Genomic DNA, 57671 nt, shown 5'->3' on the forward strand with positions numbered 1-57671 from the left:
TAAATATTACTGTCAGCGGAAATATAACTAAGCCAAAGATTGACACTCCAGCCGAGGGTGGTGCTAGCGTGACGCCTGATCTCACGGATACGCGCGTGAACAAGGTTGTAGTTACTTACACTCCAGAAGGCAGTGAAACAACCGCAACGATTACTGTTGTTGCTGAAGGCGACAAGCATGAGTGGGAGATTGACGGAGACGCTCCAGAAGGCGTGACTGTTAATCCGCAAACTGGCGTTGTTACGATTCCAGCAAACAAGATTAAGAGCGGTAGCACTATTACTGCGCAATCAGAAGACAGTAGCGATAAGACTGGCAAGAGCAAGTCAGAAGTGGTAACTGCTAAAGTTGGCGAAAAGGAGAAGCCTGCACCAGAACCAACGCCAACGCCTGCGGGTGAGCCGACTATACTCACGCCACAAGATGGTGCCGAGCAGGGCTCTGCAACTGTTACCCCACCAGCAGATGCCGATACTCTCGAAATCACGTATACTCCAGAAGGCGATACAACGACTCCTGTAACAATTACCGTGAAGAAAGATAAGAATGGTAACTGGACTATTGACGGTAACACTCCAACCGGCGTGACTGTTGATCCTAAGACTGGTAAAGTCACCATCCCTGCAACCCAAATCAAGGATGGTAGTACGATTACCGCGCAAGCCAAGAAGAATGGTCAACCATCCAACAAGGCAAACGGTAAAGTAGGAAATAACCCAACCAAGAAACCAACACCAACGCCGGAACCGGCACCGACACCGGAACCAGCACCTGCGCCAACCCCAGAACATGAATCTGGTTCTCATGATTCTGATGAACACACTGGCAACAGTGAAAACAACAGGAATAAGAGCAATAACACTCAGTTACAAGCTCCTAAGTCTCCTGCACATCACTCCTCCGGTCATGTTGCGCAATCAAAGTTAACCAATACAGGCTCTGCAATTGCTGCAGCAAGCACTGTTGCTGCACTCGCAGGCGCAATAGGTGCTGCACTCGCAGTCATTATTCGCAGGAAGAAGCGCGACTAAACGTTGGTGGTGCAACAAATATTAAAATTGAATAAATAATATACATATGCTCCGTGATAAAAGGGTTCGCAAAATTTACGACAACTCTTCAACCACGGAGCATTGTTATATCTGTAAAGCTATAGAACTGTAGGCTACGGAGGTATAATCTACAGAGATATAGGTGCTACAAATAGATGCCGTTAAATGATCTGGGTACTGGTAGCGAGATAGCACACCACTGCGATAATGACAGCGTACTACTGGCATTAGGTAATATCAGGCGACATACGCAATGCTACACGTACTAAATATGGCATACTGAACTACAGAGCTACTTACGTAATTTTTAACGCAACTCCAATCGCCTTACATTTTTCCTGCAAATGTGGTCAAATAAAGCCAGAGCGAAAACAAATGCCGTGGAATAACACAGCAAATGTTTCCACATAACGCCAAAACAACTACAAACGCCGGAGAAAATTCCCCGGCGTTTGTAAGTCAAAACCAGCTAAAGCAGCAGCTCAGTAGTAGTAGCCGCTGGCATCTAGGCGAGCGTCTGGGTTTAGAGCGTAGTACGGTTTCCTTACTTGGTATTGCGCGAGGTTTGAGTATTTCTCTCCTCGCAAATCCCGTCGCTACTCTCCTCTTTTATTGCTCGTATAGAAATACATCAAACCTTCTGAATATCTAGAACTTTTGCGTGGTTTTTATCACCGAGATTCTCGATTTTTCTTGCTACTTCAGCGAATCACCATCAAAGAGCTGCGAATCGACTTGCTTGAGCGCTTAAAGCGTAGCGCGCGAATGCACTTCGATTCGCTGAGCTTGCTCAAAGTTGAAAGCACAGTGTGCTTTCAACGCAAGCGAAGACGTGAGCGCGCTGTAACGCGCGAGCGATACGCTTCATTCAGTGCGAAAAATCTCGAATCTATACCTAACTTGGCGCAACCTTGTAGTGCGTTTGTACCTGATTTACGGCGTGTCGTCATACAATCGCACTACAAGGTTGATCGTCGTTCGCGCGGATTAGCCGTGTGATTCCGAACGTCTATTAGTAGCCGCTCGGCTGATCTGGCGCGTAAAGTCCACTGGACTTTACGTTTAAGCCAAATCACGCTTTGAAGGAGCTTGAAATGCGTTATGAAATTTCAAGCTCAGTCAAAGCAAACGCACTACAAAAGTGCTCTCGCGCGCGACGCTTTAAAACTCAAAGCCACAAATCTATCTAAATGCAACTTTATAACGAGCAATAGCTGCAACAAATGTAAGTATAATGAACAGCGCAAAAGTATAAACAATGTTGCTTCCTGTTTGAAGCATAGATCCACCACGCTTTGAAACACCATTATCTACAACAGTTACTTCAGTCCATGCGATTTGTTTGCCACTCTCGTCTACAAGTAGAACAGTGTGTTTACCAGAGTATCCAGCTGGGAATATTGCATCGAATTGAGGCACGCCATTCACCATTCGTACAGTAACATACTTTGAACCGTCGGAGCCTTTAAGCAATCGCGGAGACGAGTAGATGTATGCGTAAGCATATGCAATACCTTCACGATTCAGACGTTCAATAAACTCGCCGTTTTGAATGCGAATGTTTACTTTGTTCACAACTCCAGCATTCGCAACATTATTGTCTCGTACTAGCAGAGTTCCTCTTAGCTCCGACTTAAGCTGCTGCACTGTTGCCGGTGCAGTAGGAGTTGGAGCAGCTGATGATGGCTTAGCAGGCGCAGATACAGCAGAATTTGAGGAAGATTCAGGTTTTGTTTTAGCTGGTTTAGACTGATCTGAATTTTCATGCACATTCTGCTTAGGTTTTGAATGAGTTTGATATTCAGAAGTAGAGTGAGACTCAGCATTAGGCTTAGATTCAATACTATTATTAGGTTCATGAGCAGGCGTATTAGACTTAGAGCCTTGCTGGGATGCAGAACCTGATTCGGAATTACTAGGAGCAGTACCCACATCTGGGACTAAAGTATGTGGAGCAGGATGATTTTCAGTATCAGAGTTTCCAGGAGTTTGCTCACGACCAGGCGTAGATGAATTTGGCTCATGAGTTCCAGGATGAGTTTCTCCAGGAGTTGGAGTTGGAACTGGCGCTGGCTGAGGAGCCGGATTCACAGGATTAGAACCAGGCTGAGGATGAGGGCCAGGCGCTGGAGCCGGATTTGGCACTACAGGACCAGGAACAGGTGGCTGAGGTGATGGAGTAACAATACCAGGAGTTTGTTCATGCCCAGGAGTAGATGGATTCGGCTTCTGCGTACCAGGCTTAGATTCATCCTTCAACTTATTGATATCCAAAGGATTCATCTTATATTTGAGAACATCATCAACATTAATATTTGCAAAAGGATTGTCGTTCTTCTTTTCAGCATCCTTCACAAGTACTGAAGTCGAAAGAGCAGAAACCTTGTAATTTCCATTGTCATCTACAGATGCTTCAGGACACACTGACTCATCATTGCTGTTAGCTTTCCCATCAGCAATGCGCACGCGATACTTTCCTTTGCCAATATTCACAGTAAATTCACCACTATTAGCATTGAAAATAAACACATACGTTTTACCGTTGTTGTCAACACTAAATGCGTTAATACCATCGCTGCTCTTAATCCAATGCATATTATTGTTAACATCAGAATATTCAGAATCTCGTAAAGCTGGAATCTCGTTTCTTAGCTTTATCAACGCTTTGAAGTACTCGACAGCATCTTCATTCGTTTTAACTAGATCCCACTTAACGGAATTGTCACCGTCGCCAGCATTGTAACTATTAGCATTACCATTCTTGCTTCGTAAGAACTCTTGACCAAGCTCAAAGAATGGCATGCCATGCGCAAACATTACAAGCGAATTAGCAAGCATTACTCGCTTCTTAAGATTCTCTTCTGTCTCATTAGGCAAGGATTTCTTCAACTTATCGTAAAGATTAAGATTGTCGTGAGCTTCAACATATTGCACAGTCTGACCAGCATTCGCGTAGCGCCTACCAGTGCAGCTTGCGTTTCCAGGCTGGCAACCGTAAAGATTTTGCATTACAAGATTGTCGCTGCCTCTGTTTCCAGACACGAATCCAGCAACATCATCATCTCCTTGACCCTTTACAGCATCACGGAAGGAATCGTTAAAGAACGCAACGCCATTATTTTCAGCAAGCTTATACGCATTAGGCTGAATAGTGCGGTTTCCATAAGGCAATTGGCTCATATCCCAGCCTTCGCCAAGAATAATCGAGTTCGGGTCAATTGCATGAACAGCTTCACGCACTTCCTTAATGGTTTCAAGGTCAATCAATCCCATCAAATCAAAACGGAAGCCGTCAATACCGTACTCTTTAGCCCAATACTTTACAGAGTCAACAATATACTTTCGCATCATTTTGCGCTCTGAAGCAGTATCGTTTCCGCAACCAGATCTATTAGACAAGCTGCCGTCATCGTTGTAACGGAAGTAGTAGCCTGGCACAGTCTGTCCAAAAGCGTTCTTTTCTGCGTTATAAACATGGTTATAAACCACGTCCATAATCACGCGCAAACCAGCCTTATGTAGACCTTCAACCATTTGCTTTAGCTCAGTAATGCGCGTAGCAGGATTTGCTGAATCAGACGCATAGGAGCCTTCTGGAACGTTGTAGTTTATTGGATCATAGCCCCAGTTTTGATGAGGATTATCTTTGTCGTTCTTATCAACATAACTCAAATCTCCTGCTTCATTAACAGAACCAAAATCATACATTGGCATGATTTGCACATGAGTGATGCCGAGGGACTTCAAATAATCAAAGCCAGTTGGCTTGCCATCTTTTTTAGCACCAGATTGAATTACACCAAGATACTTTCCGCGCTTTGCAACATCTACGCCAGAACTTTCATGAATCGAAAAGTCGCGAATATTCATTTCTGCAATAGTCGCATCAGTTGGACGCTTTCCAAATGATGCCTTACGAGATACAGGTGTTGCCATGTTGCCACCGAATACAACGGATCTCATTCCATTTCGCACAGCAGCTTTTGCATAAGGGTCTGGAGAATTATTAACAGTGCCATCTGCAAAATAAACCTTGTATGTATAAGCAGTGCCAGCTTTTGCATAACTCGTAGTAATACTCCACACGCCAAGCTTTCCATCTTCTGTGCCAAGAGTCATATCTTGCTTTTTATCTTCTTGCGCTTTTTCATCAGTTGACTTATAAGTTACTAACTCCACTTTTGCAGCAGTTGGCGCCCAAAGCTTGAAAGTCGTAGAACCATCTTTTACAACAGCACCCAAGTCATCGCCTGTGTACGCATACTTTTGATCAAACTCATCAGTGCGAACAATCTTAGAACCTTTAACAGTTGAAGCAGACACTGTTTTAGGCATTCCACCAACACCCTTAATGTTGATTTCATACATTTTCTTAAGATCTAATTCGTTCTTTGCAGTGATTACGATCCTATTATCCACAACAGCAACTTGCGAAATATCTACTGTCTTGTGTTGATTTTTCTTTGAATCTGTAACATCAGTTACAGTAACATTTTTCTTCTCAACTTCCGAAGGGTCGCCGCTCACGTTTACAGTAAATTCCTTAAAAGACGTAATATCAGCATTAATAGCATTAGCCTTCGTGTTGATTACGTTTGGGCTTAAGTAAACTCTACTATCGCCCTGCATAAGCCAGATTTCAGCATTACCAGTGTTACCATCTTCGCTTAAGGTAATTGCTTTTGCAGGAATTGGGCGATCGCCTTCGCCAGGATCTTTAGAAACCCAATCGTTGCCTTGCATAGAATAGCGCACAATAAACTTTGAATCTTTTATGCCAGAATCATTGTGGAATGTATATTCTGCAATCTTACCGAAATCATCATGAGCCGTAAAATCTTGCTTTACGCCCTTCTCACTACCGTACCAAGTCCAAAGATTCCAACCAGCGTAATCCTTATTTGTTCTGCGGTAGTGAACAGTAACATTTAATGTTTTAATGCTATTAAGCTTGTTAGAGACTTCAGATGGAGGTTCTGCAAAAGTATTTGAATCTCCTCCGTAAACCCAAGCTTCGCCAACACCATCTTCGATTTGCCAGATATTACGATCTCCGCCGTCCTTATGCCAGTCCTGACCATCAACGGGTTTCTCGGTAATAATAAATCCGACTTTTCCGCTCTCGTAAGTGCCATCAGCTTCAACTGCGTAAGTCTTACCAAAAGCGTCTTGACCATTGAACTCATGCCAAGCACCTTTTATCTCTTGACCATCTGCATTTTTAAGACCCCAGATATAGACGCCCATATGGCGATTGTCACCATATTTTTGCTTATAGTGAATAACAATCTTTGTCTTTAATTCAGTAGGCTTTGAAGATGTGTCCTCAACCTTGCAAGGAATGCTAGCAGATTCAGAACCTTTCCAATCGGCATCTACTACATAAGTTTTCGAACCAGCTTGAATTTCAAAGTTTGCTCCAGACTGATTGTTCTTGTTATACCAATTACTTCCACCGTCATTAAATACAGCAGTAATTTGCTTGCCATTATTAGGAATTGTTCTTGCAAACCAACCATCGCAAACTTTGCGCATTGGTCTACCAGGAACTGCAGTCCAAGATCCATTGCCGATTTGATAATGAATATTTACAGAACTTGGATTACCTGCTTTATTTTTAGCATTAAAATAGACAGTTGTTGACTGGTCTTTAGCATCGTCAACATTGTATTTTGGATCAGATTCATCACGTGCTGGACCAGCTTTACTAGCGCTATCTGCTTTAGAATCCACATGCAAAGCAATTGCAGAATAAGGAGCAATAGTCGCAGCAACCTTGCCATCTGTAACTTTAACAGTCTTAGAGCAATTCCCCGCAGCATAAACGTTGCAATACTCACCATTTGGCAAATCAGTAGTATACAAAACTTTCTTTGCGTTTGGAGTATTGTTAATTGCTAAGAAGCCCTTGCCTGCGCGGCTAAATGCAATGTTATTATTGTCACTCTCCTGCCAATTAGTGACTTGAGCACCATTTACAGCATTAAAGAAGCCAACCATTCCACGAATCGAAGTCCAACGCTGAGTGCACTGCCAACCAGTTATTGGAGAACAATCTACATCTTCAACTTTATCTTCAGTCGCTCCAGGCGCACCATCATCCTTATGACCATTCTCAAACCTATACCCTGAATAAATGTTTGGGTTTCCATATGGGTAGCCAAGCATAAACGCGTTTGCAAGCTCGTAGCGAGGACCATCCTTATAGGTAAGCGTGCGCACATAATTTTCGCGAGGAGTATCCCAATTAGTAACAAAAATCGAAGCTTTATCACTTGGAACAAGTCCATTAGTAATATTCTTTAGATTCGAAATTGAACCATAAAAATTGCTCTTTAATCGGTAGGAATACTGGAATTCGTTGACTTCACCTTCCTTTAAATGCTGATCTGGCTGTATTTCTTTAGCTTCAGAAGGATCACCAATCGTCTCCTGCATCCACCAAATCTTGTCAGGCGTAGTGTGCGCAGCATCAGCAGCAGCTTTCTTAATCGCAGCCATATCTGTTGGAGAAATATGCTTTACTGCATCGATACGGAAGCCAGCAACACCAAGCTTGAGCAAATGAGCAAAGTACTTACCTAAAGTCTCTCGCACATGCTGCTTTGACGTATCCAAATCAAGCAAGCCAACAAGCCTGCGATTCCACACTTCCTCCGCATTGTTATAGTGCTCAATATTCCTAGCATCTTGATGGAAATCATCCTTCTTATATCCAGCATCTGGGAAATATTCTTTAGCAGCGCTATATTGGCTCCCACCAACACCCTCTGTATGAGTATCACCAGCACCAGTCATGTGATTAATAACAGCATCCGCAATAATTCCAACACCTGCAACTTTGCAAGTGTCAATCATGCTCTTAAACTCATTTTCAGTACCGAGTTTTGACTTTAATTTATAGCTCACAGGCTGGTAAGAAGTCCACCACTGAGTACCCTTTACATGCTCATTTGGAGGAGACACCTGCACATACTTAACACCCTCAGGACCATAAGTTGTTTTGCATTCTTGAGCAATACTCTTCCAATTCTGCTGGAATGCAGTAACAATAACGCCCTTACGGTTAAGAGTTAGATTGCTAGATTGAGGATTACTAGATTCACTACTAGACTCACTACTAGCGCTTGCATTGCCAACAACAGCAAAACCTGTTATTAACATTGCACTCGCTGCAATCATAGAAACTATTTTCGACGCAAGGTGGCGATGAGCGACCATCTGCATATCCTTTCCTCCGTTGGCACAAACATGCTTCTATATTGTTTTATTCCATGCAAAACATGAAAACTATAGGTGATACAACTATGTTTCACTTCTTATTACAACCAACTTTGGTTTACACATAAGATTGCTTATTTTGAACGCAAATCGCCATAAGCACATTGAATTTTTCGCAATTTTGCACGTAAGGAGCTATTGTAACACTTTTGCAATTTTTACAAAAGTCAAAAATACAACTGCTATATCAGTTGCACATGTAGTGCGAACCCGCACAAGCTTGTGTGCGAATCGACTTGCATGGGCGCTTTGACTGATCTTGAAATTGCATAACGCATTTCAAGATCCTTCAAAGCGTGATTTGGCATGTAAAGTCCAGTGGACTTTACATGCCAAATCAGCCTAACGGCTACTAATAGCCGTTAGGAACAGCGCGGCTAATCCGCGCGAGCAACATTTCCGCATTTTGTTGTTGATTTTGCCGTTTTGAGCAACATTCTCGGGAAAAATCTCCCGACTTTGTAGCTCAACACGCCGATTTGAGCAACATTCTCGGGAAAATCGCTATTGCAGATTAGCCACACTCATGTCTACGCTAGCAATAGTAGCCGCTTGCATCTAGGCGAGCGTCTGGGTTTAGCAGCATAGCTTTTTCTGCTTCGTGACCATCGTAGCGAGTGCCATCCGGAAGGCGCGTGCCATCCTTCAGAAAGTGACGATTCTCAACAGGCTCGAACAAAGCAGATCGCCCCATCATGCCTTCCTCAAATCGCCTCTGGCCCGCAGCCAAACGCGCATTCGCCTTGGCTCTCCATTCGCTAAGCGCATCCGCACCAGCGCTAGCTGCCACAGAAGCCTCAAACGCACCAGGGTGAACTAATGCCACAAATCCGCTAACGTGACCGAAGCCGAGCGAAGTTGCGAGAGCAGCCTTCACTGCACAAGAACCTGCACCATCGCCAATGCGCATCGGCTCACGCAACCAAACCATGTGGTCGTCGCGCGCAAGCTTAGGATCCACGCAGTCAAGTGATGCGTTTCCAGGGATTACGCCACTTCTAAACAGCTGCGTTAAACCGTTGATTTGGAAGATGCACGCACCACCCTTTGCATGTCCGGTCAGCGTCTTTTGGCTGATTACAAATAGTGGATTGCCTTCCGTGCGTCCGATTGCGTGCGCAAGAGTATTGTGCAGTTCGGATTCGTTCGGATCGTTTGCGTTCGTGGAAGTATCGTGCTTAGAAACCACAGCAATATCGTCCGGAATAACGCCGAGAGCTGCCAAATCGCGCACGAGCTTAGACTTAGCTCCACCCATGCCCGCAGCCAAAGCACCCAAGCCCGGAGCAGGAATAGAAGTGTGAATGCCGTCAGCATATGAATGAATGAATCCGACTACGCCAGCAACAGGTAAACCAAGCTTCAAAGCAATATCGCCGCGCGTAACCAAAATCGTACCGCCGCCTTGTGCTTCAAGGAAGCCGCCGCGTCTGCGATCGTTTGCGCGAGAGAAGAATCGTGGATCGATGCCCTTCGCATACATTTCTTCGCTATTGGCAGTTGCGTTCATATTGCCGAAGCCAACTACGGATTCCACACCGATATCGTCAATTGCGCCAGTTACTACGAAGTCAGCTTTGCCGAGAGCAATCTTGTCGACGCCTTCTTCGAGCGAAACCGCTGCAGTTGCGCATGCAGACACCGGCTGAACCATATTTCCGTAGCCGCCGATATAGGTTTGCATTACGTGAGCTGCAACAACGTTTGGAAGCGCCTCTTGCAATACGTCCGTAGGAATTTCGTGGTTAAGGAAGCGATCCAAGTACAGTTTGCGCATTGAACTCATGCCGCCGAAACCGGTTCCTTGCGTGGAAGCAACCATCGACGGATGCACAGATTGCAAAATCTCCGAAGGCGTGAAACCAGCAGAAATATAAGCGTCTACAGTTGTGACAATATTCCACAGCGCAATCGTGTCAACACTTCCAACCATTGAAGCTGGAATACCCCACTTCAGCGGATCGAAGCCCTTAGGGAATTGTCCACCGACGGTTCTGGTCATTGCAGCCCTACGCGGCACGCGAATCATAGAACCTGCCTTGCGCGTAACAGTCCATTCGCCAGATTCTGCATCGCGAGCAATCTCAGTGTGCGATTCGTCAAGCGCCACGTATTCGCGCGCAATTGTTTCTGTTGGAACGCTGAAACTCACGTCGTGATCGAGGAAGATTTCTGCTTCTTCTTCGTTCGCTCCATCCTTGTAGTCGCCACCCATGCCGGTTTCGAATGGTCGAATACCGGAGCGCGCCACTACTTCATCGCGATATTTCTCTGCAATATCTTCTTCTGGAACAAGCGTGCCGTCCGCATCATACCAGCCTGGCTTTGGTGAATCCTGCCAAGTAAGCAAGCCCATATTCCAAGCCAATTCCAGTACTGCTCCTGCAGAAAGCTCCACGGATCCATCTTCGCGAATTCCAAGTTCTGCTTCGAAACGAGTACGTCCAGAACCCCATGGTCCAAGTTCGCCGACTGAGACGATTACAATTTCGTCTTCTGGACGCGCTGTTACGTTCTTCCAATCAGCCAAGTTGACTCGCGGCTGAGTTGGCACGTAAGGCGTTGGAAGTGCTTTGTTGGTTGATTTAGCAGTTGATTTAACAGAAGATTCTGCAGCTTCTTCTGCAGCTTCCGCAGCTTCAGCACGCTTCTGATCTTCCAGTGCTTCTGCACGAAGAGCATTCAAATCAAGAGGCTCCTTGCCTAATCCACCCGTAAGATCAACGTTCAAAGGCGCGATTGCGGCCTGTTCGCGCGCTTCCTTCGTGCACAAATCGAGCAAACGATCTGCCATTTCTTGCGTTGAGTAGGTAGTTAATCCATGACGTTCAACTACAGCCACAAGCGGATCATTTCCACCCATTAAGCCGGTTCCACGCACCCATCCAATCTTAGGATGCGCAAAAGTCACGCGATCCGACCACACACTTTCTGCATGCGCACGGTTCACAATCGCGTCGAAAGCACTCTTGACTTCGCCGTAGGCACCATCGCCGCCGAACATACCTCGGTTTGGAGAGCCAGGTAACACAACGTGCATACGATGTTGTACATCTGTATCTGCTCCAATCTGTGCAAATCCGGCTATTGCACGCTCCACACCCCACAGCATCAAGCGCGATTGCGATTCAAAAAGCGAACCAGAATCAGCCAAAGTACCGTGAACTGGTGGAGCTGCAAACGGGAAGAACATGCTCGGCTCGTAAGCAGGCTTCAAAATAGTAGTAGTTGCGCCGCTAACTTTCTTCGAAACTGTGCCAACCCACTTTACAAGCGCGTCAACATCGCGATAACTAGACAAGTTTGCTGGAACAAGCCACAACTTTGCGCCCATTTGAGCGTTTTCGCGATACGCTTTCTTCGCCCAAGACTTAACGCTCGGCTTGAAACTGTGCGAAGTTGCGATAACCGTAGCTCCACCCTTAAGCAAGCCCGTTACTACGCGAGCAGCAATCGAGTTAGGAGCAACGCCTGTAACTACTGCAACTTCTCCTGCAAAACGAGTTGCTTGAGCAGTATCGACGTTGTTTTGCGCAAGTTTAGTGCGAGAATCGCGAGCAATACCATTAAATATTGTTGCAAGATTGTTTAATTCGCGAGATTTAGAAAGACTTGCAAACCACTCAGCTTCCGAAGCTACTGCTTCCCCTGCACCAAGGAAACTACCAAAATCATTTAAGATTTCAGAAACTTCATTTACCTGAATATCAACATTCTTTCCAGCATACTTGTAGTACAAGCGAGCAACGTCTTCGCGAGCCGAAGCCCAGCGGTCGTCGAAAAGAATTGCCTTTCGCTCATCAAATCGAGGAGCCACCTGCTTTGGCCAATCTGCACCAAGCTCAGCTTCAACAGCAGATACAACAGCAGCATTTTCGTCACTTTCAGTTTCTGCTTTAGGAGCCTCAACACCAAGCTTTGCTAGCACAAACTTAGCAGTTGCAGCAAGTATGCCATCTGCGCCAACAACCTGCTGAGCGAAAGCGTCAAGAGCTGCAGAATCAACAACAGCACCGCCGGCTGCGCCAGCAGCACCAGGCTGAGAAACGCTAACGCCGTGAGCTTGAGCAACTTGTGCAATTGCTGCGTCGATTAAAGCGTCAGCTGCAGCAGTATTCTTTGCAGGATCAGTTGAAAGTTGCGCAAGATTTTCACCGCGCACGCTAGCACCTTCACGCGTTTGCAAAACCAAAGCCGCAAGAACGTGCGCACGCCAGCCTTCTCCAAGTTGCCAGACTTCAGAGATTCGCTTGTCAATTTGCGCTGGTTTCACACCGGCTGCACCGAAAAGCGCACGCAAACGTTCGCGCACAATATCGGAAAGCACGGCACCAAAAGCTTTATAGCGAGGAGCAACCGAATCAACTAACTTTTTAAGCGCACTCATTGGAGCTTCTGCAGCACCGTCCACGCTTGCCACGCCAAGCTCGGAACTAATATCCATAAGAAGCTGGTTTCTGCGCGAAGATACGCCATTTGTAAGCGTATCAGTTGTATCAGTGTCGCCGATTTGGTCAAGACGGATTTTTGCACTATACGCAATAAGCATTGAGATTGCGTCGGATGCTTTGAATGGCAAGTCTGCTACAGGTCCGCTTGCGGCTGCATTAGCTGCAGGAGCAGCAGAGACAACATTTGCTGCAGGAGCTGCAGGAGCAGTAGTCGCATCAGCAGTGCTACTTGCTTCTTGACTATCTTCCTCAGTAAACACTTCAGGCACAAGCGAATCAGTGTCAGTCATATAAACGCGACCTTCGTCACGACCAACGTTGTAAACAGTCACTTTTTCGCCACTAAACTCCGGCAAAGCAAGAGTTTTAGCACCAAGATTTGCCAAAGTTGGCGCGTTTCCTAAACCAACTTCAACGTACTCTTCAACGCCAAGACCACCGCGAGCGCGATCGGCAAACATAAGAGCCTGCGTTTCAATCCAACGAACTGGAGAAGCGAACTGCCATGAAAGAAGCTCCGTAAGAAGCAATCTACCGAGCTTCTGCTCATCCTCTGCATAAGATTTCCACGTAGTTTCATCTTCCAAAGCTGCTTCAATGCGCTCAGATGGCACAACATCCAAAATCTTTTGCGCAAATTCTCGCGTAAGCTCAAACGGGCAAGCCACGAGGTTTGGAATGTAACGGCCTACAAGCACAGAGTAATCAATATGCTTCGGCAGCAGCGAATCGAGCTTGTCGCGGAATTCTGGCACACCCTTTCGAAGAATTCGAGAGTGGAACGGCACGTCAATTCCTGGAACAAGCATAAATGGAGGCTTACCGCCATACTCTTTAGCCCTCTTGGCAGAATCTTGAGCCAAAGCTTTCAAACCTTTTATTGTGCCTGCTATTGCGTATTGTTGACCTGCCAAATTGTAGTTTACGATTTGCAAGAATTCGCCAGTTTGCTTAGAGATTCCTTCAACGTACGCGTTTACACCATCATCGTCCACACCGAACTGGTTTGGACGCAAAGCGCCCATTCGATAGTTGGATCGTCCTTGCGCATCTCGCTCAATCAAGTGATGCATTGTAGATCCGCGGTGGAACACGAGTTCCAACACGGTTTCTAGCGGAATAATTTGAGCGAAGGAGCTTAGCGCATTGTATTCGCCAAGCGAATGACCAGCAAAATACGCAGGCCAAATATCGCATCCTGCTTCTCTTAAACGCGCGGTTTGCGCAAAAGCAACAGTAGCGAGCGCAACTTGAGTAAATTGCGTTAAGTTGAGCAAGCCTTCTGGATGACGATATGTTACGCCATTTGCTGTTAATTCCTTAGGATTATCTCGCACTACAGCAAGAATTGAGAATCCTAGTTTTTCGCGAGTGAGTTTGTCTGCGCGCTCCCAAGTTTCGCGCACAGCTGGCGATTTGGCGCGCTCATCCAATGACATTCCTTGTTTTTGAATACCTTGTCCTGGATATACGAATGCTGCTCGCGGCGCGCGAGTAAGTGCGCTTGCTTTAGACACGATTTGCCCATCAACTCTGCACGTAACTTCCAAAGCAAGTCCGCCGCGACGAACTTTTCCAACGCGTTCAACTGTGATTTCTACTTCGTCATCAAGTTGCACCATGCCGTACATGTTGTACGTCCAGCCAACAAGATCATAGTGTGCGCCTTTTTCGTCTAATGCTTGAGCAACATGCTGAGCTGCTGCTGAAAGCCACATGCCGTGTACTAGGGGTGCGGAAAGTCCAGAGATTGCGGCTCCTCTTTTGGATGTGTGTATTGGGTTAAAGTCACCTGATGTGCGCGCAAAAGCTGTCATGTCTTTAGGTGCGCGAATTACGACGCGTCTAAGCGCTCGTCTAGGCGTGTTGTCTACGCTAAATCCGTGTAATTCTGCCGCATCTCCGTATTCTGGAGCAGACTTTGGTAGTGCTGCACTGTAGCTTCGGCCACGAATCGCGAATCGTTCTGTTTCGTGCGCGATTTTTGTTCCGTCTTGTGCATTGTGAATTATGTGTATTGTCACTACTCGCCCAGAAGCTGATTCGGCGTAATCTTCTGCCCAACCAGTGAGGTTTATGCGTGTTCCAACATATTTTTGCAGGTCGTCTGTAGATAAATCTAGTTCTATTAGGTGGTCTAAATGTACTGCGTTGAGTAGTCCTTCAATTACTGGGTATCCGTCTACCATTACGGATCCTAGTGCTGAGTATATTGTTGGCCATGCTGGACCTACTAGCGCGTCTGGCACGATTCTTGATGCTTGCAAACCTTCTGGCAGGCGTCCAGCTGTAGCAGATTCGTGGTCGATTCCTAGGTTTCTAGAAAGCGTGTATGCTGATTTAACCACGCCAAATGGCATTTCGCAGTCTGTTTCACATGTTGTTTCACAGGCTGATTTGTTAGCTTTTCCACAAGCTATTTCTTTTTTAACTTGCTCGCACGCTTCTTGGCTTGCGTCTACTTTTGGCATTTCACTTAAAACATCTCCAGTAATCGCAGTATTTCCAATGCCTGCGGTTGCTGCCAACATGTTATAAACGTGTTTTGGTAGTCGCTCGCGGTCTACTACTGGTATGCTTCCAGCACGCTTTGCGTCTACAATAAGCGGAATTACGATATCTCTAACAGCATGATTTTTGCCGCTGTTCTTTACGCTATTTTTACCACTATTTTCATTGTCGGCTTCGTGCTCATCCCAGAACGTGTCTAGTTTAATGTCTAGATCAAGCTTAATTACGCTATTTTCTTCACTTATTACGGTTATAACATAGTTTTCACTATTATTTTGCGTTTTATAAGCAGGATTATTGGTTACGTGACCAATCCAAGAAATATTCGGACATGAGCGCACATATTCTTCAATATTTTGCGCACAGTCTATTTGGCTAAACGCGTTTTGATTAAAGCCCAGAGGCAAGTCGCCAGCAGCCGAACGATTTATAACCGCAGCCTCAAATCTTCCTAAAATATCCGCGATTGGCTCATCCATTGTGGTTATTCCTGCAACAGAAATAGGTCCTGGAATTACTCGCACAGCATCCGCAGAATATCGCGAATCTTCCGACTGCCAAAGCTGATCCTGACCCCACCAGCGAAGAAGATCATTGTCAATTACTGGCACAAATGGCATTGGCTTAGGATATTCACGCACCAAGGTTGGGAACCACGCAGCATCCATTGGAACAACGTTCATCGTGCTCGCATTAGGAAAAACTTGCACAAGAGAATCGAGAGCAGACTGAGGATTTTCAGCAACCTGCTTAATATCTGGCAAAATCGAAGTAAATTCGCCAGAATCTTGGCTTATTAAACGCGCTTCAATACGCTGTAACAAATGCAGGTAGCGATCCGCGTAAGTAGGATCTGCCCAAGGATAGCTTAAATCAAGGAATCGCTGCGCAAACTGGGTATATGTCATATTTTCAACATCGCCAAAATATGGTTTTGCAGTAGAGTTAAGCGCGCGAATCACTTCATCTCTGCGGCTAGAAAGCTCTTCTGGATGCTTCATCATATGAACAAGAAGACGACCACAGCGCGCGGACGCGTTTTCAATCTCGTAAATATCTGCGTGCAAATGGCTTAATCCGCTTGTTACTCCGCCAACAACCTTTCCAGAAGGCACCCAGCGCTCGCCAATCGGAGCAAATGGATCTTCACTTGCGCCAAGACCTTCCACACATGCATCATTTGCTTCTGTAATTCCAGGCGTCTCCACCAACATGCGCTTAACTTGCGGGCTTGTGTGCGCTTCCTTTGCCGTCATTGCTGCAGTGCCAATCATCACAGCATCTACAGGCATATTTGGCAAGTCGTACTTATTGGACCATTCGCCACTAATGTAGTCGGCAGCTCGCGAAGGAGTGCCGATTCCACCACCTGCTACAAGCACCAAATTATTGCATTCGCGCACTTGAGCATAAGTGCTAATAAGCAAATCGTCTAGCGACTCCCAAGAGTGGTGGCCGCCTGCAGATCCGCCTTCTACTTGTGCGATTATTGTTGCTGGTTTAACAGCTTTTGCAATGCGAACTACTTGGCGAATCTGCTCTACTGTTCCTGGCTTAAAAGCAACATACGGGAATCCGTCGGCTTGAAGAGTTTCAACAAGTTCTTTTGCCTCGTCTAACTCTGGGATTCCTGCAGAAATTACTACGCCGTCGATTGGCGCTCCAGAAGCACGTTTTTTTGGAACTATACGTTTGCTGCCAAATTGCAAATTCCACAAATAGCGATCCATAAACATGGCGTTGAATTCTACAGTTGCTCCTTCTTGCAATTGCTTGCTCAAAGAATCCATGTGCCTGTCGAATACTTCTTCTGTTACTTGTCCACCGCCTGCAAGTTCCGCCCAATATCCTGCGTTGGCTGCGGCGGCTACAATTTCTGGGTCTACTGTGGTTGGAGTCATTCCAGCAAGCAGTACTGGAGCTTTGCCTGTTAGCTTGCTGAATTTTGTTACAACTTTCTTTCCAGCTGGAGTGTCGATTACTCGCGGCGCAAAATCCGCCCAGCATCCGGTGCGCAATAATTCAGCTTCTGCAGCGCTAGTTGTGCTTGCTTTTGCGCGCGCGTTCATTGTTCCGACTTCTACTACGCCAGCTCCGCTTCCTTGTAGTAGCACGTTTGTTAGCTTGCCAAGCACTTCTCCTGGACCCATGTCTAGCACGTATAGCTCTCGCGCATTTACGTTGTTTAAAACTTCTGCTATTTGATTCGCCCAATCTACTGGCTCTACTAGCACAGCATTTGCAAGATTTAGTGCAAGTTCAGCATCTAATCCTGCGTCCTTTGCCCAGGCTTCAACTTGCTCTACAGCAGGTTTCATGATTGGAGAATGGAATGGCACTGTAACGTCTAAATACTCTGCAATTGGCGCAAAAACCGATCCGCCTCGTTCCTTCATTTCGCGCATTTTTTTGGAACGCTGCGACTCTTTCTGTGCCTGATTTTGCACGGCTTCCATGTCTTCTGGATATCCTGATAGCACAATGTGATTTCGCGAGTTTTTAACTGCGATTGATATAACGCCTCTGGTTCTTTCTACTCGCTTAATCAAGGCTTTTGCCTGTTCAAACGTAACGCCTTTTAGCGATAGCATTGGTGTTTTTTCGCCGTTTCCACTGATTTCTAACATTCGCGCTTCGCGGTCTGCTGCTGCTCCGATTATGTATGCGATTGCTATAAGTTCAGCTATTTGGTTTTGCGCGTTTTGCCATGACCCTGCTTTTATACGAGCTTCTACTATTTTTGCGGCTATTATGCCTTGAGAGTGTCCAAGACTTGCAATTGGCTTGTTTACTTCAAAGTTGTAGCCTAAGTTTGTTAGGTCTCTTACGCTTGCAAGCTGAGCAATGGTGATTCCTGGTACGCTTAATTGTGCGCTGGCTGTGTTGATTTTAGAATTTTCTAAAGCATCGAATACGTTTATGTCACTTCCAGCATTTGCTAATAACTGTGGATATATGTTTGATAGTAAAGTTTTTGCTAATTTGTTATATTCGCGTAATTCTTTATTTAATTCTGCATCGTTTTGTGTTTCTTTTAAGGCTTGTACCCATGGTGTGGATTGTCCTGCGAAGGTAAGAATGTGTGGTGTTTGTGCGAGCTGGTCAAATAAGTATGTTGTCATTTTATTTTCCTTTGTTCGTGGGTTTAAGTTTTATTTTTAAAATTTATTTGTGTTTTTTGGATTTATTTATCTTTGGTCGCTTTATGCGCGGTTGCTGGCGACTTTTGAGTGCTTTTCAAATAATTCCCGAATTATTCCCGAATTATTCCCAAATCACATTGGTTGGTTTCCATGATGCTTCCCCGTTTTAGAAACGCGTTTTTTACTTCTTAAAATCTTCAAAGAATTAGCAATAACGTCTCTTGTTTGCTCCGGATCTATCATTGCGTCAATCTGGCCAGTTTCCAGCGAAAGATTCGCGTTTACAGTGGTGTTTTCGTAATCTTCAACAAGCTTTTTTCTTAAAGCGTCAACATCTTGACCGCGCTCTTTTGCTTTTTGCAAATCTTTGCGATGAATAATGTTCACAGCTCCTTGAGCGCCCAAAACCGCTATCTGGCTGGTAGGCCAAGCGTAGTTAAAGTCTGCTCCCATCGACTTTGATCCCATTACAATGTATGCTCCACCAAAAGCTTTGCGTAAAATCACAGTGACGAGAGGAACTTGCGCGTTTGCGTATGCGTAAATCACTTTTGCGCCTCTGCGAATAATTCCAGCGTGCTCCTGATCTGATCCCGGCTTGTATCCAGGAGTGTCTACAAGAGTTACAACAGGAAGATTAAACGCGTCGCACAATCGCACAAATCGCGCTACTTTTTCGGAAGAATTAACGTCTAGAATTCCAGCATTGACTTTAGGCTGATTTGCCACTATTCCAACAGGATGACCTTCTATGCAAGCAAAACCGACTACTGCGGATGCTGCGTAAAGCTCTTGAACTTGCACAAATTCGCCATAATCTACGATTGCGCGAATAACGTCTAAAACGTCGTACGGCTGGCGATCATTGCTTGGAACAATAGTCGCAAGCTGCTTAGCGGTTTCTCTGTCTGCGCGCGTGGCAGCGTATGCGAATGTTGGCGGATTTTGATTGCAATTTTGCGGCAAATAAGCCAAGATTGTGCGCGCATAGTCAATGGCGTCCGCCTCGTCTTCGCCCAAGTAGTGAGCAACGCCCGAAGTGGAGTTATGCACATATCCACCGCCTAAATCGTCCATGCTAATTGACTCGCCTGTGGCAGCCTTAACAACATCTGGACCAGTTACAAACATGTTGGAATGTTCGCGAGTCATGATTATAAAATCCGTAAGAGCAGGGCAATAAACTGCACCACCAGCGCAAGGTCCAAGAATTAGTGAGATTTGCGGAATTAAACCGCTTGCTTCACAAGTTTTTTTGAAGATTCTGCCATATTGCGTAAGTGCGTTAACGCCTTCTTGAATGCGAGCGCCGCCCGAGTCGATTAGCGCAACAACTGGAACTGCAAGCTGCAACGCCATGTCTAGAAGATGACAAATTTTCTGACCTTCAGCGCGTCCAAGCGTGCCGCCACGAACGGAAAAATCCTGCGCATAAACTGCCACTTTTTTGCCGTATACTTCGCCAAAGCCCGTGATTACAGCGCATCCTGCAATATCGTTATTTATGTCTCCACCGTTAAAGCGGCCGATCTCTTCAAACGTTCCCGTATCAAAAAGCAAATCCAAACGCTCTCTTGCTGTGGATTTTCCCTTTGCATGCTGGCGCTCTAAAGCATTCTGCTCGGCGTCTCTAGCAAGGCGAGCCGCGTGTTCTACGGCTGATTTTCCACGCTGAGGCTGCGTAGGCTGCGCATTTTGCATAGTTTGTGCGTCTTTACTAACTTGCGCAGCATCTTTATTAACATCTTTTGCAACTTGTGTAGCATCTTTAGTAAGCGCACTCATTTTGCACTACCGCCTTTAGTCACGTCAATTGTTACAAGCTTTTCGCCTGCTTCTACACCATCTCCAGGCCCCACAAAAATGCCAGTAACTACGCCAGCTGCAGGTGCATAAACGTAGTTTTCCATTTTCATAGATTCAAGAACAGCAAGTAAATCGCCTTTAGCTACGTTCTGACCTTCCGCAACGTTTACGCGTGTAATCACAGCTTGCATTGGAGCAGAAATCACGCCAGGAGCATCCTTTGGCGTTTCCGACTTGTGAGTATCTCCTCTTAATCCTCGTCCTCTAAGCGGCTGCGATGCGCGAACTGTGCTTCTAACTCGCGCAGAGCCAGTAAGATTGTCTACAATATCTTGCGGAATCGTAAGTTTTACGCGCTTATTGTCTACTTCTATTACAAAAGACTCCATTTTAGTTGGCTTATTTTGCGCGTCTTCACCAGACTTATTGGAATCCAAAGAAGCAGGCTGTCCGCCATTTGCCGCTGCAGCAGTGCGGTTCAAATACTTGCGTTCAAGCCATTTTGTAGAAATATCAAAATCGTGATCTTGCGCTGTAAAATCAGGATCGTTAAAAATTTGCTCAAAAAGCTTAGCAGGAGTAGGCACTCCCTCGATGCAAAGCTCCTTAAGCGCGCGTCTTACGCGAGCAATCGCCGCATCGCGATTTTGAGCCGTAACAATAAGCTTGCCCATCATGGAGTCGAATTTTGGAGACACGCTATCTCCAACTTCTACTCCAGAATCCACACGGATTCCAGGTCCAGATGGCCACTCGATTTTTGTTAGTGTGCCTGCGCTAGGCGTAAGATTCGTTGCTGGGTCTTCCGAAGTGATTCTAAGCTCAAAACTATGCCCGCGCGAAGGGTGATTTTGCGTAAGCTCACCGCCGTCGGCAATCGTAAGCTGTTCGCGCACAAGATCTAGTCCGCTAACTTCCTCACTAACTGTGTGCTCAACTTGCAATCGTGGGTTCACTTCCAAGAAGTAAACCTTGTGTTGAGATGTCACCATATATTCGCACGTGCCCAAACCAACGTAGTCAACAGCTTCAAATAGGTTACGAGAATATCGGTGAAGCTGCGCGTTCTCGTCATCGGTAAGGAATGGCGCTGGTGCTTCCTCAACCAACTTTTGGTTTCGGCGCTGCACCGAGCAGTCGCGCGTGGAATATATGGTGAAGTTTCCATGCGAATCGCGGCCAACCTGCGTTTCCACGTGGCGCGCCTTGTCTATAAAACGCTCAATAAAGTACTCGTCAAGGTCGCCGCCTTGCAAAGCGTCGTGGTTCATGTAGAATCCGCGAAGCTCGTCATCGTTGTGCACAACGGTTATTCCTCGGCCACCGCCACCATCTGTGCGCTTCATCATAACCGGGTAGCCGTGTGTTTGCGCAAAAGTCAACAATTCTCGAATGTCTTTTACAGGCTCCGATATGCCTGGTACGGGCGGCACTTTAGCGCGAGTTGCCACGCGCCGAGCGGTTATCTTATCCCCTAAATCAATAAGAGCTTCTGGCTTCGGGCCAATCCACACAGCGCCAGCATCAATCACCTTTTGCGCAAAACTCGCTACTTCCGATAAAAATCCATAGCCAGGGTGTACAGCATCCGCTCCGCTTTTATGCAAAATGTCTATAATCGCGTCTTCATTTAAATAAGTGTCTCTATACGTGTCTCCAGAAAGCGCGTACGCTTCGCTTGACATCTCAACATACTGTGCTTGGCGGTCGGATGCCGCATAAATAGCTACAGTTTGTATTCCCATTTCTTGAGCAGTGCGAATCACTCTAAGCGCGATTTCGCCGCGATTTGCAACAAGTATTTTTTTGATATTCGTAACCATACGTTACAAGTTATAGGAAATTTGGCTTATAGTATCCGTGAATTTGAACAAAACATTATGCGATTTTTTGTAAACTTCTCCAACGCGCAGCTGGTGATTTTTGTCTAATCTTTGATTCAGCAACGAAAAACAATACGAAAGAAGGATATCGTGGCTAATTTTGAATCTAACTCTGGTGCAAACTCTGGCGCAAGCTCTAGCACAGTTGCATCTAAGGCTTTTGACGTTAATCGTTTGGCTGTTCCATTTGCTAAGGCGTTTTTGTTTACTGTTCTTATTAGCGCTGCAACTATGGCTGGCGCATTGCCGATTCCTGGAACTCCTGTTCCTGTAACTTTGCAAACTTTGGTTTTGGCTTTGGCAGGTCTTACTTTGACTTGGCGCCAAGCCGTTAGCTCTGTGCTTATGTACCTTGCGATTGGTGCTGCTGGAATGCCAGTGTTTGCAGGCGGAAAGAGCGGCGTTGTGGCTTTTGCAGGCCCTAGCGTTGGATTCCTTGTTGGATTCGTGTTCGGTGTGGCTGTGATTGCGCTTGTAAAGTCTGCGCTCGAAGGCGTTGTTAATGCTGCTATACCAGAGGATTCTGTTGCTAAGAAATTTGCACGATTTGGCGCATATTTTGCAGCATCTGTTGTTGGTTCTCTTGTGATTTACGCATTTGGATTTGTAGGCCAATCGCTTATGATGCACTTGCCTGTTTGGGCAATCGCCGTGGCTTCTACTGGCTTTATTGTGGGCGATATTATTAAGGCTGCAATCGCTAGCGCTACTTGCGCAGGATTGTATGGCGCGTTTAAACGCAATCACAATGCGTGATTAATTGCGATAAATCGCATGATGCGTAATGCGTGGTTCGCAATTCGCGATTCGTAATGCATGATACGCAATGCGCAATTAATCGCAAGCGTAACGCGCTAACTATCTAAGACCGCAGTCTCGTCGCTGCGGTCTTTTTGTTCTAAACGCTAATCGCGCAACCCATAATCCCGCGTTTGTTCCCAAAATCGCCAAATATGACAACAAACGCGGGCAAAAATAAACGAACGCGTACTAGCGTAATCAACAAAAAACACAATTATATTAAAAACTTAAATTAATACAACAATACAAGGGTGCGCATGCTATGCATATTTGTTACGCAAAAGCATGCACACCCAACTTATTTCTAATTACAATTCTTCTTCAAATGGTTCATATGTCTGTTTCAAAACAAAATCAAAATATCTTACATGATCCCATTCGTCAGGATTACCAAAATGTAATACTTTCAAATTGTGATTATCATACGAAAATGCGTATAAATCTTTATTACTTATATCATATGCAGACGTATATTGAGTCCATGGAACCAACATCTCATCATCTACCGATATTCGTAGAACTCCCTTAGGGGTGTTCTCCATTGACAACAATTGAAATACTTCATTAATCGCATTCCCGTCATCAACTGGCATAGACATTAATTTTGCATAAGCCGCTCTCAAAAATCGACTTTCTGGTTTATAGTCGCTAGGTATATCGAGTAATCCACTTATATTCTCATCCAATCCTACATTATTCACAGCTTCATTGTTGTCATAAAGATATTTGCGATTGGTAGAACGTTCAAGATGAGCCTTCAAATTATTAAGATGCCAGTCAAAGGTCGGAGCATTTGTAAATACACCAACTGTATTTTCAAATATTTTAAAACCATTAGAAATAGAAGGTTCTACAACTATAGATCTACCTGTTTCATCGGAAAAAACAGCATGTTGCGGAACAGACATCCCCATCATTGGACCAGGTTCATTAACTATTCCTAAATCCGAATTGAGTGAATTAATGATCTCATCGAGAGAACGATACTGAGTTAATATCCATGTAACTAATTCTTCTCCACGAAGCGCAATTTTATTAGAATCATCAATTTCTTTCTTACTCACATATCGGAAGAAGTGATCGAAATAGAAAGACCCACCGCATATTCCGTATTCATTTATTCCATCTAAAATAACAGGGTTCTTATGCACATCTTTAGCCCAAGCAACACCCATTACTGCACATTTAGTAATAAATGGTGTATAGGTTGATTCTATAGATGTACCAGACGGTATCTTCATACCAGCATATTCAAACTCTTGTTCAAAATCTTGGGTTCTTCCCCAATATGAATTTCCTTGTTTGCTTCTTATTCCAATTCCAGTACACATTGTTATTACTCCTTTATAATAACTAACTGAAAATAAAAACTTTTTATCAATTGACTTGTGAGACTAATTCATCCTGATCATTACGAGCAGAAGGTATTGCAGCTATAACAGCACCTACTAGTGCTACAACTGTTCCAATAAGTGTAATAACGTATACTTTTGCACCTAACGCCGGAACAAGCCAGTCGATCAACACAGACCCAAGTAACTGTCCAGCCGTCGAAGCTAGTCCTAGAAGAAGTAGACCTAATCCTCTCACCAATAAAGCCATTAAGGCTATAGACAATAATCCAAGCGGACCACCTAAGTACATCCACCAAGTCAATGGAAGATGGAAAGAAGTCTGACCTGTAGCGATTCTAACAATAAGAGCAATTGCTAGTACGGAAAAACCTACTATAAAGTTCCAAGTTATAGAAACTAACATAGAACCAGTTTCATTAGCCACTGCCGAATTACCAGCAGGTTGCCATCCCGCTAAAAGACCAGCAGCAAATGGTAGAACAGCTAGAAATACAACTGACGGAGCATGCCAGCTTGGTGAAACAACCATAATAGTTGCAACAATTGCAAGAATTGCACCAGATATACGAGGTAAATTAAACGGTTGCTTTGTATCTACACCTATTCCAAATCTATCGCATAATAATCCAGACAAAACCATTCCGCAGATTAAAGTTGTCTGGAATGTTGCAACACCAAGTACAGATGCAGATGCTCCTTCAGAAAAAACAACCATAGCTCCACATAATCCAGCTATCCAACTCCACCAAGGTATATTATTAGAGCGAATTTTCGAAGGAATTGAAGCAAATTGTTGTCTTGTAGACGCTCGAGAGAGAATTATGATAAACATAACAACAAGTCCCGAACCGAATGATACTACTGCGCAAGCATTGCCATCAGCTAATTCTTTTCCCAATTGTCCATTCACAGCAGATTGCATTGGAGAAAGCATACCAGCCAATACCGTTCCAATGAACAATAAAGGAACCATATAACGTTGTTTACTATTCATAATGATTATCTCCTTTCATATAATTCTTCACTCTTATAGTGAATAATAATTTTAATTTGCAATTATTAAATTTCTTTAGAAAGCCACTTGACACAATTAGAAAATAGTTGACCATATCCACTCCATTGCATAAACGCTTCCGGAGCCCAATGAGGAGCTATATCTGATGCAAAAGCAATACTTCTGCCTTTATCTACCTCATTAACAATGAGCAAAGGATTATCATCAACTTTCATGAGAATATTAGAACTTTCTTTAGCTAAAAGCTTTTGATATCCAAGAAGAATTGGAATAGGACTCAAATCATTCACAATTGGATGATTGGATACTATTTTAGGAATTACACCTTGAGGTTTTTCAGCTCTATCATCAAATGGACTTATTTCAACAGGAAGCACATCTTCAATAGATGTACCATGATAATGAGCTTTACCTTCAAATCCAGCAAAGGAAAGATATCCACCTGCCATCATCAGTCCATGACCTTCACGAACCCATTTAGCTAATAAATCTAAACGATTTACGCATCTTTTTCCTTCACCAAATACCCTATTAGGTAGTAAAAATGAATTACTTCCTATATCTGAAAGTATCACAACATCGTATTTGTTTAATTCATCCATTGTCCATGGAAAGTTTTCTGGAACATCATGAGCTTTTAGATGTGTAACATCGTGACCAAACTTTCTAAGAGCATCAAGAAATTCCACGCAACCAATTTCTAATTTAGTGGATGTGAATTCATCAAAACCTTTATATTCTGTAGTAGATGAAATCCAAGATTCTCCAGCTAGTAAAACTTTTGTCATATAAACAGCTCCTTTGCTTTGAATAAATAAAAACATCTCTACTTTGTAAATCTCACACATTAAGGATGTTCTTATAAAAAATAATAAATCTTTTGCGCAAATAAAACAAACACAAAAAACGCTAAAAATATGGGCTAAAAGGGCTTCATTGCTAGAATACTATAATATTTTTGCGCAAATTTTTCTATTGTAAAAGTTTTTGCGCAATAGTAGCATTAACAGTATTAAATTACTTATTAAGCTATTGATTTTTCAATAAAACTTATGGAGTCTATATGTCAATTGTTCAAGTGGCTAGAAGAGCAAATGTATCTACATCTACCGTATCGAGATATTTGCATGGTACGTTAAACGTAGAAGACTCTACAGCACAAAGAATTGACGAGGCTGCACATTTCTATAAATACACAACTAAAATAAACTCAAAGACAACTTACAAAGCACTGGCGCTTGTTATTCCTGGATTAAATAACCCATTTTATAGTGAACTATGTCAACAACTATCCATGGCAGCAGATGGTTTAGGATATACATTAAATATTAAAATATCGCAAGGAAATCCAATAAAAGAAAGAAATATTGTTGAATCCATAATTAAAGAGCAAAAGTATATTGGACTTATATACGCTGGATTAAATAACAATAATATAGCTTTGCGTAAAGTAATACCTTCTGGAATGAATGCCGTTCTAATAGATGAGCAAATGAATGATGAAAAATTATCTAATATATCAACAGTAACTGTTGACAATTACTCTGGAGCATACCAAGCTGTCTGTTATTTACTTTCCCTGGGGCATAAGAGAATAGCCTACGTGTCAGGACCAGATGGATTAAGCACAACCTCAGACAGAAAACATGGCTATTTATCCGCTTTATCAAATAGCAAAATATTATACGATGATTCTTTAATATTTTCTGGTCCATATACTGAGGAATTTGGAGAAAGTATATTCCCATACATAGTAAGTAACCCAGATCCACCAACCGCAATATTCTGTAGCTCAGATATTTCAGCACTAGGGTTACTTGGAGCAGCTGAAAGATATGGATTAAAGATACCAGATGATTTATCTGTAATAGGCTGCGATGGAATTCATATTGGCAAATGGGCGCATCCTAGCTTAACAACATTGCAGCAACCATTTGAAGCTATTGCTAAATCTACTTTAGAATTAATAAGTTTTAATGGAGAAACAAAACATATTCAATTACCATTAACGTTAACTATTAGAAATTCTACTTGCAGAATAAAAAGTTAGATCATCTGAAATATACGTTTGTTACAAGCTCTCGTAAAGACAGTAATTCATATTGATAGCCACGAAAATATTGGAAATAAGCTCATATACAACGGCTTATCCGACTACAAAACCAAGAACACTTCCCCGCGTTTGTTCCCAAAATCGCCAAATACGACTACAAACACGAGCAAAAATAAACGAACGTGGGCTAGCGTAATCAACAACGTAAATTTAAGCTATAAATTAAAAAGTGTAATACGTAGAGTATAATAGTTTTTCTATATGATAAAGAAAATCACTAAAATTCAAATAATTCTACTGTATTACACTTTACTAATAGCCTTTACTATAAAAGTAATATAATGAAAATTTTAATTTTCATTGTTTACTTTTAAATCATTATTCATATCACTTACCTGAACCTCTTTTGACGTATTTTCATTCTGCGAACAATTTGATACACTTTGATCCAATTGTTCTTCTGCATCTATTTGCAGTATTTATCTACACAGTCAATTATTTTTTCTAATAAATAGCAGATCTTATCTTTTTTAGTTTTCAATAAATGCATCATTACAGTAGAAAGAACTACAAAGATAAGAATTCTAAAAAATGCAAGCCATCCATCAGACATACAGGTATAAGCACAATTTTCTACAAATTTTCCTAAAAGTTTAGATAACTCCATTGATAAATAAACTAATACTTGCAGCAACAGAACACAAATCCTTAATACAACAAGCGTTTTTTTACCACATTTTATTTTTTTATGAAAGACTTTTTTAAATAGAATATTTAAATTCTTAGGTTCAAGTACAAATGTCACAACAGCTACTGCTAGAACCACAATCTCCCAGTTGCTATTATCTAATATTGCAAAAAATACAAATAAAGCAATTACGGGGAATATTAATTTTGTATTTTCTTTCAAAACAAGTTGAAAAGATCTATATATAAAAGAACATGTTATTGCAAAATAAATGGTAACAGCGAGTATAGCGATAAAATCCTCAATGATAGGAATATGTTGGATAGTATCATTCAATACATCCATATACGCAATAGAACATATATACGCACTAAGACTAATTGTAAAGCCACGTATATAACAATCCTTGAAGAATAAATTTATAATAAAAGCAGATACCAGCAATAAAATTAATGAAAAAGCCCCACACGTAGAAAGTTCAAAATTATGTGTAAATATTATTAATATAGTAGAAGTAGATAAAAGTACAGTAAATATAATACCTAGAACATTCAATATTGTAGATTCTTTAGGATGATTAGTAATTTCCTTAATACTATTCTTATGCAAATCATTCTTATTAGACGAATATGAAGCATCGTTTACGGTTTTATTAAACATAGGCAACGTCGCCTCGATTCAATAAGTAATTTATTTAGATATGAAAATGGGGGCTGAGAGAACCCAGCCCCCGAGTGGCTTAGTAAAACCAAACCACTGGAAGTTGCAACTTACTCAGCTCTACTACAGGAGCATACGCTCTTAGTTTAGTAAAGCCAAGTAGGTAGTGCTTAGTGACGCATCTTGCGAACAGCAGCACCCATACCAGCAAGCATAGAAGCAGCCAAAGCAGTCAAAGCAACACCAACACCAGCATTACCAAGCTTCTCGCCAGACTTACCATGACCCTTAGCACCCTTAGCAGCAAGCTCACCCTTAGCATCAGCCTTCTTAGCAGCAGCCTGCTGAGCAGCCTTACCAAGCTTGCCACTAGCAGCATCATTCATAGCCTTAGTAGCACCTGGAACATCCTCAAAATTAGGAGCCAAAGGATCAGAAGTCACAACAGGAGGAAGCTTAGAAGCCTCAACACCGAAAGTCACCGCATCGTTATAGCAAGCCTTGTACTCAGCCAAAGCAGCATTATACTTAGCAGTAGAAGCAACAGCCTTAGCCTTAGCCTCAGCATAATCCTTATTAGCCTTAGCAGTCTCAGCAACAGCAAAAACAACCTTAGCCTGAGCACGATCTACAGCATCAGTAAGACGCTGAGCCAAAGCAGAATCATTCTTAGCAGAAACATTATAAGCTTCCAAAGCATCCTGAGCAGCCTTCAAAGCCTTCTCAGCAGCTTCCTGAGCAGCTACCTTACCAGCCAAAGTAGCCTTAGCCTTCTCATACTCAGCATAATCCTTAGTATAAGCAGCAAAAGCATCATCAAGATGCAACTTAGCAGTCTTCACAGCCTCAACAGCCTTAGCCTTATCAGCAGCCTTCACATGAACATGCTTTGCTTCACCTGGCTTAGTTGGCTGTGAAGTTGTAGTCTTACCACCAACAAGTTTAGCAAGCTCTTCCTTCAAAGCCTTAAGATTAGCAACATCCTGAGTATAACCAGAATTATATGCCGCTAACGCTTCCTTAGCTTTATCTAATTCTCCCTTAGCCTTGTTATAAGCATCTTGCGCGGTAGTAAGTGCAGTATTCAAGTCCTTACCGCTCTGATTCTTTTCAGCTCCGTAAGTCTTATCAGTATCTTCGCTGTCGAAGTCATCAGTCGTCTTTTTATCATTGCCTTGCTTTGCTTTATACTCAGCATATCCAGCGTTATAAGCAGCATAAGCAGCATCGAAAGCCTTATCAGCCTTATCAAATTCAGCCTTAGCTTGATTATAAGCGTTCAGAACATCCTCAGATGGCTTAAGATTGTTATTCTTCATCTTTGCTTCAAGAAGAGCAATAGACGTCTTAAGATCTGCAATCTTAGCATCAGTATCAGCATCAGCCATTGCTGGGGTTGCCATTGCGAAGCCGGCAAGCAAAGTAGCGCCAGCAGCGAAAGCGGCGATAGCCTTCTTATTCATCATTTTAATTTCCTTTCTTCTTCTCCTCCGTGCTAGGAACACGAAAAAGAATTTGCCTTATGCGGTTTCCCGCGTAGCACCAGTTGAACTAGGGATTCACTGGTTGCTGATTCAAAAGATACAACATGCTTTAACAAAAATCAACCAAAACATTCAGCTTACATTCAGGTTTGTTTTGAATTTTTTCTGAAAAATCACAATAATATACCCAATAAAACATAAAAATTACGATTAATCATATTTAAAAACAGAAAAATATCCAAGACACGCCGTATATAGACTTTTTTTAAGATTCTTTCAGGTTTTTTTAAGGTTTGCGTTTAATTGGCGTGTCGTCTATGGCACACTGACATAGTTATTGCTATTAAAAACTACACAACAATATCTATTCAGACTCATCTACACAACTACAATCAAACAAAATTACGATAAAAACAAGAAAACTACTATAAAAACAAGATAATTATTACAAAAGTTAAAATTATAAACTCTCACTTCATTCGTCAATGCTTGATTTCTCAATATAATCTAATGGTTTATCAATAAACCTTCGAAGCGCGACTTGTGCTGCTCCAAGCAATGCAGACCTTCCACCAACTTCTGACATTAAGACTCTAACATTTACAGCTTCGCTGCATAATACTTCAGAAGTAAGTTCTTTACTAATTCTTTGCGTAAGACCAACACCAAATCGCTGCCAAATACCACCTAAAATAACCGTATTAATATCCAGTAGATTCACAGCAGATCCAATTACAGATACTAAAGCTTCTACTGCTTTATCGACAGCGCTAACAACTATCTCATCACCAGATTTCCAACGTTCAAGTAAAACATTTACAGCTTCAATTTTTGTTGCATCACACCCACTGGCAATGTGAGCAGTTTCAACCAATGCTCTCCTACCAGCAAACGCCTCTAAGCATCCACGCCTTCCACACCTGCAAACAGGACCATCTAAAGACACAGACACATGACCTATTTCTCCAGCAAAACCATTTTCACCATAAACAACATGTCCATCTCTAACAACAGCACCACCAATACCAATATCTGTTGATATGTATATAAAAGAATCTGAAGGCTTCATAATGCTATCGTTTTTACGCTGCGTAGCAAAACCAGGAATCTGCGCTATAGCCGCAAGATTAGCTTCATTTGCAGCAAACACATTAAGTCTCTTAACAAGCTCATATTGTCCAAGATTAAGGTTTTTCCATCCTAAATTCGGCGACGCCAACAAGATAGATCCATCAATCACAACACCAGGCAAAGCTAATGCACCGCCGAGTATAATGTACCCTAATTCTCTAGCTTTTGTTTCACTACCAAGCACAATATTATTTAGATTATCAAAAACTTCATTAGCAGTGAGCTGCTCCATATCGCAATCAACCCATTGCTCGTCAATAACATCACCATTTATATCAACAGCAGCAAAACCATAACCATCAGTATTTATTTGTAATCCAAAAGCACAAAAACTTCCAACGCTAACAGCCAGTGAGGTACCAGGACGACCATAATGCACAGAAACACTATCTGCCTCATGAAGAACCTTACTAGATATAAGTATTTGCACAAGCAAAGATATTGTAGCCTTGGTTAAACCAGTTGCGCGAGCCAATTCTGCACGAGTCATAGGCTCTACAGAACGCAAAATAGTGTCTAAAACAACAGACAAATTATGATTGCGCAAATCATCCTGATTTATACTTCGTAAAGCTGACATGCTACCTCTTTCATTACTTGACAAATTCTAATACGACACATAAATCTAACGCACAAGTAATCAACCTATAGGTCACAATACTAATAGAAAATTCTCATAAACCGTGTTAAACTTTATTTTAGTTCATTCATCTAACTAATTGCAAATCAGCGAGTGCAATTTTTGCGCAATTGCCTTCAGATGAATAGAAAAAATAAAAATGTCAAAAAGAATAACAGTCTACACAGGAGTAACTATGAAACAAATACTTGTTGCTGGAATTGACACATCAACTCAATCAACAAAAATACGAATTACAGATGCAGAAACAGGAAAATTAGTACGTTTCGGACAAGCAAAACACCCAGAAGGAACTAGCATACACCCAGATAGATGGTGGGAAGCGTTCCTAAAAGCAAAAGAACAAGCCGGAGGACTAGATGACGTCAGCACACTGTCAGTCGGAGGTCAACAACATGGTATGGTACTTCTAGACAAGCAAGGAAACATTGTTAGAGATGCACTACTATGGAATGATACTCGCTCAGCACCAGAGGCTGCACAGTTAATCGAGAGCCTACAAGGTAAATCAGAAAAAAACACTGATAAACAAAGCCAAACCCTTGAAGGAAAGCGTAACTGGGTTCGTGCAGTTGGATTATCCCCTGTAGCGTCATTCACTGTAACAAAAATTGCTTGGGTAGCCAATCATGAACCTGAACTAGCAAATAAAGTAGCGGCTATTTGCTTACCTCACGATTGGCTAAGCTGGAGAATTGCAGGATATGGTCCATCTAGCACTTCTAATCCTTCTAATAGGGATACTATTGGACTTGATAAACTTTTCACGGATCGCTCAGACGCTTCTGGCACAGGATACTTTGATCCAACCACTAATAACTACAGACGAGATTTGATAAAACTTGCATTCGGTAGAGACGATGTAATTTTACCTAAAGTTTTAAACCCTAACGAAATAGGAGCATATGCAGATCCAGAAATAGCAGGTAAAAATGTGGCCGGAGGATGCTTAATAGCCCCTGGAGGCGCAGATAACGCTATGGCTGCTTTAGGCTTAAACATGGGAATTGGAGATGTATCTATATCACTAGGAACATCAGGAGTAGCCGCAGCCGTTTGTCAAACACCAATATACGATATGACTACTGCAGTTGCAGGTTTTGCCGACTGCACTGGACACTGGCTTCCATTAGCATGCACAATTAATGGTTCGAGAATAATAGACGCTGGATGCAAAGCACTAAGCGTCGACTACGAACAATTCGCAAATCTATCAGCACAAAGCACACCAGGAGCACAAGGAATTACACTTATACCATATTTTGACGGAGAACGCACTCCAGATAGACCAAATTCTACGGCTAGTATATATGGGCTAACATTAGCAAACACAAAACCTTCTAACATAGCGCGCGCTTTTACAGAAGGATTGTTATGTTCTCAGCGTGATTGTTTGGAATTAATAAAATCACTAGGAGTCACAGTAAAAAAGATTCTACTAATTGGAGGTGGTGCAAAATCATCAGCAATACGAGCATTAGCGCCATCTATATTAGGGAGTGATGTCACTTTACCAAAAACCGACGAATATGTTGCTATCGGTGCCGCAAGACAAGCAGCTTGGACTCTTTCAGGTAGAGAGTATCCACCTATTTGGCAGAATGAAATAGAAACAACTTTGCATGGAGAACCTAACGAAGAAATATATAAAAAGTATTTACATTACCGCAACTTAGAAAAATAAATAAAATAAATATTCCAATATGACATTTATTTGAAAATGCTCTGTTATAACACATTGTTCAATGTAACATAACAGGGCATTTTAATATTTAAAAATATAAAAAGTGCATGCACCTTACGGTACATGCACGATTTTGATTACAATAATTTGATTACAACAATTACTAAAACTACTTAAGTACATTAATTAATACAATTACTTTTTGCGCTTCTTGCTAATCAAATCATAAGCAACAGCAGCCACAACCACCAAACCTTTAATAGTTTTGACAATAGCGGCATCCGCACCCATAATAGACAAGCCCTGATTGAGAACACCCATAATTAATGCACCAACCATAGCGCCAGGAATCGTACCAGTTCCACCAGAAACAGCAGCACCACCAATGAAGCATGCAGCAATAGCATCCATTTCAAATTCTTGCCCAGTTGCAGCGGTAGCAGATGCAAGTCGAGACAATGTTACAACAGACGCTATTGCTGTAAGAACACCCATCGTTAAGAAAATCTTGAAATCAACCAATTTAGTATTTATGCCAGAAAGAATAGCTGCTTTTCTATTTCCACCAACAGCATAAATATCACGACCAAAAATCATGCGATTCAACACGAACCAAAAAATTCCAACGAGAACCGCAATAATAACCAATACTATTGGAATACCGCCTTGCTGAGAATTTCCAGAAGATGCCAATAAATAAGTAATAAAACCAATAGCTGCAACAGATACAACAATTTTCGTAATAGTAAACGAAAGTGGCTCAATCAATAATCCAGTCTTCAACGACTTCGCTCTCTTACGCAATTGCACAACAATTACACCTACAATGGCAAGAGCACCTACAACGATAGTTAATCCATCATATCCGCCCCAGAATCCAAAAATATTAGGAAGATAATCTTTTGCAATAGCTCTGAATTCGCGAGAACGTAATGGAATAGACTCACCCGCAACAACAGTTGCCAAACCTCTAAAGATCAACATGCCACCTAAAGTGGTCACGAATGCAGGAACTTCAACATACGCTACCCAGAATCCATGCCAAGCACCTATTAGTAAACCTATGAAAAGCATGAAAGCGATTGCAAGCATCCAATTCATTCCCCAATGCTTCATAGCAAAAGCACCTAAGCCGCCAATGAATGCAACAGCAGATCCAACAGATAAATCAATATGTGTAGCAACAACAATCATAAGCATCCCGATTGCCGTAATCATAACATATGCATTTTGTTGGAATAATGCAACAACATTATTTGGATACAACAACCTATTTCCAGTCAACACTTGGAAAATAATGATAACAGCAACGAGAGCAAGATAAATACCGTAAGAACGAGCATTCCCCAGCAATAGCTCTTTTAATCCAGGAGCACCAATAGCTGTATTTTTCTTCTTTGAATAAGCAGATATTGATCCAAACATAATATCCTCTTTCTTTGCTACGCAACGATGCGAAGTTTAATTACTAATAAAATCTGATAGATTGAACTATTCAACGGTAAATGACTTCTCATATTCCAATGGAACATCACAAGTCATATACTTCATTAATTCTTCTTGATTTGTCTCATGAGCATTCAAACAAGCTGTAATTTTGCCTTGACTCATCGTGTATATACGATCACATATACCAAGCAATTCTGGCAATTCCGAAGAAATAACAATTATTGCACTACCAGAATCCGCTAACTTGTCGATAATCTCATAAATGTCATACTTAGCGCCTACATCAATGCCACGCGTAGGCTCATCAAGAATAAGAAGCTTAGGCTGAGTTGCCACCCATTTTGCCAATACAACCTTCTGCTGATTACCGCCTGAAAGATTGCCAACAGGCATTTCAATAGTGTTACACTTCATACGAAAATCGTGACGATATTCTTCAGCAACTTTCGCTTCCTTATGTCTATCAATAACACCCAGATTACTAACTGACTTTAAATTAGCTAACGACGTATTTTCTCGAATAGAAGCTAATAAATTCAATCCATAAACTTTACGATTTTCTGTAGCATATGCCACAGCATGATCAATTGCAGAACGAACAGAATTGAATTTAACCTCTTTGCCATCTAAGTACAATTTACCAGACGCATTAGTGCCATATTGACGACCAAAAACACTCATCGCAGTTTCAGTTCGTCCTGCACCAATCAATCCAGCTAAGCCAACAATCTCACCCTTACGCACATTGAAACTAACATCATTAGCAACTAATCGTTTTTCGTCCAACGGATGATGCACTTTCCAATGTTCTATTCGAAAAGCCTCATTACCAATTTTTGCAACATGTTCAGGATACCTATTAGTAAGAGGACGACCTACCATATGGCGAATCAACTCATCTTGATCCAATGGATGCTGATCATCAACATCAATATGAGTAATTGTCTTACCATCACGTATCACTTGTACAGCATCAGCAATATAAGCTATTTCATTAAGTTTATGGGAAATAATAATAGCTGTAATACCACGCTCACGACGCAAACGATCAATCAGATGAAGCAAATTTGCAGAATCCTCATCATTTAAGGCTGCAGTAGGTTCATCAAGAATTAAAAGTTTTACATCTTTAGTCAAAGCTTTTGCAATCTCAACAAGCTGTTGTTTACCGACACCAATGTTAGCAATAAGATTACTTGGATCTTCATCCAATCCAACAGTTTTCATAACTTCGCGAGCAATACGATATTGTTCAGTATCATCTATAGCAATTCCCTTTTTAATCCTATTGCTGAGGAAAATATTATCAGCAATACTCATATACGGCACTAAAGCTAACTCTTGATGAATGATAACAATTCCTTTTGCCTCAGAATCACGAATCGTTTTAAATTTACAAACATTACCTTCATAAATAATGTCTCCCTCATACGTTCCATGAGGATATACACCAGAAAGAACATTCATCAACGTCGATTTACCAGCGCCATTCTCTCCACATATTGAAAATATTTGTCCACGTCGAACTTTCAATGTTACGTCTTCAAGCGCTGTAACCGAACCAAAACGTTTCACGATATGACGCATTTCAAGGATGACATCTTGTTTGTCAGTCACTGATTTTTCCTTTCTTAATGAAATACGATATTGTCGTAACTGAACCAGTATCAAATGCACTCAGCTACATAATTGATTAGCAGCCGAGTGCTCGACTAGTATCACAAACCAGCATCAGCTGCCGAAATATAGCCAGAATCAACAAGCTCTTTCTTGGCATTCGTTTTATCTACAGATACTGGTGACAGAAGCATAGAAGTAACATCCTTATTACCGTTATTAAAGACATCCTTTGTATTTGGCTTCTTACCATCAACAAGATCTTTAATCATTTTTGCTGTAGCCTTAGCGAGCTTACGCGTATCTTTATACACTGTCATAGTCTGTTTGCCTTGAACAATTGCAGCAACATTAGCCTTTTCAGCATCTTGACCAGTAATAATTGGGAAATAATTCCATCCAGCAGACTCAACAGCGTTAACAGTACCCAACGCAATAGCATCATTTGGAGCAAGAACTGCATCTAACTTCGTACCATCGTTATAGAAGGAATTAATGCGGTTTTCCATTTCAGCCTGTCCCTTTTGCCTGTCCCAATTGTCAATACCTATTGACTTCCAATCATCAAGACTCTTTGGAACTTTGCCGGACTTAGATTTCAAGACACCAGATTTAAAATAAGGCTCTAGCACTTTCCAAGCACCTTCATAATAATATCTAGCATTATTATCTGTTGGAGATCCAGACATCAATTCGACATTAAATGGTCCCTTTTTACCTTCTTTAAGACCAAGCTTGTCTACAATGTACTCTCCCTGCATGCGACCGACATCTGTCAAAGAGAATGTAGCATAATAGTCAACAGCATCGGTGTTCATAATCAAGCGATCATAGGCAATAACTTTTGCACCATTAGACTCAGCAAGCTCAGCAGCAGCACCAGTAGCAGTTCCATCGATTGATGCAATAACTACATAATTTGCACCTTGATTTGCCATATTCTGAATTTGAGAAGACTGTAAATCAGTTTTACCATCAGCATATTGCAGGGTGACCTTATAGCCAAAATGCTCAAGTTCTTTCTTAAGATTCTCGCCGTCAATCTGCCAGCGTTCCAATTGCTGTTCTGGCATAGAAATTCCAACACTAATCTTTCCACTCTTATTAACAGCCCCACTAGCACCACCACGCGTAGAAGGAGCTCCACAAGCAGCAAATGGCAACAACATAGCCAACGCACCAGCGATACCAATGATCTTTTTCCACTTTTTCATCATTATCCCTTTCGGCTTTGAACGGAATATTATTTAGTAAATAACGACAAATTGTAAAATATCTTTTTCAAATACTTACATACAACCAAGCGTGTCACCCCGAAAAATCAGAGCGACACGCCAAGTTAGGAGGAAGGAAGAGAATGACGCAATAACTCTAACAAATATTTTGTTATTAAATATTCACACTTTTACTCAGTTATACTAGATACAGTTTGAATCACCCTTCTCTTAGAGCATCGATAATGTAATTGTTAATCGTTGCCTTCACTGATTCAAGATGATCAGATTTAGTTGCAGTAATCAACTTTTCTTGAGGAATATCCAAAGCGTATTCTTCAAGAGACGACAAGCTGGCTGTGCCATTTTCTACAGTTAAGCCAATACCAGAATCGTATGAAGAGTACCGATCTGCCTGTAAATTCTCAATGAATTTATCTTCATGCATTTTTGCAGCTACCAACAAACCTGCTGCAAATGAATCCATACCAGCAATATGAGAACGGAACAAATCCTCAGCATCAAAAGACGTACGACGTGGCTTAGCATCAAAATTAAGACCACCATGAGGACCAATCGACCCTTCTTGCAAAACTTCCCACATTACAGTTGAAGTTTCATAAAGATCAGTTGGGAATTCATCCATATCCCACCCAATAAGCTTGTCGCCTTGGTTTGCATCCAAAGATCCAAGAACACCTGCTTCTCTAGCAGTACGAATCTCATGTTGATAAGTATGACCAGCTAAATTAGCATGATTACCTTCGAGATTCAGCTTAAATACATCCATCAAATCATATGTTCTCAAGAATGCAATTGCAGTCGAAGCATCAAAATCATACTGATGCATCGTTGGCTCTTTAGCTTTTGGCTCAATCAAGAATTGCGCATCAAAACCAATTTCCTGCGCATAATCATGGCACATGTGGAAGAATTTTGCCATATGCTCTTGTTCGCGCTTCATCTGTGTATTCCACAAGTTCTCGTATCCTTCACGACCACCCCAGAATACATAATTTTCAGCACCTAAGCGCTTGCCAATCTCTAAACTATGCTTTAGCTGACCTGCAGAGTATGCATAAATATCTGCAAATGGAGATGTTGAAGCGCCAGACACAAATCTAGGATTTGTAAACAGAGATGAGGTATTCCATAGCAATTTAATACCTGTTGACTTCATGTTCTCTTCAATTTTATCAACTACACGATCGAGATTGCGATTTGTTTCACGAAGAGTATCGCCTTCTGGAGCTATGTCACGGTCATGGAAGCAGAAATATCCCACAGACAATTTCTGGAAAAGCTCAAATGCATAATCGACTTTAGCTAAAGCCTCATCCATAGGATCACTATATTTGCCATAATACGGTCTATGAGCTGTACCAGTTCCAAATGGATCAACAAGAGTTTGGTCGAAAGTATGCCACCATGCAACAGCAAAGCGCAACCAATCTTTCATCTTTTTTCCAGCTACAACTCTATCCGCATCGTAGTAGTGAAAAGCTAGACCCTCCTTTGGACCTTGCGCTCTACCTACATATTCGATCTTATCAATATTCCATAAACTCATATTGCTCCTTTGCTCAAACCAGCACGACTTCATGCCGATATCAATATAGTAAAATGATTAACCTAAGTTTGTCAAATGATTTTACTATTTCGGCGTTTCTTATAAATTTACACACGACTAAAAAATAACTTACTTAGATCAGTAAGCAACACATGCCAATAAATCGTAGATAGACAAATAAAAGACATAAATGGAACTAGAAACAATAAATACATAAATAGAGATAACTCATACATGTAAATTGCATACAAAATCAATGAATTAGACAATACCAAATACACAATAATATGATCAAAAGGTCAAAACATAAGAACATAAGGATTAAGCCCGCATTTGTTCCCTTTTGAGCAAATCTGACTACAAACGCGGGCAAAAATACACAAACATGGGCAAAGCGGCATAAAGCTCATGTAAAACACAAACTTCATGCCGCCCTATAGGAGAAAGCTACGAGAATTTTTGTTTGCCACTTATACTGTCCACCATAAATCACTCGTAGCCGCGATGACAATTAATCAATAAGTCACATATATAAACCCTTAATTCCGAATTATTAAAAACATATCAATTTTTAAACGCTATATTAACCCCTGCAAAATTTTCTCATTTTAGTCAAAAACAATAACAGCCGCTTCAAAATCATGAAGATTACTTATACACAAGCTATCGCCATCGAACGATATTTTCATACTTTCTGACATAAAAGTTTCTATTACATTATTTGCATAACACATTTGTATATGACATACAAAAATTTTATGCGAAGTGAATATATAGACTACGCAGTACACATTGTATTCACTTATTGGGGAAGCTAAAACCTTCAACCGTCACCTGAGCCTGCATCAATACGCCATAAGATTGCTGAAGTATTTTAAACGCCTCTGACATATCAATAAGAAGAATGCCGCCTTCATGTAACTGAACGGTCTCTCCAGAACCTACGAAATATTCACGATCGTTTAAATCACTGTAACGCTCAACTGGTAGCAACTTTCCTTTATCAGCAATATCAATATAAGCAGTACCGCTTACAGAATACAACGCAGTTTGATATCGTCTCGAACCTATAAACCGTTTTTCAACAACGCATCGTAAATCATGAGTCCAAAATGTAATAGAATCCCCTATAGAGTAAGCCTCATCATTAGATAAACACTTGACCTTACCAATAGCCTCAATAAAACGCTTCCATTTTCGACTTCCATTTATACATACTTCAAATTCTGAAACATTGTTATAAATACGCATAATATCTTTCTTTTCATATCAATCCATTGTTGCATTATCGCAAATAGGCATAAAGGAAAAAGCGAAATTACAATTCTCAAAACGAATTCTATGAGAATCTAAAACCTCACTGCCCCATGAGTTAGATCCCAAACCCAATATTTGATCATTGAGATTTATTGTAACAAGATCATCTTCATGTAATTCATTTCTATGCTTCGCCTGTTCAATAGTATTGGAAGTAAACGGCCAAGCAGAATAAGAGAATCCATCAGTCATAGAACTACTAGACAAACGCGTTACTAAAATACCTACCCCACTACTATTACGCACAGATACCCACCGCGTATTTTGATGGTTTCCATAATCTTGCGGACGAACGTATGGAGTTATCATATCGTCGACACTGGCTTCCCAAAGTCCAACAACTTGAGAACTACAAGAATCTGGATATGTTTCACCCGGACCACGACCATACCAAGTAATATTGTCATACTCTCGAGGCATAGCAAAAGTTAATCCCACACGCGGAATAATATCTTTATAACTACCATAAGCTTCAGCGCATATTTCAAGATTAAGCACTCCAGACGAATTTACAACATACCTACTATTTAATTTCATTCCGAACGATAACACAGGAGGAGCAAATCTCTGTTCTACAGTGACTTCAGCAATATCATCACAACTCTTCCAATTAACGGAACGAGTATCTAATTGCATAATATCTAAGAAATTAGGCTTCCATAATTCATTGTACTCTTGTCGATAATTATCAATAAGAGGTCGCCAAATATCAAAATGAATCGGAGTTTTAATCATATCATGGGAAGCATTGTACCAATGTATGAGATCACCAGAAATTCTGTCAAACACATATTTCTGCGATTTCGATGTGATAGTAATATAGTCTTCATCAACTTTAATATCTGGTCGAAATACAGAACATTTTTCTTGCGAACATGGTAGTTCTATATTACCAGCCCTATAACAATACTGATATACACCAAGCGGAGAATGCTCATCATTCCACCAATAACGATGCAAACTATAAACATAAGCAGTTATTAATAACTCTCCAACATTTGAACCTAGTTTAGGAATATTTAATTTCACACGTATCGTATTAGAAGGATGTAACTCTCCTGGAGAGATAGTCGTATTATAGATGGCATGACCATTCTCACTCAATGAAAGATCAATACGAATATCATCAAGGTCAGTAAAATAACGCTTATTGGTTATAACTATATATTCACCATCTAAATCTACATGAACTGGACATAAAACCTGTTTATACTCTAATAGACCAGGGCTTGCCGCTTTCCATGGAAAAACAAGACCATCGATGCTAAAGTTGCCATCATTTGGGTAATCATGGAAATCTCCGCCATACGCATTATATGAACGACCCTGCGAATCAACTTGAGCAATTCCATGATCACACCATTCCCAAACAAAATGCCCTTGAATACTAGGATAACAATCAATAACCTCCTGATATTCCTGTAACCCACCAGGACCATTGCCCATAGAATGTGCATATTCACACAATATTCTTGGCTTTTTTGTTGGATGCTCACCAAAATCATTCATTTGAGAAACTCTCGAATACATAGTTGAAAGAACATCAACAACTTCGCCAAATCTATCTTCCTCATAATGTACGGGTCGCGTTGGATCAAGCTCTTTGCATCTATGATACATAGCCCGGAAATTACATCCAAACCCAGATTCATTACCAAGAGACCACATAACAATACACGCATGATTACGCTCTTGAAACACTTCACGTTCAATGCGTGACACGTAAGCTATTTGCCAATCAGAATCATCACTAATCATGGAGATATTACCAACATGTTCAAACCCATGACATTCGAGATCAGTTTCAGCAACAACCATAAAACCAAGCTCATCACATAATTGATAAAACCTAGGATCATTAGGATAATGAGAAGTGCGTATTGCATTTATATTATGCTGTTTCATCATTATAAGCTCATGTTTCACATCAGCAATGTCAATAGCACGACCTTTATTCTGATCAAAATCATGACGATTAACTCCATGCATAACAAAATATTTACCATTAAGATACATGAGACCATCTTTAATGCTTATTTCAACGAGCCCAAGACGATGCGACACAACTTCGTTAGATCCAGTATCACTTGTAACAGTAATTACCATGTCATATAAATATGGGTCTTCAGGATTCCAAAGATGCGGATTGTCAATATACATTTTTGTATGTACTTCTCCATTTGGAACCTTTTGCTCAATACGCGAAACCACAATACCGTTATCCTCAATACTGCATGAAAAAGAAGAAGTTCCGCTTATTGTAGCATCAAAAGATAAACAGGCTCTACCATCATCTAATAAATGAGTGCGAGCGAAGAAATCTTTCAAATGTACCTTTGGTCTACGATATACATATATATCACGAAAAATTCCACTAGCCCACCACATATCTTGATCTTCAAGATACGTTCCATCGCAATATTGCATTACAACGATAGCGAATAAATTCGTGCCTTCAACTACGGCTTCAGTAATATCAAATTCAGCAGAAAGACGTGATCCTTTTGTCATTCCAACATATCTGCCATTTAGATAGACTTCACCATAACTTTCAATACCGTCGCAACGCAAAATAATCTCTTCATCATCGTCAATAGATGAAATTATTATTTCCTTCTGATAAACAGCCGTTGGAGTCAAAGTTGGAACTCTAGGAGGATCAACAGGAAAAGGAAATGCTTCGTCAGTATATTGCAGTTGACCATAACCATCAAACTGCCACATATGAGGAACATTTACTTCATCCCAATTGGATTGTAATTCTGTTTTCATATACTTTCGGACAGAATTGGGACTTTTCAATAATGCAAATTTCCATTTTCCATTTAAACATACATATCCATGCGCAAATTCACGCTTATAAGTTTTTGCTAAACTAGAACACTCATAACTTAAGAAATATGCTCGAGCCGGTAATCTATTTTTACCAGTCAACGAAGGGTTCTCCCAATCATTAACACTTTCTACCATTGTTAAACCCCATTTACTTACGAAATACTGCTAGCAAATCGCTAAATGCATGGATATTATACTCAGCTTTTAGCGATGAAATTGCAATACTACCAAAAGCAGCACAATCCATACATCCAGCATGGGCCGCTTCAATTCCAGCTATGGCATCTTCTACAACAAGACACCTAGATGCCTCACACTGCAATAATTGCGCAGTTTTAACAAAAACCTCTGGATTTGGCTTTGAGTGTGTAATATCATTACCATCACACACTCCATCAAAATAATCATCAAGTTGAATCTGATGAAGAATATACTTAGCATTTTTACTAGATGATCCAAGCCCCAATTTTATTCCATCACAACGAAGCGACTCCATAACTTCTTTTACTCCTGGCAATATGTCATCTGGGCTCATCTGAGAAAGCATACTACGATAATATTCGTTTTTTTGATCCGTCCACTTTATTTTTTCTTTGTCAGTCATTTGACCTTGGTACTTCTCAAGAATAATATCAAAACTTTCCATTCTGCTAACGCCAAGTAATCGTTTGTTTATCTCTTGATTAAATTCAATATTTAGTTCGTCTGCTATATGTTTCCAAGCAAGATAATGATACTTGTCAGTTTTACAAATAACTCCATCTAAATCAAAAATAACAGCCTCGTACTTATACATTGTTATATCACTCCTTTGTTGAACGACGTATAAATGATGAAGGAAGACTAGAAATGAGCACCGCACACAAAATAATTGCACTGCCAATAATCATACGAATGGTTACCATTTCATTAAGCAGTATAATTGAGAATAAAGTGCCAAAGACCGCCTCTAAAGATAACACAATAGCTGATTGCGTTTCATTAACGTATTTTTGACATGCTGTTTGCAGAAGATAGCACACAGTCGTACTTATAAAACCAAGATAAATTACACTAATCCAACCGTTTGGCGAAGCAATCCAATGGCATTCTCCAGTAAATTGCATTACAACAAATGACAATAAAAACGCAGTACACATTTGTATACAATTGAGTACATTAGGTCTATAAACTTTTACAAATATTCCAGTTAGGACAATCTGACTAGCAAAACCTAAAGCACAAAGCAATGTCAGCAAATCACCAAAGGAAATCGTAAAATTATTACTTAAAGAAAGTATTGCGATACCTAAAACGGATAAAATAGCTCCTACAATCTCCTTCAAGCCTACACGTTTTTTAAATAAAAACATACTCAAAAAAGGAACAATTACGACATTCAGAGAAGTAATAAAAGCATTTTTTGATGGCGTTGTATACTGAAGCCCAAATGTTTGTAAGGAGAAACCTGCAAACAAAGCTACACCCATACCTACGCCAGCTAAAATCTCCTTATAATTAATGACAGTAAATTGCTTAGCAGAGATTACAAGCATAACCAATGCAGCAATAGCAAATCGTATTGTCATTATTTGCATTGGTGCAAATGAGCCCAGTGCTATATCACTTGCTACAAATCCACCACCCCATATAGCAGTAACAACAGTTAAACCAATTATTGCCAATTTACGACGCATACTAAATACCATCCTCAGCACACCCATTTATAACTACTGGTGCACCATGTATTAGGATTGTCATGCTGCGACCTTGCAATATGTGAACTTCAACTTTATCCGATGATATGTTGATTTCCAACCATCTACCAGCATAATGTAATCTGAAAACTATAGACTTCCATAGAGCTGGAAGTTTAGGATCTATAGTCAATACATTTTCAGCATTAATATTTATGCCAGCAAATCCAAAAATAACAGTTTGCCACACTCCACCAGCATTAGCAGCATGTATCCCTTCGCGTGTGTTACCCTGTAAATTAAGTAAATCGAGTGTAGCAGACCTCTTTATATAACGATATGCTTTAGAGTCATCTCCAACTACAAGACCCATAATGGCATGGATACTAGGACTAAGAGAAGAACCATGTAGCGTCCTAGCTTCATAAAAATGATAATTGTTTTTTACCACTTCTTCAGAAAACTCATTCCTCAAAAGATGCATTAGCATCACAACATCAGGCTGTTTAATAATCTGAGTTTTCTCTACTGGATACTCTTTCAATGCAGATGGACGAATTGGCCAATCATTCTCATCATATTGACTAATAACTACATCTTTCAAATTAAAGTATCCCTCAAATTGCTCAATAATTCCATTACAATCTTTCGGAAGATATATGTGATCTGCTACATACTTCCAATGAGCAATCTCCTCTTGAGTAAGGTCAGAATTATGAATAATTTCACTATACTTTTCAGGTTTTGCCACTTTTATTTGTGATAATAGTTGCAAAGAATAACGTATATTCCAACGCGCTAGATAATTTGTATATGTATTATTATTAACTGGCTCATGCCATTCATCAGGACCTGTAACTTGATTAATCTCATAACGAGAATATTTTTCTACCCACTCACAACGACTTACCCAAAAACGAGCAGTCTCTAATAAAATATTTATTCCTTTTGAATATAAAAATTCGTGATCATGAGTAATTTGCAAATACTTAGCAACACCAAAAGCAATTGCAGCAGTCACATGCTGCTCATATTGCGCAACATAGCAACGATAACAAGTACCATCTGGCTCAATCGTCCAATCTGGGCATTGTTCAGATCCGTCATCAGCTGACTCCCATGGGTACTGAGCCCCTAGTAGTCCATTCTTTTTCGCATTCCTCTTAGCTGCTGGTAAAAGATTATATCTATACTCTTCTAACTTACGCGCAGTATTTGGAAACACAAAAGCAAAGAATGGCAACATGAACAACTCGCTATCCCAGAAAGCATGTCCTCCATATTCCTCTCCACTTAATAACTTAGCACCAATATTAACTCTATTATCTTCTTCATTCGCAGAACTCATAAGATGAAAAATATTGAATCGTATTGCACGATTTAATTCATTATCTCCTGCAATTTCAATATCCGCGTGATCCCACATCTTCTCATACACCGCGATATGATTTTGCAGTTCTTTTTCTACACCATCAAGAATCATTGCATTTATTTCTGACTCTACATCTTCAAACAAATGATCAACAGGTGTATCTCTACTATCTTTTACTGCAACATATTTCACGAGAATAATAGGTTTTTTGCATTGAACAGAAACGTCACAAAATTCAACACCTCGTTCTCCAAAAGCATGAAAACAACGATTCTGTAATATGTTTACAGTAGACTCAAAATTATTGTCGTATTCATATCCCAACAATCTTGCACCAACTGCAACATGAATATTGTCATCACGTGTAGCCACTTCTAAATACGTACCATCAGAACTTAAACTATTATTACGTATTAGCTCTGTATGCTTTACTTTAAATCGTGGAGCATCGCAAAAATTGATAATAGAACCATCAATAGTGTGTTCTATTTCCAACAAACCATTGTAATTTAATGGAATTACTCGAACCACAACTGCCATACGATTACGATGAGCGCGACTCACAAATCGCAATGTATCAATCTGCGTATCACGCCCTTTTTTATCACGCAACACAGTATATTGTCGTAGACAAGCACGTTTCATATCGAGCCATCTACGATATTGTATAATTTCACAATCTTCAATACCTATACACTGCTTCTCAAGATATAAGCGAACGCCTAACCAATTAGGTAATGTTGCTAATTCTTTCATAAAAGTTTCGGATTTATCAAATATGCCGTTTATATACACATAAGGAAGAGAAACACTAGTTCCTTCTTCATGAGCACCACGAATTCCTAAATAACCATTTGATAATGCAAACAAACTCTCATATTGTAAATTTTTTTCAGAGCAATATGAATCTTCTGTTATACACCAATCGCTATCAAACACGCTGAAAATATCAGAATTCATAAGCATAGAACAATCCCCCTTTTTTGCGAAAATATATACAATGACAAACACTGAAGAAATAGAAAAACTACTTTTACTTTATTGAACCACTAGTTCCCTCAACTATGTACTTCTGACCAGCTAAGAAAGCAATAACTGGAGGAATAATCATCACGACAGTAATACAAAGCATTGGAATAATTTGCGTTTGATGCACACCTTTGAATGATGCCAAGCCTAACGCAAGCGTGTACTTACTACGATCTTGCAAGAAAATCAAAGGTCCTAAATAATCGTTCCACACGGTAATAATGTTCAACAAACCAATTAGAATGAGGCACGGCCGCATGATTGGCATATATACTTTCCACCAAATCTGCAAGTCATTACAGCCATCAATGCGTGCAGCTTCTTCGTATTCTTTTGGTACTCCAAGAAGGAATTGCCGCAATAAGAAGATGTAATACGCTGATCCAAAGAACGCTGGTACAATCAACGGGAGCAATGTATTTATCCAACCAAAAGCCTTAAATTCCATATACTGAGGAATCATTGTTACATCCCAAGGAATCATCATCGTACTTAGCAAAATGATAAAAAGAACATTCTTCCCTCGGAAATTGTAACGAGCAAATCCATACGCAACAAGTGAACAAGAAAGAATCTGACCAATTGTAGTAAATACCGTCACTATCATAGAATTCATGAAAAATGTTCCAAAAGGTTGAGAATTCCAAGCTGTGACGTAATTATCCCAGTGCCATTCTTTTGGAAAAAGTGTAGGTGGATATGCAATAGCTTCAGAAGATGTTTTTAATGTTGAAAACAACATATACCCAAATGGTGCAAAGAAATAAATTGCAACCATTACCAATAAGGCATACACAACCACCTTAGACTGGATAGACATTTTCATAGCACAACCTTCTTACGCCCAAATTTCTTTATATTTTTTGCTGCATTTCGACCCTCAGTCTCATAGAACACCCAAGCGCTGGACGAACGAAAAACTAACGCAGTTAATAACAGTACGATAATAAACATCACCCAAGCATTCGCGCTCGCATAACCTAATCTATGGAATTTAAAGGCATTTTCGTATGTCATCAAACCGTAAAAATAGGTTGATTTTAGAGGTCCGCCATTGGTTAAAAGCATCACTAAAGTTACCTGTTGGAAAGAGGTAATAATAGATGTAACCAAATTAAACAATAGAGTAGGTGTAATCATAGGCAATGTAACATTGAAGAATTGCCTAGTCATACCTGCGCCATCAATAGCAGCCGCCTCATATAGATCTATTGGAATATTTTTTATATCTGTATAAAAAATAAGCATCATACTACCAACACCAAAGGCACTAGCAATAATTACTGCTAACAATGCCCACTTTGGATCAACAAGCCATTGTGGACCTTTAATTCCTAAGAAAGATAGAAGATAGTTAAGAACACCATAATTTCCATTTAGTATCCACCCAAAAATTATAGAAACTGCAACTCCTGAGATAACACATGGAATATAAAACAATGTTCTAAAGAATCTTACTCCCTTCACGGGCATAGCAATAAGTACAGCAAGAAACAGAGCGATTATTAGATTTAATGGAACAAAAATCGCCGCATATTTAAGCGTAATGCACAACGCATTCCAGAATTGTACATCATTGAACAACATCTCACTATAGTTTCCTAGCCCACGAAAAACTGGAGATCCAGTTATTCCCCAATCAAAGAAACTAATAGCAAATGATAAAAGCAGCGGTCCTAATGTAAAGACCAAAAATCCAATAATCCAAGGAGCAATAAAAAGATAGGGCCAAATGCGCCGAGACACTGACGCAGTCAGCCTCTGTGTCCTATTAGATATAACACTCATAATATGCTCTATTTCAACACTTCTGACAGAGCATCTTTAGGAGATACACTAGAGCTTGGATTATACATTTTTTCAAAAGCTAGAGAAAGCTGATCAGATTTTTTGCTCCAATCTTTAACAATGAAACTAGCTGGAGTAAATCCATCAGACAATTGCAACATATCATAGAATGGGCGGTAATGCGGCTTTTTATTCATACCTTCTGATTTCACAACACTTATTCTTACAGGTAATTCGGTTCCGATACGAGACTTATTTGCCTCATCATTTGTCCAGAACTTCATAAACTTCCATGCCAAATCCTTATGTTTGCTATTCTTTGACATAGCAACACCCGAAGAGCTTAAAATAGAAACAGGCTTTTTCTTCGCATGGTCAAATGACGGTATATTTACAATCCCATAATTAAGCCCATCTTTATCAAAAGTATTCAAAGCCCAAGCTCCATAAACGAACATAGCTACATTGCCAGATCTAAATTCATCAGTACCATTAGATTCGGTGGCAACTGCAATGCCTTCTTTGCCCATATCTTGGAAGAGCTTGAATGCTTCTAAAGCTTTATCAGAATTTACATTACCTTTCAAATTACCGTTTTTATCAGTATATTTTGCACCATTACTCCACAAATACATTTCAAAATCATAAGGATCAGGTTTCATTTGATATGCAAAACCCTTAACGCCAGTCTTTTTCAGAATCTTCTTCGAAGCAGAACGAACATCATCCCAAGTCCAATTATTTGTAGGTTCTTCAACTCCTGCTTTCTTAAAGATATCCTTATTGTAATACAATGCGTGAGTGGTGAATCCAACAGGAAGACCTAAAGTTTTGCCATCATAAGAGTTATAATTCCAAAGAGTTGGGTAGAAAGCATCTTTGTAAGACTTACCTTCTTTCTTAATGTATGAATCAAGAGGTTCGAGACCATTTGCGTACCCAGGATAATTCCACATATACATTACATCTGGCGCATCATGAGAACCCATTCCAGCACTAATTTTTGCGTCAAAGTCCTTACCATACGCTTCTAGCGTTACATGAACATCCTTATTTTCAGAATTAAACTTATCAACTAACTGCTGTTGACGATCAACATCTTCCGCTACATCCCATGTAGCAAATCGAAGTTGAACTTTACTATTATCAGCAGTTGAAGAACCGCATCCAGACAAAAGCATTGATGTTGACGCAATCAATGCACATGCAAATAAAATTGATGACTTTTTCATAGAAACTCCTTTGCTAAACACAGTGATTTATCAGCAAGGATTCGACGTATATTCGCCGATTAGCATCATTGCTTAATGTCATTCTAGCGAAAAAAATACATTTGTGCAATCGGTTGTCCTACGGCGTGTCGGCATCATACTTCTGGCAGATTATAATGATAATAATAGATTTTTATTTGTTGCACGCATTGAGGACATATGAACACATCCCGTAAAAAAGCAGTAACTCTTGCAGATGTTGCTGCAGCTGCAGGAGTGTCTCGCTCAACTGCATCACGCGCACTAAATCATTCTCCGCGTATAAGTAAAGGTACAACTGAGCGCATAGAAGCTCTTGCAACTACGATGGGATTTGTTCCAAACGCTCAAGGACGAGCACTTGCTTCTGGTAGAGCAGAAGCAATCGCAATACTAGTCACTGAACCACTTAATGAATTATTTACTGATCCAACTTATGGAGCATTTATCGGAGGGATCACTGCAAAATTAGCTCAGACTTCTTATCTACCGATGTTACTGCAAGCAAGCAGCGATGATGAACGCCAAAGAGTAAAACGACATTTGGAATGTAGGTCTTTTGACGCAGTCATTGATATATCTCCATACACTGATTCTTACTTGTTAGATATAATGAATAAACTTCATACCCCTGGAGTATTGTTAGGACAAATCACAAATGAACGCTATCAAGGTATGTTTTCTGTAGTATATTCTGACGATACAAAAGGAGCTAAATTAGCTGCTCAGACAATTGTAGATCGCGGAAGAAAGCATCCTGTAGCAATAGTAGGACCTCGCGATAATCCGGCTTCACAATACAGAATTAAAGGATACACTTCCGTCTTTGGAACTAAGTTAAGTCCAGATTCTATAATCTACACACAATGGGATGCAGCTGCTGGATTTGCCGCAATGATGCAAATCCTGAGCCAAAAGAAGCCAGTTGATGCAGTATTAGCTGGATCTGATCGCATAGCAGTAGGAGTTCTTGAGGCATTAAAACAATACAACCTACAAGTTCCTGACGATGTATCAGTTATTGGTTTCGATGATCATAACCTTGCACAAACTACAACACCATCGCTTACTACGATACATCAGCCGCTCTATGAAGAAGGACAATTAGCTGCTGAGCTTGCTATGAAAATGATTGAAGGTCAAGAGCCAATAACATCCATTCTTCAAATGAAATTAGTAATAAGAGACTCAGTGTAATTACTCCACAACACACATTATTTTGTGAACAAATACACTACAAGGTAATCACGATTACCTAAGCCTATCTTTCCCGCATTTGTTCTCTTTTAAGCAAATCTGACTACAAACACGGGCGCTAGACCTGCCTTCGCGCTTAAAGCGTAGCGCGAGCGATTTTCCCGAGATTGTTTACGTATTTGGCGATTTTGGAAACAATATCGGGCGAAAAGAAACAAACGCAGGCAAAAATACACAAACGCAAACAAAAAGGGCTTCTAGCCAATCGCTAGAAACCCTGCTTGCGGATGAAGCGAGATTTGAACTCGCGGAGGGTGTAACCCTCACACGCTTTCGAGGCGTGCTCCTTAGACCGCTCGGACATTCATCCATTTTGCGCAAACTGCAAAATGCAGAAAGAAACGCAACTTTTCAATTGTAAACCAACCCTAGAATATACACAAATTTGTGTTGGGAATTTTGCAAACAATCAATCAAGTTCTTCAAGAGTTCGACGAGCGCGAATCGCATTAGCCCTAACTTCAAGTTGATCTTTCGGAGGATATTCAACATATTCCAAAGTCAAACCATTAGCCGCAATAGGACCAGTAGATCCTTCTCGAATCGGATTTTCAATCTTATCCTTAAACCAGTCAACGGAACGCTTACCGCAACCAACTTGTACACAAGCCTGAACAAGAGAACGAACCATATTATGTGCAAACGCATCAGCAACAATAGTAAACTCAATCAAACCATGCTCAATAGGCGGAATATTGCCAGTTGATCTAGAAACAATATCCGAACCAACAGACGCGCAACCATCCAAACAAACGCGATTCCAAACCGCTTTTTTAACACAGCGAATCGTAGTTCCACCAGGATTTGGACGAGCAAAAGACCCAAAATCATGCAAACCAACAATCATCTGTGCTGCCTGATTCATAGAATTGACATCTAAATCGTAATCAATTTGCAACACAAAACCACGCATACGCGGATCCAAATTCTCGCGATTTGCCGCATCACTAATCCTATACACGTATGTGCGATCAAGCGCAGAAAAACGAGCATCAAAACCGCTTGGTGCAATGCTTACACTGTGAATCGAAATATCTTTAGGCAAAACCCCACGAAGCCTATATTCTAAAGCTTTTACAGGCGTCAAATTTGTGTGACCGACGCAATTTTGTAAAATATCATCTTCTACATCTAAATGACAAACCTGATAAGAAGCATGAACGCCAGTATCCGTGCGCCCAGCAACTGTTAGTCGAAGCGGAAAACAAGAATCGCCATCATGTACACGCAAAACTTTATATAAAGCGTCTTCCAAAGTGCCTTGAACTGTTCTTAAATTCGGCTGCCTAGCCCAACCGTAAAAATCACCGCCATCATAAGCTAAATCTAAACGAAGACGCATCAAAAAAACCTTCCAAAAAATTATACAATTATTAGAAAAAAAAAACCGAATATTAGTCGCCCTAGTCGCCCTAGTCTCCAGACTGCAACAATAATCTTTTCAATTCTTATGTTCTGATCCACCAACACCAGTAAACGCACTCATAATATTACGAATTAACTCATAAGTCTTTGAATCCATATGCGTTGCTATGCTCAATATTTTCGGCAAAAGCTCAGACCAATGCGCAGAAATCTCGTCAAAAGTCGGATATCCTAAGCTAGTTAAAGCGTTGTAAACACTATCGATTCTGCGTTTTCGCTCTTCGAAAGGCAAATTCAACATCCAATCATTAGCAGCTTTAGAAACAGCAAGCGCACGCGGAGTTACATGATCACAATAGTCAAAATCTCCGTCTTTAACCTGCCAATACATGCCAAAATGTTGCATCAATCCAATAGAATCAGCAAGCGTAACCTTATACGGTACGCCAGTATCCATAATCAATCCAATAAAAGCAGATTGTGGAACGACTTTTTCGATTCTGGAAACAACACGAGAAAAAACCTTTGGATCAACAACATCCGAGCCAAAACTAGGACCGTCCATAGAATAAATTTTACTGACAAGATCACCAAGTTGTTGATTTTCTGCATCCAAACGCATTGCCGCATATGCAGCCATATTCCCGCCTTTTGAATGACCCACAACAAATATTTTAGGATTATCACTTAAATCGCAATCATTGCTATTTTCTAGATTGCTATTCTTATTATCGCTATTTTCTAGATCGACCTTATCCAGATCGATATTCTTAAAATCATTCTTCTTATTAAACAAATTCGCGAAATAATCGGCAACACTGCTACAAATCCCACGAATACCGCCACTTTTGCAAGAATCTTTACACGCGCGCCTAGATATAGAGAGCAAATATTCTGCAGCAGACTCTTGAGCTGGAACTGGGCAGCGAAAAGCCATATTAAAATCTTCCTTCCACCCAACAAGAGTGTTATCAGTCCCCCTGAAAGCAACAACAAAACATCTATAGCCAACACAATCAGTCAAATCAAAAGTAACTGCAGCAAACTGCTGTTCACACGAATCATCAACCTTCGACTCATCAAAACGCTCAAGAACCTCGCCGACTCGCATTCCCCTATATCGCGGACTAGCTGCAACAGCGAGAAGAAGACTCTTTCGAAAATCATCAACTTTAGCTGAACCAGAGCTAAACATTGAAGAAAAATCCTCACCGCGAAGCAATTCGCTTAAAGGAACGGTTGCTAGTGCGTTAGAATCGTCATTATACTTTGGAATCGATTCAGGCATGCAAACATACGCCAACTCGCATAAAATAAGCGAATCTACGGCGTTGAATTTTCTATCTTTAAAGTTAGTAAAATCGTTATTCACTAAATCGAGAATATTTGTCATATTTCAATAATAATTGATACCAGATATAGAAAAGATATATCAGATATAGAAAAACGGGCTGGAGATAAAACTCCAACCCGTTCAATAAATCTAAAACACGACGACTACTCGTCGAAAGATTTACTTACCGATGCATCAAGATGCTAATCTAAGCTACTCGGCTGCTTCTTCTTTAGCAGCAACTTTAGCAGCAGACTCAGCTTCCTTAACGACAGCCTTCTTTGGGCTTACTGGCTCAACAACAAGCTCAATAATAGCTTGTGGAGCAGTATCACCACGACGAGGAGCCATCTTAACGATGCGGGTATAGCCACCTTCACGCTGCTTCATCTGCTCAGCAATTTGAGTGAAAAGCATGTGAACAACGGACTTATTGCGGATCACGCGCAACACACGGCGGCGCGAATGCAAGTCGCCACGCTTAGCGAATGTTATCAAACGCTCAGCAAGTGGACGAAGACGCTTTGCCTTTGGCAAAGTAGTCACAATACGACCGTGCTGGAAGAGGCTAGTAGCCATGTTGGCCAGCATCAGGCGCTCATGCGCTGGGCTAGAAGCCAGACGAGGCCCTTGTTTCGGTGTAGGCATTATTACTCCTTATTGTCGCAGAATTCAGGTGGGCAAAAACCCGAACATCCAAAAACCACGACGATTGGCGGTGGATTGTTTACTCGTCTTCTGGCGAGAAGAACGTGCCACCTTCGAGATTATTGGCGTCAAAGCCAAGCGGCGAGGCCTTAAGAGACAATCCCATAGACTGCAACTTCTCTTTAACCTCATCGATGGATTTCATGCCGAAATTACGAATATCGAGCAAATCCTGCTCAGTGTGTACTACCAGCTCACCAACAGTGTGGATTCCCTCACGCTTCAAGCAGTTGTAGCTGCGCTGCGTAAGATTCAAATCCTCAATCGGAGTAGCCATCTGAGAATCAACTTCTCCCATGACTGGAGCTGGACCAACTTCAACACCTTCTGCATCGACGTTAAGCTCACGGCAAAGACCGAAAAGCTCAACCAAAGTCGAACCAGCAGATGCAACTGCATCTCGTGGTGTAATAGCTGGCTTAGTTTCCACATCCAGGATGAGCTTATCGAAGTCCGTGCGCTGTTCCACGCGGGTAGCTTCGACCTTATAGCTCACCTTCAAAACTGGTGAGTAGATCGAATCCACTGGAATGCGACCGATTTCGCTGTTTTCCTGCTTATTCATCTGAGCAGGTACATAGCCACGACCGCGCTCCACGGTGAACTCAATTTCAAGCTCACCATCTTCAGCAAGTGTAGCGATATGCATCTCTGGATTGGCAATAGTGACGCCAGCAGGAGGAGTAATATCTCCAGCTGTTGCTTCACCCTTGCCGCTCTTGCGAAGATACATCACTACTGGCTCGTCATACTCACTTGTAAGTACGATACCCTTAATGTTCAGCAGGATTTCAGTGACATCCTCTTCAACACCTGGCAGAGTCGTGAACTCATGGAGAGCACCAGAAATGCGTACCGAAGTTACGGCAGCACCTGGAATGGAGCTCAATAGGGTACGACGCAGCGAATTGCCGAGCGTGTATCCGAAACCTGGTTCCAACGGCTCAATTGTAAAGCGAGAACGCTGGGGATTCAGTGATTCCTCGGTAAGTGTTGGACGCTGTGCGATAAGCACTTTTGTATCCTTTCAGCTTCTGGTCGGTGGTGCACTCGCCGCCCATAAGCGGGTTGGATGGATGGATTCGTAAGAGTGCTCAGACGCGGCGACGCTTTGGTGGGCGAACGCCGTTATGCGCTTGTGGGGTGACGTCGGTAATAGAACCGACTTCAAGACCCGCGGACTGAAGGGAACGGATAGCGGTTTCACGACCGGAACCTGGACCCTTAACAAACACGTCGACCTTCTTCAGGCCATGTTCCATTGCCTTACGAGCAGCAGACTCAGCAGCCATACCTGCAGCGTAAGGAGTCGACTTGCGGGAACCCTTAAAGCCGACATCGCCACCGGAAGCCCAAGAAAGGACTGCACCCGATGGATCGGTGATGGAAATAATCGTGTTATTGAATGTTGATTTAATATGCGCCTGCCCAACCGGTACCGACTTGCGGTCCCGGCGACGCGGCTTGCGCGAGGCTTGCTTTGCAGCTGCCATTGACCCTCGTTTCCTAATGACGAATTAGTTGGTATGTCTAGGCGATGAGAATTAACTCGTGGCCTAGAGCCGACCACCGACTACTATCTGGTGGCCTTCTTCTTCCCGGCGACAGTACGCTTCGGACCCTTACGAGTACGAGCATTAGTCTTAGTACGCTGACCACGCACAGGAAGACCCTTGCGATGACGCTGGCCTTGATAGCAGTTGATCTGAATCTTACGACGAATGTCTGCATCGATTTCACGACGCAAATCGCCTTCAATCTTATAATTAGCTTCAAGATAATCACGCAAAGTGATTAACTGTTCATCCGTAAGATCCTTGACGCGAGTATCCGGATTAACACCGGTCGCGGCAAGCGTTTCCTTAGCGCGAGTACGGCCTACACCAAAAATGTAGGTGAGGGCAATCTCAATGCGCTTCTCATTGGGAATATCTACTCCGGCAAGACGTGCCATTGTAATTCCTTTACTATTACGCAGGTCGTGCACCAAGTCTCCCGCAATCCTGCGGCCTGGGCCTGCGCACCCAGGGTTCAGCTTTAGCTGCGACTTAGCGCCTTATCCTTTATCTTCGCGGTGGGGATCCACTCAGCCCTGACGCTGCTTATGACGTGGGTTGATGCAAATCACCATGACGCGACCGTGACGGCGGATCACGCGGCAATTTTCGCAGATCCTCTTCACGCTAGGGCTGACCTTCATGGTTTTCCTTTGCTTGTACCTTTACTTATAGCGGTACGTAATACGACCACGGT

Annotated in this window: 35 protein-coding genes and 1 tRNA gene (2 of these 36 running past the window's edge); 5 read left to right on the forward strand and 31 right to left on the reverse strand. The window is 41.3% G+C overall.

Annotation, left to right across the window (positions count from 1 at the left end; genetic code table 11):
- Nucleotides 1–1031, forward strand: partial view of a Rib/alpha-like domain-containing protein gene (locus HXT46_RS05480; protein ID WP_421785872.1) — the 3' portion only. Its footprint begins 8173 nt before the window's first position; 1031 of the gene's 9204 nt are visible here — the last part of the coding sequence; its start codon lies beyond the left edge, outside the window; its stop codon occupies nucleotides 1029–1031.
- 1203 nt (nucleotides 1032–2234) lie between these two features.
- Here the strand turns inward: HXT46_RS05480 and pulA are convergent.
- From pulA to HXT46_RS05500, 4 genes are all read right to left on the reverse strand, one after another.
- Complete coding sequence (pulA, locus tag HXT46_RS05485; protein ID WP_421786351.1) at nucleotides 2235–8273, reverse strand: type I pullulanase; 6039 nt, start codon at nucleotides 8271–8273, stop codon at nucleotides 2235–2237.
- Between the two features lie 595 nt (nucleotides 8274–8868).
- Nucleotides 8869–18417 carry a fatty acid synthase subunit beta domain-containing protein gene (locus tag HXT46_RS05490; RefSeq protein WP_421785874.1) on the reverse strand — a complete coding sequence of 3183 codons (9549 nt, stop codon included), beginning with the start codon at nucleotides 18415–18417 and terminating at the stop codon, nucleotides 8869–8871.
- Nucleotides 18418–18570: 153 nt separating this feature from the next.
- The gene (locus HXT46_RS05495; protein ID WP_421785876.1) at nucleotides 18571–20223 is read right to left on the reverse strand and encodes an acyl-CoA carboxylase subunit beta; all 1653 of its coding nucleotides are present in this window, start codon (nucleotides 20221–20223) and stop codon (nucleotides 18571–18573) included.
- On the reverse strand, nucleotides 20220–22067 hold the full coding sequence (locus HXT46_RS05500) for a biotin carboxylase N-terminal domain-containing protein (protein WP_410309774.1): 1848 nt from the start codon (nucleotides 22065–22067) through the stop codon (nucleotides 20220–20222). Before HXT46_RS05500 ends, HXT46_RS05495 begins: the two co-directional genes overlap by 4 nt.
- Nucleotides 22068–22217: 150 nt before the next feature.
- Here HXT46_RS05500 and HXT46_RS05505 point away from each other — a divergent pair, with 150 nt between their 5' ends.
- Nucleotides 22218–22883 carry a biotin transporter BioY gene (locus HXT46_RS05505; RefSeq protein WP_421785879.1) on the forward strand — a complete coding sequence of 222 codons (666 nt, stop codon included), beginning with the start codon at nucleotides 22218–22220 and terminating at the stop codon, nucleotides 22881–22883.
- 353 nt (nucleotides 22884–23236) lie between these two features.
- On the opposite strand, the gene HXT46_RS05510 is transcribed toward HXT46_RS05505, so the two are convergent.
- The 3 genes from HXT46_RS05510 to HXT46_RS05520 all read right to left on the reverse strand — a co-directional run bounded on the left by HXT46_RS05510 (nucleotide 23237) and on the right by HXT46_RS05520 (nucleotide 26086).
- Nucleotides 23237–24259: a linear amide C-N hydrolase gene (locus HXT46_RS05510; RefSeq protein WP_075038664.1), complete on the reverse strand. Its 1023-nt coding sequence runs from the start codon at nucleotides 24257–24259 to the stop codon at nucleotides 23237–23239.
- 46 nt (nucleotides 24260–24305) lie between these two features.
- Nucleotides 24306–25277, reverse strand: a complete 972-nt coding sequence (locus HXT46_RS05515; protein ID WP_248911795.1) for a DMT family transporter — start codon at nucleotides 25275–25277, stop codon at nucleotides 24306–24308.
- Between the two features lie 65 nt (nucleotides 25278–25342).
- Nucleotides 25343–26086, reverse strand: a complete 744-nt coding sequence (locus HXT46_RS05520; RefSeq protein WP_004114439.1) for a glutamine amidotransferase — start codon at nucleotides 26084–26086, stop codon at nucleotides 25343–25345.
- 275 nt (nucleotides 26087–26361) lie between these two features.
- On the opposite strand from HXT46_RS05520, the gene HXT46_RS05525 reads away from it, so the two are divergent.
- A complete protein-coding gene (locus HXT46_RS05525) occupies nucleotides 26362–27348 on the forward strand; it encodes a LacI family DNA-binding transcriptional regulator (protein ID WP_009994299.1) in 987 nt (328 codons plus the stop codon).
- Nucleotides 27349–27817: 469 nt separating this feature from the next.
- On the opposite strand, the gene HXT46_RS05530 is transcribed toward HXT46_RS05525, so the two are convergent.
- The 3 genes from HXT46_RS05530 to HXT46_RS05540 form a co-directional block, all read right to left on the reverse strand.
- Complete coding sequence (locus HXT46_RS05530) at nucleotides 27818–28699, reverse strand: hypothetical protein (RefSeq protein WP_248911797.1); 882 nt, start codon at nucleotides 28697–28699, stop codon at nucleotides 27818–27820.
- Nucleotides 28700–28869: 170 nt separating this feature from the next.
- Nucleotides 28870–30165, reverse strand: coding sequence for a hypothetical protein (locus HXT46_RS05535; protein ID WP_421785883.1), 1296 nt, complete (start codon nucleotides 30163–30165; stop codon nucleotides 28870–28872).
- Between the two features lie 493 nt (nucleotides 30166–30658).
- Nucleotides 30659–31894 carry an ROK family protein gene (locus tag HXT46_RS05540; protein ID WP_421785885.1) on the reverse strand — a complete coding sequence of 412 codons (1236 nt, stop codon included), beginning with the start codon at nucleotides 31892–31894 and terminating at the stop codon, nucleotides 30659–30661.
- 235 nt (nucleotides 31895–32129) lie between these two features.
- Here HXT46_RS05540 and HXT46_RS05545 point away from each other — a divergent pair, with 235 nt between their 5' ends.
- Entirely contained in the window at nucleotides 32130–33638 is a 1509-nt protein-coding gene (locus tag HXT46_RS05545) for a xylulokinase (RefSeq protein WP_421785887.1), read from the forward strand.
- A 195-nt stretch (nucleotides 33639–33833) separates the two neighbouring features.
- Here HXT46_RS05545 and mmsB read toward each other — a convergent pair whose 3' ends face one another.
- The 12 genes from mmsB to HXT46_RS05605 all read right to left on the reverse strand — a co-directional run bounded on the left by mmsB (nucleotide 33834) and on the right by HXT46_RS05605 (nucleotide 50737).
- Nucleotides 33834–35063, reverse strand: coding sequence for a multiple monosaccharide ABC transporter permease (gene mmsB, locus HXT46_RS05550; protein ID WP_004138690.1), 1230 nt, complete (start codon nucleotides 35061–35063; stop codon nucleotides 33834–33836).
- 66 nt (nucleotides 35064–35129) lie between these two features.
- Nucleotides 35130–36674: a sugar ABC transporter ATP-binding protein gene (locus HXT46_RS05555; RefSeq protein ID WP_032834003.1), complete on the reverse strand. Its 1545-nt coding sequence runs from the start codon at nucleotides 36672–36674 to the stop codon at nucleotides 35130–35132.
- Between the two features lie 131 nt (nucleotides 36675–36805).
- On the reverse strand, nucleotides 36806–37918 hold the full coding sequence (locus HXT46_RS05560; protein WP_004138575.1) for a sugar-binding protein: 1113 nt from the start codon (nucleotides 37916–37918) through the stop codon (nucleotides 36806–36808).
- Nucleotides 37919–38138: 220 nt separating this feature from the next.
- Nucleotides 38139–39488, reverse strand: coding sequence for a xylose isomerase (gene xylA / locus HXT46_RS05565; protein ID WP_192382367.1), 1350 nt, complete (start codon nucleotides 39486–39488; stop codon nucleotides 38139–38141).
- A gap of 798 nt (nucleotides 39489–40286) precedes the next feature.
- Nucleotides 40287–40739 carry a hypothetical protein gene (locus tag HXT46_RS05570; protein WP_116437025.1) on the reverse strand — a complete coding sequence of 151 codons (453 nt, stop codon included), beginning with the start codon at nucleotides 40737–40739 and terminating at the stop codon, nucleotides 40287–40289.
- An 18-nt stretch (nucleotides 40740–40757) separates the two neighbouring features.
- The gene (locus tag HXT46_RS05575; protein WP_004138560.1) at nucleotides 40758–43775 is read right to left on the reverse strand and encodes a glycoside hydrolase family 2 TIM barrel-domain containing protein; all 3018 of its coding nucleotides are present in this window, start codon (nucleotides 43773–43775) and stop codon (nucleotides 40758–40760) included.
- Between the two features lie 13 nt (nucleotides 43776–43788).
- The gene (pgmB, locus tag HXT46_RS05580) at nucleotides 43789–44436 is read right to left on the reverse strand and encodes a beta-phosphoglucomutase (protein WP_004114408.1); all 648 of its coding nucleotides are present in this window, start codon (nucleotides 44434–44436) and stop codon (nucleotides 43789–43791) included.
- Between the two features lie 7 nt (nucleotides 44437–44443).
- A complete protein-coding gene (locus HXT46_RS05585; RefSeq protein WP_162860824.1) occupies nucleotides 44444–45316 on the reverse strand; it encodes a DMT family transporter in 873 nt (290 codons plus the stop codon).
- Nucleotide 45317: 1 nt separating this feature from the next.
- Nucleotides 45318–47654 carry a glycoside hydrolase family 65 protein gene (locus HXT46_RS05590; protein WP_162860823.1) on the reverse strand — a complete coding sequence of 779 codons (2337 nt, stop codon included), beginning with the start codon at nucleotides 47652–47654 and terminating at the stop codon, nucleotides 45318–45320.
- A gap of 67 nt (nucleotides 47655–47721) precedes the next feature.
- Nucleotides 47722–48543 carry a carbohydrate ABC transporter permease gene (locus tag HXT46_RS05595; RefSeq protein WP_004114402.1) on the reverse strand — a complete coding sequence of 274 codons (822 nt, stop codon included), beginning with the start codon at nucleotides 48541–48543 and terminating at the stop codon, nucleotides 47722–47724.
- Complete coding sequence (locus tag HXT46_RS05600) at nucleotides 48540–49505, reverse strand: carbohydrate ABC transporter permease (RefSeq protein ID WP_075038417.1); 966 nt, start codon at nucleotides 49503–49505, stop codon at nucleotides 48540–48542. Before HXT46_RS05600 ends, HXT46_RS05595 begins: the two co-directional genes overlap by 4 nt.
- Before the next feature lie 8 nt (nucleotides 49506–49513).
- On the reverse strand, nucleotides 49514–50737 hold the full coding sequence (locus HXT46_RS05605) for an ABC transporter substrate-binding protein (RefSeq protein ID WP_004114397.1): 1224 nt from the start codon (nucleotides 50735–50737) through the stop codon (nucleotides 49514–49516).
- Between the two features lie 198 nt (nucleotides 50738–50935).
- Between HXT46_RS05605 and HXT46_RS05610 the strand changes: the two genes are divergently transcribed.
- Nucleotides 50936–51952, forward strand: coding sequence for a LacI family DNA-binding transcriptional regulator (locus tag HXT46_RS05610; protein ID WP_004114395.1), 1017 nt, complete (start codon nucleotides 50936–50938; stop codon nucleotides 51950–51952).
- 284 nt (nucleotides 51953–52236) lie between these two features.
- On the opposite strand, the gene HXT46_RS05615 is transcribed toward HXT46_RS05610, so the two are convergent.
- The 9 genes from HXT46_RS05615 to infA all read right to left on the reverse strand — a co-directional run.
- Nucleotides 52237–52322, reverse strand: a tRNA-Ser gene (locus HXT46_RS05615).
- Nucleotides 52323–52421: 99 nt separating this feature from the next.
- Complete coding sequence (truA, locus tag HXT46_RS05620) at nucleotides 52422–53354, reverse strand: tRNA pseudouridine(38-40) synthase TruA (RefSeq protein ID WP_064623058.1); 933 nt, start codon at nucleotides 53352–53354, stop codon at nucleotides 52422–52424.
- 99 nt (nucleotides 53355–53453) lie between these two features.
- Nucleotides 53454–54770 (reverse strand): Mbeg1-like protein, encoded by a 1317-nt coding sequence (locus tag HXT46_RS05625; protein ID WP_020759586.1) that lies wholly within the window; start codon nucleotides 54768–54770, stop codon nucleotides 53454–53456.
- 153 nt (nucleotides 54771–54923) lie between these two features.
- On the reverse strand, nucleotides 54924–55358 hold the full coding sequence (gene rplQ / locus HXT46_RS05630) for a 50S ribosomal protein L17 (RefSeq protein ID WP_004114389.1): 435 nt from the start codon (nucleotides 55356–55358) through the stop codon (nucleotides 54924–54926).
- 79 nt (nucleotides 55359–55437) lie between these two features.
- A complete protein-coding gene (locus HXT46_RS05635; protein ID WP_004114387.1) occupies nucleotides 55438–56433 on the reverse strand; it encodes a DNA-directed RNA polymerase subunit alpha in 996 nt (331 codons plus the stop codon).
- Nucleotides 56434–56512: 79 nt separating this feature from the next.
- On the reverse strand, nucleotides 56513–56911 hold the full coding sequence (rpsK, locus tag HXT46_RS05640) for a 30S ribosomal protein S11 (RefSeq protein WP_004105468.1): 399 nt from the start codon (nucleotides 56909–56911) through the stop codon (nucleotides 56513–56515).
- 83 nt (nucleotides 56912–56994) lie between these two features.
- The gene (gene rpsM / locus HXT46_RS05645) at nucleotides 56995–57372 is read right to left on the reverse strand and encodes a 30S ribosomal protein S13 (protein WP_004105472.1); all 378 of its coding nucleotides are present in this window, start codon (nucleotides 57370–57372) and stop codon (nucleotides 56995–56997) included.
- 132 nt (nucleotides 57373–57504) lie between these two features.
- Entirely contained in the window at nucleotides 57505–57618 is a 114-nt protein-coding gene (rpmJ, locus tag HXT46_RS05650) for a 50S ribosomal protein L36 (protein WP_003842636.1), read from the reverse strand.
- Nucleotides 57619–57639: 21 nt separating this feature from the next.
- Nucleotides 57640–57671, reverse strand: partial view of a translation initiation factor IF-1 gene (infA, locus tag HXT46_RS05655; RefSeq protein WP_004105485.1) — the final stretch only. 187 nt of this gene lie beyond the right edge of the window; the window shows 32 of its 219 coding nt (coding positions 188–219); its start codon lies off the right edge, out of view; it ends in the stop codon at nucleotides 57640–57642.

This window comes from Gardnerella sp. DNF01204, from assembly GCF_049244145.1.
GTDB classification, from domain to species: Bacteria; Actinomycetota; Actinomycetes; order Actinomycetales; family Bifidobacteriaceae; genus Bifidobacterium; species Bifidobacterium vaginale.

What these genes read in the sequence shown, in the direction of transcription:
- HXT46_RS05570 (WP_116437025.1), bottom strand. Translation starts at nt 40,739, where the DNA reads ATGCGTATTTATAACAATGTTTCAGAATTTGAAGTATGTATAAATGGA.
- HXT46_RS05540 (WP_421785885.1), bottom strand. Translation starts at nt 31,894, where the DNA reads ATGTCAGCTTTACGAAGTATAAATCAGGATGATTTGCGCAATCATAAT.
- HXT46_RS05575 (WP_004138560.1), bottom strand. Translation starts at nt 43,775, where the DNA reads ATGGTAGAAAGTGTTAATGATTGGGAGAACCCTTCGTTGACTGGTAAA.
- HXT46_RS05535 (WP_421785883.1), bottom strand. Translation starts at nt 30,165, where the DNA reads ATGATGAATAAGAAGGCTATCGCCGCTTTCGCTGCTGGCGCTACTTTG.
- HXT46_RS05500 (WP_410309774.1), bottom strand. Translation starts at nt 22,067, where the DNA reads ATGGTTACGAATATCAAAAAAATACTTGTTGCAAATCGCGGCGAAATC.
- HXT46_RS05515 (WP_248911795.1), bottom strand. Translation starts at nt 25,277, where the DNA reads ATGAATAGTAAACAACGTTATATGGTTCCTTTATTGTTCATTGGAACG.
- xylA (WP_192382367.1), bottom strand. Translation starts at nt 39,488, where the DNA reads ATGAGTTTATGGAATATTGATAAGATCGAATATGTAGGTAGAGCGCAA.
- pgmB (WP_004114408.1), bottom strand. Translation starts at nt 44,436, where the DNA reads ATGTATAAGTACGAGGCTGTTATTTTTGATTTAGATGGAGTTATTTGT.
- rpsK (WP_004105468.1), bottom strand. Translation starts at nt 56,911, where the DNA reads ATGGCAGCTGCAAAGCAAGCCTCGCGCAAGCCGCGTCGCCGGGACCGC.
- mmsB (WP_004138690.1), bottom strand. Translation starts at nt 35,063, where the DNA reads ATGTTTGGATCAATATCTGCTTATTCAAAGAAGAAAAATACAGCTATT.
- HXT46_RS05490 (WP_421785874.1), bottom strand. Translation starts at nt 18,417, where the DNA reads ATGACAACATACTTATTTGACCAGCTCGCACAAACACCACACATTCTT.
- HXT46_RS05525 (WP_009994299.1), top strand. Translation starts at nt 26,362, where the DNA reads ATGTCAATTGTTCAAGTGGCTAGAAGAGCAAATGTATCTACATCTACC.
- HXT46_RS05545 (WP_421785887.1), top strand. Translation starts at nt 32,130, where the DNA reads ATGAAACAAATACTTGTTGCTGGAATTGACACATCAACTCAATCAACA.
- HXT46_RS05595 (WP_004114402.1), bottom strand. Translation starts at nt 48,543, where the DNA reads ATGAAAATGTCTATCCAGTCTAAGGTGGTTGTGTATGCCTTATTGGTA.
- HXT46_RS05625 (WP_020759586.1), bottom strand. Translation starts at nt 54,770, where the DNA reads ATGACAAATATTCTCGATTTAGTGAATAACGATTTTACTAACTTTAAA.
- truA (WP_064623058.1), bottom strand. Translation starts at nt 53,354, where the DNA reads ATGCGTCTTCGTTTAGATTTAGCTTATGATGGCGGTGATTTTTACGGT.
- HXT46_RS05510 (WP_075038664.1), bottom strand. Translation starts at nt 24,259, where the DNA reads ATGTGTACTGGAATTGGAATAAGAAGCAAACAAGGAAATTCATATTGG.
- HXT46_RS05600 (WP_075038417.1), bottom strand. Translation starts at nt 49,505, where the DNA reads ATGAGTGTTATATCTAATAGGACACAGAGGCTGACTGCGTCAGTGTCT.
- HXT46_RS05520 (WP_004114439.1), bottom strand. Translation starts at nt 26,086, where the DNA reads ATGACAAAAGTTTTACTAGCTGGAGAATCTTGGATTTCATCTACTACA.
- rpmJ (WP_003842636.1), bottom strand. Translation starts at nt 57,618, where the DNA reads ATGAAGGTCAGCCCTAGCGTGAAGAGGATCTGCGAAAATTGCCGCGTG.
- HXT46_RS05590 (WP_162860823.1), bottom strand. Translation starts at nt 47,654, where the DNA reads ATGCTTATGAATTCTGATATTTTCAGCGTGTTTGATAGCGATTGGTGT.
- HXT46_RS05495 (WP_421785876.1), bottom strand. Translation starts at nt 20,223, where the DNA reads ATGAGTGCGCTTACTAAAGATGCTACACAAGTTGCAAAAGATGTTAAT.
- rplQ (WP_004114389.1), bottom strand. Translation starts at nt 55,358, where the DNA reads ATGCCTACACCGAAACAAGGGCCTCGTCTGGCTTCTAGCCCAGCGCAT.
- HXT46_RS05555 (WP_032834003.1), bottom strand. Translation starts at nt 36,674, where the DNA reads ATGCGTCATATCGTGAAACGTTTTGGTTCGGTTACAGCGCTTGAAGAC.
- HXT46_RS05610 (WP_004114395.1), top strand. Translation starts at nt 50,936, where the DNA reads ATGAACACATCCCGTAAAAAAGCAGTAACTCTTGCAGATGTTGCTGCA.
- HXT46_RS05530 (WP_248911797.1), bottom strand. Translation starts at nt 28,699, where the DNA reads ATGTTTAATAAAACCGTAAACGATGCTTCATATTCGTCTAATAAGAAT.
- rpsM (WP_004105472.1), bottom strand. Translation starts at nt 57,372, where the DNA reads ATGGCACGTCTTGCCGGAGTAGATATTCCCAATGAGAAGCGCATTGAG.
- pulA (WP_421786351.1), bottom strand. Translation starts at nt 8,273, where the DNA reads ATGGTCGCTCATCGCCACCTTGCGTCGAAAATAGTTTCTATGATTGCA.
- HXT46_RS05605 (WP_004114397.1), bottom strand. Translation starts at nt 50,737, where the DNA reads ATGAAAAAGTCATCAATTTTATTTGCATGTGCATTGATTGCGTCAACA.
- HXT46_RS05585 (WP_162860824.1), bottom strand. Translation starts at nt 45,316, where the DNA reads ATGCGTCGTAAATTGGCAATAATTGGTTTAACTGTTGTTACTGCTATA.
- HXT46_RS05560 (WP_004138575.1), bottom strand. Translation starts at nt 37,918, where the DNA reads ATGAAAAAGTGGAAAAAGATCATTGGTATCGCTGGTGCGTTGGCTATG.